We start from the raw sequence: 57,671 nt of genomic DNA on the forward strand, positions 1-57,671 counted from the left end.
TCAATGTTTTCTGATCAATAATTTTATTCCCATCAAGAAGTGATAGCTGGCAATCATTCTGACCTTCGGGTATTGATTTTTCCGGGGAAAAATTAAAATATATTTTTCTTGTGCTGAATGAGGGAATTTGAGGTAAAGTTGTTGTTATTTCCTTACCACCCAAATTACTCCGCATTTTAAGGTTTTTTAATATTGCCGATGACGTATTAACTACTACCACTGCAGCCTTAAGTTCGGTACTTTTATCGTTTCTGCCCCCCGGGATAACAGGAACTGTAGCGTCGCGGATGTCCATAAAAACAGGTGTTGCGGGAAAGGTAAGACTGACTTCTCTGCTAAATCCTCGTACTAAAAATTCATTCTTTCCTTTTTTAAGGTTTATCGGTACATTCATCCAACCCGAAGCATAAGGGTCGCCCATGTGCGGTTCTCCATTCACAAAAACGGTTGCATTACCTGTAATATTTAATACTGCAGACCGGGCTTCAGCCGCGTTATATTCGTAATAAACATAGTTGCCTGAGGCTCCTCGTCCTCTAAAACGACCCGGAGTATCGACCGTTATCTTTGTCCATTTGATCTCGTTTCCCTCTTTGTCTTTACCAAATGTAGCTCCTTCTACCGGAGTCGACAGCGTATTTGTATACAGGGAATAGGCTACTGGATCTACATACAATGCTTCTCTGGTGTAACTGGTACCGACCTTCAAAAGCAGCCCCGAGGTAAACGTATGTTTATTTTGCGCAAATCCCGACAGGGTTACTTGACTGATCAGGAATAGTATGATGCCGCAACAAGATGAGAATTTAGCCATAATCAAATTTAAAAAATAAAGCGACTGAAATATAGGCAAAAATCTAATGCTTCTGTGTTATCCAGTACGATCTCTTTCGCCGCAACATACAGGCTTACGTTAAGCAGAATGAATACACCGATGATGCGCCTTTGAAACATGTTCAACTATAAATAAGATAAAGACATTGAAAATGGGTAGTAATACCCATAAATATGATTGATGTCGCTTATTTACCTCCTGGGGCTCTCCCGGTAATTTTGACCTTAGATTATTTATTAAAGCATTATAAAAAAATATACGATGAGAAAGTTAAATGTATACCTGATGGGTGTGTTGTGTGCGATGAGCATACTCGCCTGTAAAAAGGATAAAGTAAAAACTGTTGATGAGGAAAGTACCTCAGTTGTGGGCCTGGTTAGGCCTAAGGGAGTATCAAATGGAGCGGTGGTGAGCAGAAGTATAGGGCCCGCTGGCGGAGTACTCGTCTCTTCGGAATGTGGCCTGAGCATCAATATTCCAGCGGGGGCTTTGAAAGCGGAAACGACTATCGGTATTGAGCCCATTACGAGAACGAATATTGCGGGCGCAGGAAAATCCTTTAGGCTTACCCCGCATGATGTACAGTTTGAAAAACCGGTTTCTCTGACTTACGCATTTTCTATGGAAGCCGATTCGGTGGCGATGATGGAGACCTTCGGATTTGCCTACCAGATGGAAAGTGGGGTCTGGAAGTTTGTAGGAGCCAGCAGTCATGATATTCAGGGAGGAACGGTTACATTTAAAACTACACATTTCAGTGATTGGTCGATGATGAACCGGGTGTCGCTTTCTCCAATTCAGGCCAGTCTGGAACCGGGAGATAAGCAGGTGGTTAAGGCGCTGATTTATACCCAGTCGAAATACGAGGATTTACTGGTACCGCTAACCGGCGATGGTGGAGTTGAACCTGGTTATCCGGTAGGAACACCTGTACCACTGCCTTCAAAATATATTAAATCCTGGAATTTAAACGGACCGGGGAATATCATCAGTTCAAACGGAAATGCAGTGACTTACCAGGCACCTTCATCGGTGAACGGCTTTACCAATGCGACGGTAAGTCTGACACTGAATGCGCCGGTTACTGGCACATTTATGTTATTGTCCAATATTGAGATTATGGGCGACGGCTGGGCGGAGTTAAATGTCAGCAATGGGAAATTTCCAGTTACACCTGCTGTAAAATCCGGTCAAAGGTATCTTTTGTCTAATCCTGAAGATGAAGGTGGCGGCCAGTTTCTGCTGACCTGGAATGGTGGCGTAGGCACCTATGCTTATGATCTGACTCCTACAGGAAACAAGTTCCACTTTCTGATCGGTAATGGAGGATATACCAGTGCCTATGTGGATCCTTTGCAAAAAGAGTTATTGCCTAGTGGTGGCAGTATCAACATTACTAAAATGGACAACAAATGGGTGGAGGGCAATTTTACGGTACCTAATGCCGGAATCGGACCTCTGCTAATAAATACCGCCAGTATTACCGGCCGGTTCAAAGCCAGGGTATATATCCCTTAATCATCAGAAACATATTTATTCAACTTTAACATTAAACAAATGAAAACGAACAAAACAAAAACCTATAGCGGACCAGTCCGCTTATTTTTACCAGTTCTTTTATTATCCATAGCGATTTTGACCGGCACGGCATACGGTTGTAAAGAAACCGAGACTGTGTCGGCAGATATTGAAGAAGGGTATGGGAATAATCCCAGATCTGCGGTGCCCGATGAACTTGTAGGCTACTGGATAGCAGGAGTGAGCTCGATCAGCAACTTTTGGGGATATAATGGCAGTTACCAGGGACCGGCCAATGAGATCGCTGTAGGGTATATGTTATATAAGGACGGCCGTGTAAAGGAGTATTTTTATTATACCAGTACTTCTACCTATTGCCGGACCCAGGTGTTGGGTTATAAGCAAGGGACGGTAAAGATCGATATTGAAGCCCGAAAGTTTGAAGTATACTATGCCAATGGTCACTACAGGTCTTTTAATACCTGCGGGTCCAGCAACCCTCCAGGATTTGGGGAAACAAAACAATATACGTCTGCTGAACTTTCTCCCGCGAAAAAAACGAACCTGAACAATTGGACTATTCAGGTGGTGAATGACAAACAGACGCTTGTAGTTCCAATAGGTGATGGAGAAGTACAATACTACGTAAAGTCAACAGAGCCTCAGAAATAAAGCACAAGGTAAATGAGAACTATTTTAACATCCAGGTATCTTTTTACTATTTTAAGGTACGGGCAGATACTTTTTTTATTAATAATGCTGCAAGGCTGTAGTAAGAACAGGGATGTTCCCCGACCGCATAGGGTGACTCAGATCCTGTTTAAGCAAGAAGTGATAACCCTAAACCTGGGAGATGCAGCGGAGCTGAAGGTATTTCATTTACCAGCTGATGTGAAAGCACCCGGGTATGAGTGGTCTGTGGCTGATGGCAGTGTGGCAAGGGTAGAAAATGGTATGGTGCATGGGCTAAAGCCCGGAGAAACAGAAGTAACTGCGACTGCTAAAGGATTGGGCTTAACTGCCAGGATAAAAATCAGGGTGCTTCCGGTTTTGCCACAATCGCTGCGCCTGCAGGCTGAAAAAACGTCGCTAACAGTTGGGGAGGAAACTCAGATTATTTATGAGATTGAACCTCAGGAGCTAAGTGGTCCGGATCAGGTTGAAATCGAATGGTCGAGTTCGGATGAAACTGTTTGCAGGGTGTCTGATGGTAAAGTTCTGGCTGTTGGTGCGGGGCTGGCGGAAGTTACAGCCACTATTAAGGGAACGGCTGTAAAAGGATCTTTGACATTTCAGGTAGATCCGTTAGCGGTTGAATCGGTTTCATTAGATTTTCAGCAAACGACGGTAACAATTGGGGCGGGAATACGGTTGCTCGCCCGGGTTTTACCGGAAAATGCAACTGATCGGCGGTTAGTATGGACTTCAGAAGATCCACAGGTTGCCCTTGTGGATCAGGGGATTGTACTGGGAGTAAAGGAGGGGACAACAACGATCCGGGTCAGTACTGTTGATGGACAGAAGAGTGCAAGTTGTCGGATGACGGTGAAACCTGTGCAAGTGCAAAGGATCTTATTATCGAAGACTGATTTGTCTTTAGTTGTAGGTCAGGAGCATTTGCTGGCGGCAACAGTGCTGCCTGATCAGGCGAAAGATAAATCATTGAAATGGAATTCTTCCAATACCAGTGTGGCTACCGTGGATCAGCGGGGCGGGATTATGGCCAGGGGAAAAGGAACGGCTATTATCTGGGCGGTTTCTGCTGCTAATCCAAGGGTACAGACCGCTTGCCAGGTGGTGGTGCTGAATCCGGAGGATCTGGTATTTATTCAGGTGACAGCAAGCGCTAAGGTTACGGTCAATGGGTATGTGTCGGCAGACCTTGCTGGTCTGATAGAGAATGGATATTCGGTTCCTGTTCGGTTGATTTCTTTTGAGGTGATGTCTCATGCCAGAGAAGTAGTTATTGGCGATTATCAGGCTACAATTATTTCACCCAGTATACAACATAGGCATACCAGTATGATCAGGAATGTATACCGGCCATATATCAGGTATGTATTTGAGATCGATGGAAAGCAGTATCAGCGGCGTGTAGAAATCTGACGGAATGGGGTTAATTACGACGGAGGATGCTGAGTTGTCTGGTCTTTTTTATTAAAAAATAAACAAGTAACGCCATAGAATGTTTTAATCATTATTGAGGGTGTTCAATAATGATTAAAACATTTGAAATCATGAAACAGGAACTCGAATTAATACGTGATCAGCAAAAGGAAGTATGGAACAGGTTTTCATCTGGATGGAAGAAATGGGATGAGCTGATGATGGATTTTTTAAAGCCTGTAGGCGATGAGATGATCAGACTCCTTAATCCAGGGGGAAATGATATGGTTTTGGATATCGCCTCGGGAACCGGTGAACCCGGGTTAACCATAGCTGCTCTTCTGGATGGCGGCAAAGTTATACTCACTGATCTCTCAGAAGATATGTTGAAAATAGCTGCTGAAAATGCGGCAGATAGAGGGATTAGCAACATTGAAACGCTTGTTTGTGATGTTTGCGATCTACCTTTTGAAGACAATACATTTAATGCTGTAAGTTGTCGGTTTGGCTTCATGTTCTTTCCTGATATGCTTTTGGCAGCTAAAGAAATGGCGCGTGTACTGAAGCCCGGAGGAAAGATTGTGACATCAGTATGGGATGTACCTGAAAAAAACTTTTGGGTTACAGCAATTATGGGAACTATAAGTAGAAATATTGATTTACCAGCTGTGCCACCCGGAGCACCTGGAATGTTTCGCTGTGCCAATAGTGATTTGATGTCCGATATATTTAGAACGGCAGGTTTGACAAATATTGTGAAAAAAGATGTTGCAGGAAAAATGAATTGCCATACAGCGGATGTTTATTGGAACCTTATGAATGAGGTTGCTGCTCCGGTTGTTGCAGCGCTTAGTAATGCCGATACTGCAATAAAGGATAAAATAAAAGTAGAGGTGTATGAGGCGATGAGCCGAAAATTTACAGATGGAAATGTTGTGATCGACTCAAGTGCTGTTGTATTTTGTGCGGAAAAATAAGAGACTTTAAATCTTAATATTTTATCGATGGATTTGTACCAGGGATCTGCCAGGTATTGTGTATTGTAACATCACATATAGTTTTTGATCTAAAAGAAACCTATATAATCACAAAATTATGTCAACAAACAGAAGATTTTGGCTAAAACAACTTGGTTTAGGGATTGCAGGCCTGGGTTTATCAAGCTTTAAAACCTTTGGCTCAGTTGCAATGCCGGAGGTTATGGAAGATGCCCTGGAGGATAATCCCCTCATTTTATTACGTTCAAACGAAAACCCTTACGGGCCTTCGCCATTATCGTTAAAAGCATTTTCGGACAACTTGAAAATCAGTAATAGATATAACTGGGAAGTTTCGCCTCAACTGATTTCTGCAATTTCAAAGAAGAACAATGTAAATGACGAAAATATTTTGTTGGGGGCAGGTTCAACTGAAATTTTGGATTTGGTGGCAAGATACGTAGGGTTAGAAAAAGGTGAGTATGTTATCGCAGATCCGAGCTTCGATTATTGGACAGTGGTATTGGATAACTTAGGTTTAACAAAAATCAAAGTTCCGTTAAGTGCCGATAAGAAAATTGATTTGAATGCAATGCAAAACAAAATAAGTCCGGCTACAAAGCTGGTTTATATCTGTAATCCCAATAATCCGACAGGTACTGTTTGTGAAAGAGATTTACTGCTGAAGTTTATCGCAGAGGTGCCTTCAGAAGCGCTTATTTTGGTTGATGAAGCTTATTTGGAATTTACGCAACAACAATCAGTAATACCATTGATTAATGAGCATCCGAACCTGGTTGTAGCCAAAACATTTTCGAAAATTTACGGACTGGCAGGAGCGAGGATAGGTTATGCGGTTGCTCACCAAACAATGATTAAGAAGCTTGGTAATTTACAATCTTCTGCCACCATTAGTGTCGGTATTTTATCAAAGTTAGCAGCAATGGCGGCATTAAAAGACGATAAATTTGTATCTGAGTGTTATGCGCTAAACGAAAATGCGAAAAAGTACACCGCTGATGAGCTTAAAAAACTAAACCTTGACTATATCCCTTCAAGTACAAACTTCATTTATTTTTCGTTAGCTAACTTTAAGCAGGATTATTTTCAAAAATTAACAGACAACAATATTCAAGGCACAAGAATATACGAAGAACAGGGAAAATGGACCCGGATTACAGTAGGTACTATGAAGGAGATGAAAAGGTTTATACAGGCAATTCAATAGGGGCAAATTTCCCCATCCATTCAATACCATATTTGTCTCTAAAAATACCAAAATACGAACCCTAGGGGGGAGTCTGGATTGATAGTTGCCATAATTTTTTATCTTTTGTTACTATTCAAATGTACTGCTTAACTGAGAAATGAATGGGGTGTAAAAACGATAAGAAAGAGGTTTTTTATGTCAGGAGGTTCGGTAAAGCCATGAAGTTCTGTTAACTAATTTTTGATAAATTTATATTATGTTTGTTAGAACACAGTATATATCAAATAAAGATCTAATAAACAGAATAAAGTTCGCTATGACGGAAATGTTGCCAGGTGATGATGAATTGTTAATGCCATTTGATGAGGTGTTTAAGCTTTATTATCCTCGGTTATGCGATTTTGCGGGCCGAATGCTAAATGATGATATAAATGAGGTAGAAGATGTTGTGCAGGATGCTTTCATCACCTTTCATCAGCAAAAGGCTGAAATCTCATCGCACCCTATAGCGATAAAAAATTACCTCTACACTTCCGTAAAATATGCCTGTCTGAAAAAACACCGACGTAACAAGGTGATACGCAAATATCAGGAAACGCTGAAGGTAGAAGAACCGGATGGAGCCTATACACTGGATGCCATTATTCACGCTGAAATCATCGGTGAAATCCACAGAACACTCAAAACCTTGCCGCAGGGCTGCGCGGAAGTATTCAAACTCGGATATTTCGATGAGCTATCAAATCAGGAAATTGCGGATCTCCTGAACATCAGCATTCATACTGTTAAAAGTCAGAAGAAAAGGGCACTGGATATCCTCCGTACTAAATTGAAGCCGGAAGCGCTTGGATTACTGCTGCCATTTTTACTTAATTGATTTTTCTCACTGAATATCAGCACTTTAATTATTTTTTTATTTTTCTTACATCCTTATAGATCAATTAAGGTTCTTTACACCCAAACCAATAGCTGATGAACGACCTGTACCCGTATGAAATCGCCAGATTAATAGAGGGCCATTTAAATAAGAAATTAACTGATCAGGAGGAATCCGGGTTTCAGGAGCTACTTGCATCAGATTCGCATGTACAGCATCTATTAGATGTTTATAAAGATACAGCTGATTTAAGTAAAAGGCTAAATTTTCTAGATAATCTTAATGTAGATGTTGCCTTGATAAAAGTAAAAAGTAAGACAATACCTGCGCCACACAAATTACATTCCTTAAAACCTTTATTAAAATATGCAGCAATTTTTCTTCTGCTAGGTATCGGTGTTGTGTGGTATTATAATTCTAATCCGGTTAATACACAGCCATTGCATAAAACGGCATTGGCACCTAATCATCAAACCAACAAAATGACCCTGACCTTGTCTGATGGGCAGAAAATTTACCTGGAAAAAGATGCTGAAACTATAAGGGAAAATGATGGTACATCAATTAAAGTAAAGCAAAACACCATTACTTATAATAGCAATGGCCCTGATAATTTAACCGCACGCAATATCTTAAATGTACCGGCAGGGAAAACTTATCGCGTCAATCTATCTGATGGCACTGTGGTGTGGTTAAATAACCTTTCGGAACTGACGTTTCCGGTATCCTTTGGTACACGTATGGATCGAGTGGTCTCCTTAAAGGGCGAAGCTTATTTTGAAGTTTCACGTAACACATCAAGGCCTTTTAAGGTGAACGTAAACGGGACCGAAATAACAGTGCTTGGGACAAAGTTTAATGTAAACGCATTCCATAACGGTATAATATCGACAACATTACTCGAAGGCTCCGTAAAAGTGACTAATGAGCAGGCTGTAAGTATGCTTAAACCCGGACAACAAGCGGTTTCTGAAAATGGAAAGATTACCATAAGTAGTGCTGATCTTCAAAAGGCAATCGCCTGGAAAAACGGATATTTCCAGTTTAAAGAAGATGGAATCGAAACCATTTTGAAGGAGCTTTCCAGGTGGTATAATGTTGAAGTAAAATATACGGAGAATGCAGCCTCCGAATTACACTATAGTGGTAAGATATCCAGGTCCGAGAAATTAGAAGATGTGCTGAGTTCACTTACAGATATCACGGGACTGAGATTTAAATGGATTGGAAATACGCTCACAGTTGATAATGAATAATTGATTAACTAATTAAATCTGCCTATGATAAGATAAAATTTACATCAACACATGAATACCCAGCCTGGAAAAAATAAACCGGAGGTAATCCACTACTTCCGGTTTTGTCAGGCTTGATTTGTATTACGTATAGCACTTAACCAAATTTTAACCAAACATTACTAAAGTATGAAATATATATTTTATGTCAAAGAACATGAAAGAAAATCGCTTTGTCCATTATTTATTCAAAGTATCAGAATCATGAAGTTAACGGCAATGATGATTGTTATGTTTACCATCGGAGTACAAGCCCATATCAAAGCACAACAAATCACCTTATCGCTAAAAAATACATCTCTAAAAGGAATTATTACTGAAGTCGAAAGACAAACAAATTATGAGTTTCTGTATAACGACGAGCTTTTAAAAAAGTTTAGTGGGATCACTGTGCAGGTAAAGAATGCATCAGTTGAGCAGGTCTTAAATCTCGCCTTTGAAGGCAAGCCCTTATCTTACAAGCTACGCAATAATACCATCACCATATTGGAGAAGAAATCGGAAAAGCTTAGTGAAATTGCCGATTTTACGTTAACAGGCCAAATCATAGACCAAAATGGCAATCCCATTGCAGGTGTAAATGTGAAGCTGGAAAATTCCAATAACGGCGCAGCGACCGACCATAACGGCAAGTTCTCTATTAAGAATGTTAAGCTCAACGATGTACTTGTTATATCTGTTGTCGGCTATATTACGCAAAGGGTAACAGTAAGCAAGGATGCAGATTTAAAAGTTACGTTAATAGAAGATAGTAAAGGTTTAGACGAGGTTGTAATGGTTGGACAAGGTGTTCAGAAAAAGGCGAGTGTGATTGGTTCAATTGCTTCGGTATCAACCAAGGAACTAAGGCAAAGCCCGGTAGCCAATCTGAGCAACGCTTTGGCCGGGAGGCTACCCGGACTAATTGCTATTCAAAGAAACGGAAGACAAGGAAGTGATGGCGCAACCTTATTGATAAGGGGAGTAGCCACTTTGAACGGCACCAGTCCGATGGTAGTTGTAGACGGTGTAGAAGGCCGTACTTTATCAGACATAGAACCAAGTGATGTGGAAAGTGTAAGCATACTGAAAGATGCAACTGCAACAGCGATTTATGGGATCAGGGGTGCAAATGGCGTAGTACTGATCACCAGTAGAAGAGGTTCAGCAGCAAGGGCTCCTTCAATCAGTTTTACTTCCCAGTACGGCATACAAGCCCCTACAAGGATTCCAGAAGTGGTAAATTCTTATGAATATGCGACATTGTTCAATCAGGCAAACAAGAATAATGGAACTCCACTGACATACAGCGATGCCCAACTAGAAGGATACAGGACACATTCAGATCCATATTTATATCCTGATAATGATTTTGCCAAAATTCTATTGAAAAAATCATCAGTGATGACCCGGCAAAATCTTACTGTGACCGGTGGATCTAATTTTGCAAGGTTTTTTGTTTCTGCAGGTTATTTATCTCAGGCAGGGATTTACAATCATTTTGAAACCCCTTATCCTTCCGATCAGGTTTTTAAAAGATATAATTTCCGTGGCAACGTTGATGTTGATGTTACAAAAACCACACTTTTAAGATTAGATTTATCTGGTAGCTTCGGATCAGTGAACAGACCCCGGTATGAGAACGAGCCATTTTTTGCTGTAGTCCGTTTTGCACCAAATATATATCCTATTAAGAATCCAGACGGGACATGGGGCTCTGCAGTTTCACTTACGAACAACCCGGTTGCGGAACTTTCGGACAATGGGTATGTTGTATCATACACCGGTCGTTCGCAGGGTACATTTGCCATCACACAGAAACTGGATGTGCTGACCAAGGGCCTGACTGCAACAGCTTCGTTGTCATATGACGCCAACTACTTCCAGGATCAGACAAGGTCGAAAGGCTATGATGCTTTCCAATACAACGCCAATAAGACTTATACCAGGACCAGAACAGGATCTAAACTTGGTGCTGTAAGTGGTGCTTATGGACTAAGCCGGTTTGCAACCTATAGAGCGACCATCGCATATGACAGAGCCTTTGGCGATCATTCTATAACAAGTTCTGCAATCTATACTCAGCAAAAATCTTACAACAATATAGACATTCCCGCTGCTTTACAGGGACTATCAGGAAGAACAACCTATAACTTTAAAAACAAATATTTTGCTGAGGCAACTTATGCATATAACGGTTCCGAAAACTTTGCTCCAGGCAAACGCTTTGGGTTTTTTCCGGCAGGAGCGATTGGATGGATAGCAACTGAGGAAACGTTTTTCAAAGAGAATGCTGAATTTCTTTCGTTCCTGAAATTAAGGGCCTCTTTCGGGGTTGTTGGAAATGACCAGATCGGTGGCAGCCGTTTCCTGTTCAATAGCTTTTATGCGGATGCAGGGGGCGGTTCGTTTGGAAATCCTCCCGCTGGAACTCCAGGTCTGGCAGAATCTTTTTTGGGCAATGAAAACATTACCTGGGAACGTGGGTATAAGAAAAATATCGCCTTTGAAAGTAAATTTTTCAACAACCTTATTACCTTCAATGTAGATCTGTATCGCGAGGACAGAAAGCAAATTCTTGTAAATTCTTTAGTTCCTCAATTGGCGGGCTTGCCGAATTTTCCACCAATCAATAAAGGACAGGTAAAAAATCAGGGCTTTGAAGCCGAACTGGGAGTCCGCAAAAACTTCAATAGTTTATTTGTAAACATAAAAGGAAATATTGGTTTTAACCGAAGTGAAGTAATCGACAATAACGAGGCAACACCCTTGTTCGCTTATCAATCAGGTAAAGGGAAACGAGTGGGACAACCGTTGGGATTGATATCTCAGGGCTTTTTTGGAAATGTACAGGAAATCACGGGTAACCCGACACAAGCTTATTCCAGTAAAGTCATTCCCGGAGATTTAAGATACCAGGATTACAATGGCGACGGGATAGTCAACGATTTTGACCGTGTAGCAATAGGATATTCTACTATTCCTGAAATGCAATATGGAATGACCTTTGACTTTGGCTTTAAGAATTTCGATCTAAGTGTGCTTTTTCAGGGGTCGGCCAACTCAAGCGTTTATTTTGATCAGTTTGGCTATGTCCCTTTTGACAGGCAGGGTACGGCACTCAAAGACCACCTAAACAGCTGGACTCCTGAAAATGCAGCAACTGCTACTTATCCGAGGATCGACATCGGGGTAAACGCCAACAATACCAGACTGTCTACCTTCACGCAGCAGAATGGAAATTATGTACGTCTAAAGAATGCTGAAATTGGTTATTCATTTTCTCAAAGCCTGCTGAGCAGAGTTGGTCTTAAAAAAGTGAGAATATTCGCGAATGGCCAAAACCTGGTTACCTGGTCGAAAATTAAGCTAGTGGATCCTGAATATGGTAATGGAAGTATTGGTACGACCTATCCTCAGCAAAAAGTATACAATTTTGGCTTAAACCTCGATTTCTAGAACTTAATAAATAGAATCATGAAGAAAAATTTAATCATATCGCTTATATTACTTACTTGCACAGGCTTCTATTCATGTAATAAGGATTTTTTAAACCTGGCACCAAACGAAAATATTACTGAAGCTCAGGCATTCAGTACGATGATCCAAACAGAGAATTTCACAAATAACATTTATACAGGACTTCCAAGTACATTTACCAGAACCGGCGACGGAAATACTCCTTTAGATTGCCTGAGTGATGAAGGTGCGCCAACTTTCTGGCAAAATGGCAGAACTTTTAATGGAGGCGGGTATGGTCCTACAAACATCACATCTTTTATCGGTAATATATGGGCTAATTCCTATCGGAATATCAGAAAGGTGAACATACTTCTGGAAAAGCTTCCCGGTGTACCTGCAGTTAATCCTGATGATGAGGATACCCGGAAAAGGCTAAAGGGCGAAGCATTGTTTTTACGTGCCTTTTATTATTTCGATATTTTGAAAGTGTTCGGCCGGTTTCCAATCGTCTCCAAACGGCTGGCGGTAGACCAGGAATTCAAAATGTCAAGAAACAGTTATGATGAATGCGTCGCATTTATTCAGAAAGATCTTGATGATGCGATCCCTTTGCTATTGTCGACCTATCCCGTAAATCAATTGGGAAGGGCGAACAAGGCGATGTGTATGGCCTTAAAATCAAGACTTTTGCTATATGCGGCAAGCCCCCTTAACAGTGCAGACAATACCGGTAAATGGCAGGCCGCAGCCAAAGCAGCGAAAGACCTTATTGACCTAAAACAGTTTTCTCTATATGATGTAAATCCTGACAAAGCTGAAAACTATAAGGCAATATTTAATCTTTTTGCCAATCAGGAGGTCATCTGGTTTATTAACCTTGGAAACGGCAAAAGCTATGAGCAGCTTTACTATCCTATAGGCAGTAATGGCTGGGGAAATGTAACGCCAACTCAGAACATAGTAGATGAATATCAAATGGCCAATGGAAAGAGTATTTCTGATCCTACGTCCGGTTATGATCCGGCAAAACCGTATCTGAATAGGGAGCCGCGTTTTTATGCTACTGTATGGTACAACGGGAGCGTAGTGAGAAGTCTTGCCGTCCAAACCTATGCAGGTGGCAGGGATGCAATAAACGGTGGCAATAACAATACAAAAACAGGTTATTATCTGCGGAAATATTGTGACGAAACTGTTAGTCTTGCCTCGGGACCGGGCAGACAAATGATGAGCATATGGTTTAGGTTGGGCGAGTTTTACCTTAACTATGCCGAGGCAAGCAATGAAGCCAATACAACTCCAACAGCTGATCCCCTCATCTACACTTATATTAACCTGATCAGGAACAGAGCCGGACTACCTGATCTTACTGCCGGGCTATCCAAAGAGCAAATGCGATTGGCCATCAGACACGAAAGAAAAGTGGAACTTGCCTTTGAAGAACATCGCTTTTTTGACGACAGAAGATGGAAATCAACCTTTGGAGGTGACATTAAAGGAATTGTGTGGGCTGACGCAGCAGGATCAAGTTACAATTTGGTTACTGCAGAAAACAGGCCTTTTCATCAGAAAATGTGGTATATGCCAATTCCACAACTGGAAATAGACATTACCAAGATGGAACAAAATCCAGACTGGAAATAATAATGATATAATGATGTGAAGCGGAAGGGGGGAAACCTCCTTCCGCTTTTTTATTTTATTTATATACCTTTACTTAGGGATGAATGCAAAGGTTGTATATAATTCATATTCTGATCAGGAGCTTATTGTCTTGTTAAAAAGAGGCGAACGATCGGCACTAACAGAGATCTATAAAAGATATCAGGGAGTGTTGTATAGCCATGCTTACCGACGTCTGCCCGACAGAGAAGAGGTAAGGGATATTATCCAGGAATTGTTTGTTTACCTTTGGACCAACCATCAAAAACTTAATTTTACTACAAGTCTATCTTCTTATTTATATGCATCCGTACGTAACCGGATCCTAAATCAGTATCGGAATCAAAAAGTAAGAGATAATTTTGCAGCATCCTTACAGGAGTTTATAAAGGAGGGAGAAAATATCATTGACGATCAGGTTAGGGAAAAAGAATTGAGTTTATTGATTGAACAGGAAGTAGCGGCGTTACCTGATCAAATGCGACTCGTGTTTGAAATGAGCCGTAACTCGGAAATGAGTCACAATGAAATTGCAGCTGCATTAAATTTATCGCCAAATACAGTTCGTAATCAGGTGCATAATGCTTTAAAAATCTTGCGCATAAAGCTAGGTGCTAACCTGATATTCTTATTATTTTAAATTTATTTCAACCTCATCTGGTATATCATGGGTTCTGCCGTGTCTTATGTTTATAGCGGAAGATTCTGCTTAAATTAAACATGAGATTCAAAAGCGCCAATATATTAATAGATAAATACAATCAGGGGAAAGCAGGGCCTGAAGAAAAGGTATTGCTGGAAAGCTGGTACTTAAAATATAAAACCGGGGAAACATTAAGTCCTGAAGATTTACAACAAGAGCACGATTTAGGGTTAGATGCCTTAAACCGTCATTTACAAGGTACTCGAAATACTAAAATATGGTTACGTATAGCGAGCGTAGCGGCCTTATTATTTGTTTTTGGCACCGGGTTATATTTTTACCATACCAGGCACATTGGTATAAAAGACAAAATTTCTTTGACACAGGATATTCCACCTGGTAAAAATACAGCTATCATAACCCTGGCAAATGGTAAAACGATCAACCTTAATGATGCAAAAAATGGTGTAATTATAAAAGGAGGAGATCTGTTATATACAGATGGTACTGGTGTGGAAAGTACGAAGAAAGATCATGTTGAACTGGCATCGGTAATGACTGCAAGCACACCAAGAGGTGGTATGTATAATGTTACTTTACCTGATGGTACACTGGTGATGTTGAATGCAGAAAGTAGTTTGACATTTCCGGCTGCTTTTGTTGCAAAAACGAGAACCGTAACATTGCAGGGGGAAGCATATTTCGAGGTAACGAAGGATAAGTTACGTCCATTTATTGTAAAGTCGGACGGACAAACAGTTGAAGTTTTAGGAACACATTTCAATGTGAATAGTTACAAGACTAACCGCTCCGTTAAAACAACCTTATTGGAAGGAAGTGTGAAAGTTGTGGGAAGTGGCCAGGAGGTCCTGTTAAGTCCCGGACAACAGGCAAACCTGACTAACAATCAGCTTCATGTAAAAACGGTTGATCCTGAAGAAGCCATTTCCTGGAAAAATGGCTATTTCCGTTTCAATGATGAAAAAATACAGCATGTAATGGAACAAATTGCACGTTGGTATAATATAGAAGTAGTTTATAAAGGAACACCTACGGAAGAAGGTTTTACCGGCACCATTTCAAGAACCTCCAACATTAGTGATGTATTGAGCATGTTGGAAAGAACTAAAGCCGTTAATTTTGATATTGAGGGAAGGAGGGTAATGGTAATGAACTAAACTTTACTATTAAAACCCTTAAAGAAGGTTACCCTGGTGTCGGAACCAGGATAACCAAATGAGCGGTTTACATCAATAATCTAAACTATCAACTAAGCGACAGACCTCAGCATCTTCGAAAATGAAGGCTTGTCGTTTTTAAACCATTCTAAACAAATGTACAATTTTTACACAAAAAGATTGATGCAGCCTTCATGCTGTATTTCTAGAATTTACTTGGCTAAGCGCCTGGCAATCAGTCGGGCACTTACAACCAGTAAAAGAAAATGGATTATGCGAGTTAATTTGACCACTTTACTCTTAATCACAGTTATCCTGCAGGTAAGTGCAGGGAGCTATGCACAGAAAGTAACTTTATCTGAAAAAAATACACCTATTAAACAGGTGCTGGATAAGATAAGAACTCAGACCGGGTACGATTTTTTGTTTACCACAACCAATTTAAAAAATGCGAAACCAGTTACCATAACGGTAAAAGATGCAAACCTAAAGGTTGTTCTTGAAGAGGTGTTCAAAAACCAGCCCTTTGATTATTCTGTAGACAAAAACTCTGTTGTGATTTCAAAAAAGGAGCCTTCTTTTCTTGATAAAATCAACCGTATTTTTTCTGCTGTTGATGTTCGTGGCCGTGTGCTTGATGAAAATGGAAGAGCAATGCCAGGAGTAAGTATTAAGATAAAGGATGGTTCCGGAAGGCCTGTTATTTCAGGTGAACAAGGTGAGTTTAATATCACTGCACCTGATCATGCAATATTGATTTTTTCATATGTAGGTTATGAAAGCAGAGAACTTCCGGCCCGACAATCAATGACGGTAACCATGCAGCAGAGCCAGAATAAGCTGGAAGAAACGGTGGTTGTGGGATATGGTACTATGAAAAGAAAAGACCTGACAGGTTCGGTTTCCTCCGTAAAAATTGCGGAGATTAAAGATGTACCTTTTATGAGTGTGGATGATGCGCTTTCAGGTAAATCTTCCGGAGTTCAGGTGATTAAAGCTGATGGCTCTCCTGGTGGGGCGGTGAGGATACGTATCAGGGGTGGATCATCTTTATTAGGCACCAATGATCCTTTGTATGTGATTGACGGTATACCAGTGATTGTGAGCAATAGTTTTATAAATGCCCAGTCGGACATTGTTAACCCCATTGAATCTGCCAATTATGGTGAAGATCCTAACAATAGTGTTTCTGGTGCATTTTCCCGTGGATTGAACAACCTGGCGGGATTAAATATTTCAGATATTGAATCTATAGACATCCTTAAAGATGCCTCGGCAACTGCAATTTATGGTTCAAAGGCAGCAAATGGTGTGGTTATCATTACAACGAAAAAAGGCAAACAAAACTCCAGCCCACAATTGAGCGTTAACTATTACACAGGGATAAATACCCCTAATAAAGAAAAAGTACTTAATGCAGATCAGTACAAATCAGCTTTAAAAGAAGCAGCAACAACATTTATTGCTGAACGACGGAGATTGAATTTACCACTTACCACCAGTGCTGCAAAACAAGCTTTGAGCATCATAAACGATCCTTCTTTTTTTGGTAATGCAAATACAGATTGGCTGGATCTGGTTTTGAGAAATGCCTATACCCATAATGCCGATGTTTCCATAAGTGGTGGAGGGAAAGGGTCGCGCTATTATACTTCGTTAAATTATACGGATCAGACTGGTACAGTTGTGGGTTCCGATTTTAACAGGCTATCAGGAAAGATGAATTTGGATAATGAGGTGACCAGTCGTTTAAAACTGATCGCCAATTTAAATTATGGATTTACTAAAACCAATATTACCAGCGGAGCTTATGGCCAGGCCTTAACTGCAGCACCGACATTTCATGTTTATAATGAAGATGGTTCTTTTGCTAACCTGGGGCTATTAAGTACTGATTATAATGGCTATCAGAATCCTATGGCGGTAGCATCAACTACCAACCTTGCAAAAAATTATACCTTGATGGGCTCCTTGTCGGCCGAGTACGATATCCTGAAAGATCTGAAATTTAAAAGTACTTTTTCTGCCAATTACAGTAATTATAACCAGTTAAATTATACGCCAAGTTATGTAGATATTGGTGGTTTTTACGGTAGGGAAGGTTCCGGAGGCGGATTGGGTTCACAATCTACTTCCAATAGTTTGAGTACTTTTATTGAAAATACCCTTACCTGGAATAAAACATTTAATGAAAATCACAGGTTAAATGTGCTGGGAGGAACTTCATGGGAAAAGAACCGTACAGATTTCTTTTCAGCAACAGGCAGGGGTTTTCCGGATGATGATTTCCTGAATAACCTGAGCTCTGCTGCAATTCCTTTAAGCGTAAGAGGGGCTAACCCGTCGGGGCAAAGTTCATTGTTGTCATTTTATGTCCGGGCAAACTATGTATTCAGAGATAAGTACCTACTGACTTTTACCGGAAGAGCTGATGCTTCTTCAAAATTTAGTCCGGGTAATCAGGTCGGTTATTTCCCTTCCGGAGCTGTTGCATGGCGTATTTCTGAGGAGAATTTTCTTAAGGATGTGAAATGGATTAACGAAATCAAACTCCGTGTAAGTGCTGGTAGTACCGGAACGCAGAGTATTGGTGATAATTTGTGGCGTACGTTTTATACACCTGATTCTTATGCGGGATTGAATGCTTTGCTGCCTACTCAGCTTGGCAATGCAAACATGAAATGGGAGTCTACCACGCAGCAGGATCTTGGACTGGACTTTAGCTTCTTTAATGGCAGGTTGGGCGGTACTTTCGGGTATTACAATAAAATAACAGACGGGGCATTGCTAAACATTACCCCGGCGCCAAGTTCTTCCTATTCCAGTGTAATTTACAACATTGCGAAAATACGGAACCGCGGATTGGAGATGGAGTTAAATGGAGATTATGTTCGTACCAAACGTTTCAGCTGGAACGGGGCACTTAATGTTTCCCGTAACCTGTCAAAGGTGTTAAATATTGATGGAGGGCCATTTTCTGTTGTCAATAACCGCAATGCCTTAAATTTGGGTACAAGTATTGTTCAGGAAGGCGAGCCGCTGGGTTTATTATACGGTATGGTTTCTGCCGGTGTTATTCGTACACAAGAACAGTTAGACGCTTATAAAGCGGCGTTTAAAGGTTACAAATTATTCCAGCCGCTCGTTAATATCGGCGATTTGTCTTATGTGATAGGAAGTGATGGTACCCGGAAAAAGGATATCATTGGAAAAGCGGCTCCTAAATTTTTCGGTGGTTACACCAATATTTTTGGATATGGACGTTTTAGCCTGACTTCCTTATTTACCTTCTCTTATGGTGGAAAGCTGATGTATCAGAAAGACGTGGGTGATTTAAATATGAGCAGTCTTGCCAATAGAGGAGTTCGCTTATTGGATCATTATAGTGCTGCTAATCCGGATGCTACCCGTCCAAGGTTATTGTTTAGTCAGACAATGATGTTAACAGATGCCAATGTGTACGACGCGTCTTATCTGAAATTAAAGTCGCTCACATTAGGATATAGTTTGCCACCAGCATTACTAAAACAGTTAAATATCAGTAATATGAGCGTATTTGCTACGGGAACCAATTTGTTTACTATAACCTCTTATCCGGGGCCTGACCCGGAAGTTAGTGATGACCCTGGAAGTGTAATCGGAGGAGGTCGGGACGTCAGTACTTTCCCAACGGTAAAGGCCTACACTTTTGGAGTTCGTTTAAGTTTTTAATAATTAAGAATTAACTGATGAAAAGATTAATTATAGTCCTCGCTTTTATAGCCGCGATAGCTGTGCTGGGGTCATGTAAAAAAGAATTAAACGCTTTGCCAGGTCAGGCAAAAGTGGAAGGAAATGCTATTGTAGATCAAAAGAGTGCGCAAATTGCATTAAATGGAGTTTATCTGCGCCTGGCAGAAGGTGGGGATGATTTTGGTACGCCCAGTATTTTGTGGTCGAATAATCATGAGGTGCATCCAAGTATACTGGCAGGGGTTAGTATGCCCTCTTTTGGGAGTAATGAATTTGAAGAAAATAGCACAATAGCGGCCGACAATTATAATGTTGTGACGATGTGGACCAATGCTTACAGCCTTATAAATGCTGCAAATGGTGTTATTGATCAGGTGAAAGTAGTTCCTGATCAGAAGTTTTCGGGAAACAAAAAAGCAGAAGTTATTGCCGAAGCCCGTCTTTTGAGGGCCTACGGACATTATAACCTGTTACGGTATTTTGCTCAGTTTTATGACCTTAACAGTGCTTATGGTGTAATGCTCAGGCTTGAGTTTGTGAATGTAAATAATATAGCGAAAAAGAGAAATACAGTAAAAGAGAGTTTTGATGCGATTTTAAGTGATCTGAATGATGCTATAGCGAATGCTCCTTTAAACAGTGTTAATTATTATGGAAATCAGTGGGTGGCCAAGGCATTCAAGGCAAGGGTATTGATGCTTCGTGGTAGTGAAGGGGATTACGCAGAGGTAATTAGCCTTACGCAGGATATTATTCTGCATTCGCCTTATGTACTAGAGAACAATTTGAAGGATATTTTTAGTACAAAAGGTTTGGCCAGTCAGGAGGTGATGCTAGGCTTAGTACCTAAGCCCAATCAGATTAATAAAGCGAGCACTTATTTTTCCGGAAACTCTGCGGATTATGTGGCTACTGATTATTTTAAGGAACTTATGATTGGAGATCCAAGAGCAAATTGGGTAATTGGTACCGTAGGTACAACTCCTGATGGTATCACGAAATATATGGGGCCTAAAGTAGAAGAGTCTTATGCATTAAGACTAACAGAAGTTTATTTGCTGCAAGCGGAGGCCATTGTGAGATCTGGTGGTAGCCTGAATGATGCAAGAGCTTTGTTGAAGACGATTATGGGACATGCGGGTGTAACTAATTTTACTGCAATTGATAATGCAGTAACTCCGGATCAGTTGCTGCTTGAAGTACATAATGAAACGGTTAGGAACCTTTCTTTTGAAGATGGTCAGGATTGGACTTCGTTAATTAGATTGCCATTAACGAGGGCTTTGCAGATCAAGCCTGCTATTGTAGATAAAAATCATATGATCCTGCCAATACCAAACACAGAATTTGAAAAGAACCCCACTATCGGGGAGCAGAATCCGGGATATAGCAAAAATTAAATAATCATTTAATGAAAAGACTTATTTTTTTTACCCTGGCGGCCTTTATAGGCTTGCCAGGTTTTGGTCAGACTAATGAAGTTTTAGACTTTAGCATTAAGGGAAAGATAGATGGGAAAAAGGATGGCTATGTTTACCTCTCATATCCTGTTGGCAAAAAGTATAAGACCGATAGCGCGGCCATAACAAATGGAACATTTGCTTTCAAAGGGAAATTAAACGAACCTGTTATGGCTAGTTTGTCGGGCAAAAGTAACATCAAAAATATGGATGATCCAAATACGACCAGTTTCTTTATCGATCCCGTAAAAATGGAGCTTACCGTTAATTACGGCGCATTTAAGGATGCAGTTCTGAAAGGTTCCCGCAGTAACGACGAATATGAAGGGCTGAATAGGCTAAAAGCTCCTATTCGCAAAGAAATGGAACCTGTATCGGTGGCTTATAAAAATGAGAAGGACCCTGAAAAGGCAGCAGTCATACGTGAACGATTCGAACCTTTTAATGAGCAAATGGATAAAGTTGATGAAGCATTTATCGACTCACATCCGGATTCTTTTGTCTCAGTTTATCTGATGAGTTTTAAGGTGGGCTCGTTTTCACATAACCGAGCGAAAGGGATTTACAATTCCTGGACAGAAAGATTGAAACAAAGCGCGACAGGTAAGGGGGTGTATAAGGAAATTCTTGAACTGGAAAGTGGTTCTCCGGGTGCAATTGCCAGGGTTTTTACTAAAAGTGACATCAACGGAGAAAGACTTAACCTTGCTGATTTTAAAGGTAAAAAGTATGTGTTGATTGATTTTTGGGCCAGTTGGTGTGTACCGTGTAGAAAAGGTAACCCACATTTGTTATCGTTATACCATAAATACAAGGATAAGGGGTTGGAAATTATAGGTGTATCTGATGATGACAGCAATCATGCAGCATGGAAAAAGGCGGTAGATCAGGATAAGATTGGGATATGGAAACATGTTTTAAGAGGGTTGAAAAGGACAGCTAAAGGTTATGACAGATCGGAAGATATCACTGAAGCTTATGGTATTAGTAGCTTGCCTACTAAAATTCTAATTGATAAGAATGGAATCATCATTGGTCGTTATGGCGCTGGCGGAGAAGATGATGTCGCGATGGATAAAAAAATGGAAGAAATTTTTAACAAGAAAAACCCATAATTTTTTCTAAGTGTAATTCCCTGCATGCTACAAACAAGGATAATTCGGTATAAAAGCAGTTGCTTATTCGACGAGTCGTATCAACACTATTTAACATTAACTTAATAAGTCCTTTACGATTAATAACAATAAAACTTCTTAAATTCCTCTATGATTAGCTCATCCCTCTAATCTATTGAATTGTTGATAATAGTATTAAGTTTCATCGAAACCATTGACTAATTATGAAGTCGAATAAAGGGGATGTGATCGAACGTATTGTTCGTTCAAAAATTGGAATCAGCGAATTGTCACGAATTTTACAAGTTAGCAGAACAACTATTTACAATTGGTTTGAATGCGGGTGTTTGGATCTTGAAACCATTTGCAGGATTGGGCAGGCAATAAACCATGATTTTGCAAATGAATTTCCGGAAGAATTTGCGGATATGCATCTTCATCATATTACAGCTACGGCACCAGTGAAAACATATGATAATTGCACTGCCCAATACTGGATGAGTAAATACATTTCTCTTTTAGAGAAATATAATGAGTCGCTTTGTAACCTTACAAAATCTAATGTATAACATCAACCACAAATTCCACCATCCATTCAATGCCATATTTGTCTCTAAACATACCAAAATACGAACCCCAGGGGCTATCGGCAATAGGCATTTCTATTGTTCCACCTACCGAAAGGCCATTGAATAATTTATCAGCTTCGTCTTTACTATCTGCACTTATTGAAATTTTACTTCTGTGCTCATTCTCATTTACTGTCCCCAAAATTTCGGGCACATCATTGCCCATTAACGTATTGTTTTTACCGATTGGTAAAGCGATGTGCATGATTTTATTTTCCTCTTTTTCTGCTACCGGAAATTCAGGGCCGGATATATCTTTAAAGCGTATAATCTTTGTGAATTCTCCTCCAAATACTGATTTATAAAATATAAATGCTTCTTCTGCATTTCCGTTGAAGTTAATGTGTGGATTGATAGTTGCCATAATTTTTTATCTTTTGATACTATTCAAATGTAGTGCTTAACTGTAAAAAGAATAGGGTGTAAAAACGACAAGAAAGAGGTTTTTTACGTCAAGAAGTTCTTTTACATTGATAACCGCAAAGATGTTGCTATCTTGTTAAGGTAATTTTAATCAAGTGGAAGAACCAGCGGTAAAAGACAAGATCTTAGAACAATTCAGCAAAAGCAGAAAAGATCCTAATGCATATTTCGAGGAATCACACTTCCTTGATTATCTTACGTCTCCGGAGCACCGGAAGGATTCTGTGAAGAACAGCTTCAAAGGAGTTAGGGCATATTATAGGTTTATGAATGCGTTGGAACTTGAGTTTGGAATTTGTTTTACGCTGCCCGACCTGGACAAGTATTACAGTGTTGATACGTTAACTAAAAAAGTAATCGAACGAATAAGTAAGAGGCCTGGCAACTTAATGATACTAAAACAGAGAAATACTGAAAACGAGCGTTATTTTTTCGAGATTGGATTGATATTGATACTGATAGGGGTATATGCCTGGTTGGGAATTCATTTGGTAACTATAGTTACAGCTATTGTTATCGGAATTATTATTTATTGGATTGTTAGTTCAAAAATTCACAATCGAAATCATAATAAGAGGTTGACTATAAGGATGCATAGTATTAAAGATGTAGCTTAATCCTTATTCATTCTGACGATCCGCGGAAAAAACTTGCCCTGAACATCAACCAACTCACGCTGAGCAGCAATTACGGCTTCAATATCCTTGTATGCTAAAGGATTCTCTTCAACTGTACCTCCAATTAAGCTGACACTTGCATTGGTAAGCAACTTTTTCATGGCAGAAACCGTCATGCTGTCCTTTGCTTTTTGCCGGCTCATGGAACGACCTGCACCGTGCGAAGCGGAGAATAAAGCATCTTCTGAACCTCTCCCTGACACTAGATATGCAGGGCTAGTCATATTGCCCGGAATAATACCTAATTCATCACGATGTGCTGGTGTTGCGCCCTTACGGTGAAGGATTACTTTTCTGCCATCAGCTAGTATGTCCCTCCATGCAAAATTATGGTGGTTTTCTACAACTTGTATAGCACTTAATCCTAAAGCTTTTAACAAATTGGCATGTATGCGCTCATGGCAGGCTTTTGCGTAATCGCCTGCCAGGGTCATGGTAAGCCAATATTCCTGTCCGGCTTCACTGTTCATATCCAGCCAGGCCAATTGTTGTGCGTGGCGAGGAAGCTTGCAAGTGTTCATTGCGATTTGGGTATAATATTTAGCAATAGCCGAGCCCAAACCCCTGCTTCCTGAGTGTGACAATAAGGCCACATACTTTTTAGCAGGTAAGCCTAAGGTATTATCGGGTAGCATTTCAATCTCACCAAACTCAACAAAGTGATTTCCATTACCAGAGGTTCCTAACTGTCTTATGGCCTTTCCCCGTAAAGGTTTTAAAAAAGGAATCTCGTTAAATAAAGGATTATCTAAAACCTCGTGCTCCTGTCTTACATCCAGTCCGCCTTCCATGCCAAAATGGGTATGGTTTTTTAAGGCCTGTTTAATCTGGTATTCAAAGCGTTTTATAAAACCATCACGCTCATCAATAATAGATAAAGCCATTCGACAACCAATATCCATTCCTACTGCATAAGGGATTACTGCATTATCGGTGGCCAACACGCCACCAATAGGTAACCCAAAGCCCATATGAGCGTCGGGCATTAATGCGCCCTGCACACTGATCGGTAAAAGGTTAGCTAACTGCATTTGCTGCTTAGCAGATGATTCGATATGTTTTGCACCATAGATTTTACAAAATACGGGTTCATCCCTCAACTCATAAGCTTTGAAAGATGGTGTATTGATCTTACCTATAATTTTTTCGGCTATTTTAGCCGTTAATTCATTATCCAGAAATGCTTCTGGATCGTTTTTTATATTCACCAACAATTCCAACAACTGCTCTTTACTGTGGTGTTTGAAATTTTTGGAGGCTATACCAATAACCAGACTTCGCAGCTGATCATTATGATAACCTATTTTACTTAAATCTTTTGTTCTTAAATTGCCCATACGGCTTTATATGTCTGATTCCAGGTAAGATTTTTATACTCATACCCCGGATAATGTTATCAATTTGTTTTGTCCGGTAGGACTCCCAATTAATTGATTTTAATGTTGACTTTTGATTTCGATTCGTCCTTGAAAAAGGATATACCCATTTTAAACAGGCTCATTGAAATCCAATGAATTTGAGCAGGCAAAATAAGTCATAAGATTACAACAGTAACCGACAACATATACAATAAAATATAATGTTTACCTGCCTGATTGGGCAATGAGCGAAAGGGGCGATATGTAGATTTGCTCTGTCATGATTCCTTGATATTTATGGTTAACAGATCAGGAATTAGCTGCAAATGTAGAAAATTAATTTGACTTTCATCACCTTTCATATTTAAAAACAGGACTTTATGTTAAATGGGGCTCTATTGTGATTCGGATTGACTTAGTGTCTAATCAATTTTCTAATCGCGGCAAGGTAAGCAAATAGCACTAGTGGAACAATAAAAGTAGGTAACCAGCTGAACGGGAAATTTAGTATGGCGATGTTTGGCTGGTCAAAACCAAATTGCTGAAATGGAGATGGCGCAGAAAGAACCGCGTTAATTACAATGTTTAACAGCAATCCCAGAGCGGTGAAATTCCATGCTAAAAGCGAAAACTTTCCCATTCTGCTTTGGCCGATCCCGAAGAATCCAACAAGCGGAGCGGTAATACCCGCCAGTATATCAAAATTGCGCCCTTCAAAAGTCATCAATTCAGGAACTGTTCCGTTTAGAAATAGTCCGTAGAGCAGCAGTTCTACCGGAATTCTAATGATGTGGACGTATGTCAGCATTTGCATTGATAAGCTATCAATGAATAACCTACCTTTTCGTGTAATGAAGAGGATAACAAAGAGGATCAATGTTGGAATGACACCGAACAGAATGATTTTCGGAGGTATGGATTCTGGATAATCTGTATAAATCCCCAATAAGCTTAGTATCGCCTGCAGGGTAAGCCAGAGGATAATAGCAACCATAACCGAACGGGCAGAACTTTTACCAATTGGTTTTGCCGCAGTATTGAACAGGAAGAAAACCATTCCAACTCCCATGATGGTAGTCAACAGGAAACCGATTGTCAGATATAAGGGGAGGGTTGCAAGCATAGCTGTTGCAAATGTAGTAAAGCAAAGCTATAAGATAATCCAAATGAAATATTATTTCTAATGTTCCATTACACCGTAAATTTGAAATTATTATAGAATGCAAAGAGTCCTGTTTATATTGGAGCAAAATTTATATAAATAAAAACGGTAGTATACACGTATTAAGACATTATCAAATAAAAAAAATGTTATGAAATTCTCTTCAAAAGTAGAAAACGTTTTGGGTCAGATCAACGCAAAAACTAAACTGGGAGATTTACGGAAAATTGCTAAAGATATCAAAAAAGATCACGAACTGGCGATAGAGTTATGGTCGGCTAAGGATCTTTTCCCAAGACTATTAGCCATCTTGATTATGGACAATAAGCGCATTTCACAAGATTTCATTAATGAGCTTGATAGGGATATGCAAACTCATCCATTGGACGAGCGAAATCAGTTAATGGATTGGTTCATGGCCAATCAACTTACCAAAGACAAAAAAACAATTTCGCTGATAGATTCATGGGAAAATAGTCCTTCTACTCTTCAGAGACGGATATTCTGGTATTACCAGGCGCGTTTAAGGTGGACAGGACAAATACCACCTGCCAATACACCTGAATTACTAACTAAAATAGAAGCTAACATTGACAAAGAATGTCCAGAAGTTCAATGGGCAATGAATTTTGTAGCGGGCTGGATTGGAGTTTATGAAAAACAATACCGAAATCGGTGTATCACCATTGGAGAGAAAACAGGACTTTATAAAGGTGAGATGGTATCAAAAGGGTGTACCCCGAATTATTTACCAGAGTTCATAGCCATCGAAAGCAACAAGCGAAATTTATAATCCGGCTAACTACTTCCAATTGGTTTATTATAGTTTTGCTAATGTTACCAGTTAGTTAGATAAAGCTAACGACGCTTCCTGCTATTGCCATAACCAGGGCGATGATCAGTGCAGGGATGAAACCTTTGATGTAAAAATCGGAGAATAGCTTATCTGCTATTTTTATCATGACTGCGGTAACCACCAGATGAACCAGGAAGGAGAGTAGTCCAAAAGTAACGATATTGAGCGGGAACCTTAGCAGCCAGCCAATTGTAGCATTCAGCAGACCAATAACAAGGGCTACCAATAGAGCTGTCGTAAAGTTTTTAATGGTTACTGTTGGCAATATATAGGTCATTCCCAATAATATCGCTGCATTAAGTAGTATTAACAATATGAAATTCATACTGGCAATTTAGATATTTTTATATTCTAATTGTCTTAAAATTAAATAATGCTCAGCATTACTTCTTATCGGCCTTTAATCTTTCTGCCTGGCGGGCGGAATCAATCTTATAAAGATGGCGGGCTTCCTTTCGATGTAATTGGTCAGTAATCGTTGCTTCTGTTGCTTGGTAATATCTCACCAGAAACAAAATGGCAATCAGTATTAGAACACCTGCCAGAACATGTGCTGTTTTAAGCGTTTTCCTTTGATGTTTAAAGGGTGTTTTTTCAATACCTCCACGGAAACAATACCCGGTCTTCGGAAGTGTTTCAATGATCTTTTTCTGATCGTCTTCCAATAATTTTCTTAGGCCTGATATGGCTTGATTCAGGCCCTCATCTGCTCCCGGATAATCGTTCCAGATTTGTTCGATAATAAGACTGCGATTGACAATCTGTCCATGATTTTCAATAAGAAGACACAAGAGTTTCATTAACCTGGGTTCCAACCGAACGATCTTTCCAGTTCTATGATCCAATACTTCATTTCGCGAAGCATTTACTCTAAATCGTCTGTTTATCAGCATTATTGATATTTATAAATTAAAAATAAGGTTTTCTAAAGGTTTTAAAAAGTTTTTCTAAACACCACTGTTGTCCATATCACCTTAGTTTTGGATAAAAACTTTGATATGGAAAATGTTTTAAAAAATCTTTTACTAGCTTACCTGCTAATCCCATCTACGGCTTTCTCACAATATCAGGATATTTCAAAGCGTATAGATAGTTTATTCCAGGTTATATCTAAGTATAAACTATTAAATGGCGCTACTCAAATAATGATAAACGGCCATACTATTTATAAATCATCTTCAGGATATTCTGACTTCGCTGGTGGTAGATCAAATACTGAGATGACAAATTTTGCACTAGGGTCTGTATCAAAAATATTTACCTCAACAGCCATACTGCAATTGAGAGATAAAGGCAAGCTGAAGTTGGATGATTACTTTATTAAATATTTTCCGGAATTCCCTTATTCTAATATAACCATTCGTCAACTGCTATCACATACTTCAGGATTACCTGACTATGGTATTTTCGAATCTGCTGTCGCTAAGCACCCGGAAAAAGTTTTCAATAATGCCGATATTATTCGGCTCCTGAGAAGCTTAAATCAACCTTTAATATTTAATCCGGGCGAAAAGTGGCAGTATTCTAATTTAAACTTTTGCTTACTGGCATTGCTGGTTGAAAAGATATCCGGTGTATACTTTAAAGTATATGTAAGGGAAAAAATCTTCAAACCTGCTGGTATGTCGGATACTTATTTTTACACAGGTAAAGAAAACAAACCAATAAATCAGGCTATAAATCATGATTATCCACTGTTTATTAATACCAAACCCATCGATGCGGACAGTATTAAAAAAACGAGATGGCGGACTTATAATCTAAACGGATTATTGGGGCAGGGGAATATATACAGCACAATAGCTGATATGATCAGGTTCGACCAGGCACTATATGGAACCAAATTGTTAAAACTGGAAAGTATTAAAGAAGCCTTTACTGTTACTCAATTAAACAAAGGTATTCCCAATAGCACAGAAAGTGCCGTTGGTACCGCAGGTTACGGTCTTGGGTGGTATGTACTGCGAGATACCACTTTTGGTAAAGTCGTTTTTCATACTGGTGGCGTACCAGGAGCAAAATGTATGTTTGTCCGGAATGTTACCCGCAAGCAGAGCTTTATTCTATTTGACAATGCTTTCAGCCCAAACGTCTTCGATATCGGAAAGAATATTCTCAGGATACTAAATACTCAACCAGCAGAAATATTGAGAAAAACGCTTACACGTGACTATGTCATTGCTTTAACTGAGCAGGGTGTAGATGCAGCGTTCATTAAATTATATACGCTCAAATCAGACAGCCTTCATTATTCTTTAAGCGAAGATGAAATGAATGAACTTGGGCTACAACTGCTTTACGCAGGAAAAACATCCAGCCACATCCCGGATGCATTAGAGATATTAAAACTTAATGTGCTCCTGTTCCCGCAAAGTTTCAATACGTATGATAGTTACGGCGAAGCGCTGGCCTTTGCAGGAAAGAAACAGGAAGCTATTGAGATGTATAGGAAATCACTGGAATTAAACCATCAGAACAAAGGGGGCCAGGCAGCGCTTGAACAGTTACTTAAATAGAGAGGTGGCCGCAACTTGAAGAAGTACCCTTGGGGCAGTCCGTCCGTTTCATCGGTGTAGTAGAATTTAGTGGTGAAGGCTATAATTAGTTTTTTCTTTTTAAAGATTTAGTGCCAAAAAATATGTCCCATAATGGTGAGCTGACTCCGTAGAAGTGGTCCGGATATTTATAGTGATGCAGGTGATGGTTTCTCCACAGCACCTTCAGGTATTTAGGTGGTGGATAGGCATGTATAGCGAAATGAAGCGATACATAGATCAGGTAGCCGAGAATAAAACCCGCGAAAAACAGTAATCCGTAGCCTGAACTGCCTGAAATGAGTAAAGAAATTCCGCAAAAACAAAGGAGCACCGTTCCAGACATTATGATGCTTGGAAGGGGCGGCATAAATAACCTGTTTTTATCTCTGGGAAATTCATGGTGGTTTTCATGAAAAATATAGACCAGACGTTTTGTTATAGACCTGCTGGCCTTGAAATGAAACAGAAAACGATGGGTTAGGTATTCAAATAGCGTCCATATAAACATCGCGACCAGAAAAAGGAAGGCCATAAGCCATATGGTGTAATGATAGGTATAATGCACATAGTAGACTAAAAATATAACAACCGGAATGTATAAGGCATAAATTACCCAGGGGTGCGTTTTGCTGAGTCTTTCTAAAAAAGGGTGATTAAAAATTCGTGCCTGTCCTTTGTTTTTAATGCTGAGCTCTTCCATTTGATTTAGATTAATAACAAGATAAAAGAAGGTATTGTATGAGATCTTTTTTAATAGAGATCATAAGAACAATTCTGTGTTGATTTTTGTTTATTTTTTTTGAACTAATTTGAGCTCCGGATTGTTCTTAATGATATTTGGTTAGCCTCCTTAGAAAGGAACATAATATATGAAAGTGCTGCTGTTATATGACTATCCTCCATCGCCTGGAGGGCTTTCTACCCAAGGTGATTTGCTTTACAGGGGGCTGCTGGAATACGATGTTGATGTTTGCGCGGTGCATTTTCAATCCAATCTTGAAAAGGAATGGTATTATCGCTGGTTTAAACCAGACATTGTGGTCGGCATAGGTTATTGGGGCGATCTACCTGATCTTGTTCTTCATCCACAGAGATTTAACATTGAGGCAATACCATGGCTGGTAGCAGACGGATATATTGCTGCACACCAGCAATTGCTGAATACACTTCCGCTGATCCTTGTTACTTCCGAATGGGTAAAAGAAATGTATGTCCGCGACGGTATCAACAGCAGTTTAATTGAAGTACTTCCGGTAGGCTGTGATACAGATAACTTTATTCCGGTATTGCCACGGGATCCCAGGATCAGGGCTATCCGGGAATCATTGGGGGTATTATCAGACCAGCTCATGCTGCTGACCGTAGGAGGGGATACGGCTTCAACAGGTGCGCACGAAGTGATGCATGCCCTTGCTTATATTGACTATGAGGTACCGGATTGGAAATATGTGTGTAAGGTATGGCCACAACCTGGGTCGGACGTACAGAATAAGGCTGACCTTAAACTGGCATCTCACCTTGGTATTGGAAAAAAGGTTTATTTCTCTACAGATATTATTTCCAGGAACCTGATGCCTCACCTGATTGCTGCATGCGATATTTATGCAGCTCCTTCCCGGATTGAAGGTTTTGGAATGGGGCAAATTGAAGCTGGCGCGTGCGGGAAACCAGTTATTGGGCTTAGGGCGATGGGAATGTCCGATACACTAATACATAACAAGACCGCATTGCTGGCCGAAGTTGGCCTGCAAATTATGGCCGATAAAGTTAATATACCAGATTCGGCTGATCCGTCAAAAGAACGAACTGTTATTTTGGAACCGCCCAGAACAGTAGATTACCGGGCGGATGTATTGGATATTGCCACGCACATGAAAAGACTAATGACAGATCAGGACTTAAGATCAACACTTGGTAGCGCAGCCAGAAGCCATGTAAAAGAATATTTTGATTATCGGGTGGTGGCCCGGAGTTTTTTGGAGATTATTAAAAAAAGGTTGTCGATGATTTAATTGGCTTTGATCCTAAAATCCGGTGAGGTATAGGCTATGGAGTAGCTACTACTCCCCATTTCTTATTGGGTGTATCGCCCAGTTTTATATTCATTATACCGCCATTAGCCAGCATACTAAATGGAAACTCAAAACTATTCCAGGTTTTGCCATTTATCTGAACAGATTGGATATAGGTATTATCCTTTCCTGCGGGCGATTTGGTTTGAATTACAAATTTCTTTTTATTCGGCAGGTGAAATGTGATTTTATCAAATATGGGAGAAGTGATTTCAAGAGTAGGGTTTACATCTGCCAGGCCTTGTACATCGAATAAACCTACTGCCATTAATACACTTAAAGATCCCATTTGTCCCTGGTCCTCATCACCTCGATACCCAACAAATGCTGTCGTATCACCGAACGTAGCTTCTTTTACCTTACGCACCCAATACTGGGTTTTCCAGGGCTGCCCCGCATAACTGAATAAATGTGCAAGGTGGCAACCAGGTTGATTGTCGTAATCCACAACTGCAGCCCAATGCTCTCCATGCTCAGCCGCAAATCCTGAACTAATTGCACTTGTAAAGCTTTCGTCCAGTCTTTTCACGAACGTTGACCGACCTCCCATAGCTTGTACTAAGGCCTTTACATCCTGGGGTACGTAATAAGTATAAATAGCAGCATTAGATTCAATGAAGCCAGGCGTTGCATGTCCACCCGAGGTAGAGGTTCCTACTGGTTCAAATGGCGAAAACCATTTGCCTAAGGAGTCTTTTGGTCTGGAAAAACCTGTAGCGGAATCAAAAATATTTTTCCAGTTCGCTGATCGCCCCGTGAACAATTGTTCATGATTTTTATCTTTTTTGAGGTACTTTGCCATATTAGCCAGGCACCAATCCTGGTAAGCATATTCAAGTGTCATAGCGGCACCTCCACGGTGAAATCCATTGCCCCGGTCTTTGATTTCAATGGGAACATATCCATATTTGATATACAGGTCAATACCACCGCCCTGGGGGTTGGGACCTGCTTCATAACCCGCTCTGTCTCTGATGCCCCCCGGGAAGGCATTTTTATAAGCACCTTTATAAGCATCTTCCTTGTTAAAAGTAGCCTGGTTTGTTTGCATCAAAGCAGCCAATAATGGAACGGTCTGATCGCCCACCATTACCCAGCACATATCGCCGCCCCATGATTCCCTGGCCAGGACACCTGTATTCTTGTAATAAGAAAGGAACGTGGAAGCCAGGTCATTACCATATTCTGGATAAACCATTGGCCATAAAATATTGAGGTTCCAGTGTGCCCCCCATAATCCGTCGGCGTCCAGAAAGTGAAAGGAAGGAGTGCCATTCGCTTTAAGTGGCACCTTTCTTACCAATGGCATGGTTCCGGTGTTATCGGTATATTCGCCATTTACATCTTCTGTTATTCTTCTGCCAATGGCCGTATGCATCAGATCAGTATAGAACTTTACCTGTTGTTTTTTTGTTCCACCACTCACTTCAATTCTTCCAAGGTACTCGTTCCAGGCCGTTTTAGCTTTTGCAACCGTTTCCTCAAAATTCCAGCTGGGTATTTCTTTCTCAAGGTTCATCCTTGCATTTTCCATGCTTACAAAGGATATGCCCACCTGTAACATCACCTGTTCGCCTGCTTTCAGGTTACTGTAACTGGCATATACACCTGCATCTTTGCCTTTGGTTTCTGTTCCGTTCAATAGCTTTTTTGCGGGCTCGCCTGCAACCGATCCCCAGCAATTCAATTGATTAAACGGCTTACTGAACCGGGCATAAAAATAGACCGTGCAATTTTTCTTTCTTCTAAAAGTAGGAGCCATTACCGAGTAGCCTGTTATTTCTGTAGTGCTTATTTGTTTTGCATAGCCTTCTACCATCTTTACAGGCCCCAAAGCAGCTGTTAAATCCATTATAATGTGTGCTTCTTTGGCAGCAGGAAATGTGTAACGATGAAAACCTGCTCTTAATGAAGAGCTGAGTTCGGCCGTGATGCCATAATCTTTCAAATATATTTTATGATAACCCGGCTTTGCAATTTCACCTTCATGTGTAAACCTGCTTTTTGATGCATTCAGTCCTTGCAAAGCTTTACATGTGCCTACAACAGGCATTACGGGAATCCCGGCAGTTTGCGTATTGTGTATATGACTAAAATTGAGGATAGTAGTATCGTTGTATCTATAACCCGCATTCCATAAATCACCATGATGTGTATCGGGATGCAGCGACACCATACCATAGGGTAAAGAAGCAGCTGCAAAAAAATCAAAACGAGGCTTAATGGTACCGATAAGCGGATTGGCCAGATCGGCGGGTAGCTGACAAAATGAAGTTGCTGACAAAAAAATGAATTGCAATAATAATAGACCTTTTTTATGCATTGTTTAATATTTAATTTCCTGTTTTTATTTACAATTACTCATATCGATGAACTGATTACTTATAAGTGTGCTATGTTCGTTCACTTTTCTTCTTTAGTGCACTGAACCACAAATCAGCAAAAGCTTTCAGTCCAAAGTCAGAAAAATGTACACTATCATACCGGTAAATTGCATGTATGAGCACATCTGTATCAGGGCCCAGCAACACTCTTTTTCGCTCATTAATAAATTCCTTCTGTGCCTTTCTAATCACCTTATCTACACCTAAAGGTTTAGTAAATGAACTGGGATGATAAGAAGCAAGTGAAACATATAGATCTGCATCCTGATGATAACTTCGAATGGTATTTAAAATAGTATTTAATCTTTCTTTATAGGTTTCAGCAGGAGTATTTAAAAGATTATCTGTTTCACCCTGGTGCCATAAAATATGAGTAAGATGTATATGCTGACTAGTTAAAGACTGGAGCGTTTGCAACAGTATTTTAGAACAATCTCCGCTTGACCAGCGCTCTATTGCAGCACCTCCAACCGCAATTGGTATAAGTATCACTTTATCATAAAGTCCGCTGTTAATCAACGTGTCCGCCAGGTGTGTCCATACACTTCCGCCATTACCCGTTGTTCCAATCAAAGGGTCTTTGGCGGTATAGAGCTTTCCGTTATAGTAATTAAATACCGAGGAGGTATTTGTAGGTGTATAAGGAGTTTGCCCCCTGTTTGACGCGTTGGATTGACCAAACGTTAGCGCTATCATGGTACGGTCGTCCTGTTTAAGATTAGATAGACTAACCAACCTTGAAGAATCTGATTCTTTAGGAAGAATATTCCCCTGGCCGTTCACACTATTTCCAAAAAAAACCAACAAGAGCAACCAATAAAATCTATACATATAAACTCAAGTTAAAAAAATACGTTGATGATCGTTTGTATTTAGGTTCAAATAAACACTTTTTATTTTGGAGAATCCCAATTCGGATTTTGCACGAGTTTTTTATTGAGTAAAAGATCATTCATAGGTATAGGGGAGAGGTAATCCCTTTCAGCATTGAAATTGTAATATCCACCCGCCATGAATACCTGGTATGGATCAACAAAGCCGTTTTCATCCAGCTTTACAACAGGCTTAGGTGTTATTTTAGCAAAGTCATTCATATCAAACTTAAAACCTTTCGGGCGTTTACCGTTAAATAAGTTATGTGCGCGCCATCTTTTCCAGTCAGCAGTCCTATAACCTTCTCCAGCCAATTCAACTCTTCTTTCCTGTCTTACTATCGCCAGGTTATTTGATATCGCATAACCATAGTTTGGCCACCATGTCTCTACTGTAGGTTTCACGCTTGTAAGGGTAGGCATACCCACGCGTTGGCGCAGTAAATCTATATTATCCGAAAGGTCTGGGAATGATCCGTTCAATTCAACATAGGCTTCAACATAATTGAGCATCAGCTCCGGTATTCTAAAAGCAATACCAGCTATCAGCGGATCTGTTTGATTAATCATTTTCGACTCTGGATTATGTCCTTTCTTTGGTGAAAAACCGGTTGCCGCATTTCTGCTAACATCCGATAAATGCATCTGGGGGACTGTAAATAACGAGTCCTTGTAAGGCGGAGTATTGTTATTCAACAAGTCACCCGGGATAAATATGCTTTGTTTGAACCGGGGATCAAGCAGGCTTGCCATTTGAGTTAAAGAAGCCTTTCCTTTTGTAGATACCACATTTTGCTCTGTAATATCCGTCGATGTTCCATCATTTTTCAGGTAGGCCTGTACCAGGTCTAAACTGTACGAGCATGAATTGTAACCATATAGCCATACTATAAACCCTACATTATTGAGTACACCCAGTGATTGTGAATATTTCTTACTTAAGGTAACTTCTGGTATACTGGCATAGTCGAATTGGTTGAAAAGGTTATAATAACTCTTTTCTGTACCACCTGCGGTATATAGCTTACCCTGGAAACCACCACATTCTGTTTTAAACTGATTATACGCATCTATGGCTTTTTGAAAGTACTTGTTCGCATCTACACCCGAAGCCGAAGGTTTTCCAGCGTGATATTTGGCCCAGGTTGCTTCGAACAGTGCTACACGTGATTTATAGATAAGTGCGGTTTCTTTGTTCAACCTGTTTACACCAGACTCAGCACGTGGTTTGAGATTGCTCACCGCTTTGTCAATGAGTACCATAATAGAGTCTACTACCAACGCTCTCGGATCCCGGGGTTTAAACAATTCCGTTTGATCCTTATCGGAAATAACATGAGTGTACCAGGGTACATCCCCAAACCTCATCACGAGTTCATGATATTTAAGTGCTTTCAGGAAGCAAGCTTCCCCATAGGTGTGTTTATAGGTCTGAAAAGGTGATGTACAACGGTGGTAGTTATCGAAAAACATATTTATTTGTCGAATAGCCGACCAATCCCATCCGCCACCGGTGTTAGGAGTGGTGTTGTTTTCGCCATTCATAAAGCGGTTATAACCAGTACTGTTGACCATATTGTCGGATGTCTGGTCATCTACATAGTATCCCATTCCCCCAGAAGTTAGCTGTCCGGGCAGCCAGTCATATTTCCCTACAATATAGGAATCCAGTTCCTTTGGTGTTTGCCAGAATTCAGGTTCCGATACCTGGTCCAGCGGTGTTCTTTCTAAAAATTTCTTGCAAGAAGAAAAGGAAACGATTATACTAAAAGAAGCACCCCAAATGATGGATCTTCTTATTATTTTTTCAATCGACATATTTATCATGATCGTTCGTTTTTATATTATCAATTAAAACCCAATATTTACTCCCATTGAATACACTGCCTGTTGTGGATACATTCTACCACCATTCACGAATTCAGGATCAATGTAAGCAGGCAGCTCCGACACTACGAAGAGGTTCTCTGCCGAAAAATAGATGCTGCAATTTTTGACTTTCACAGTATTTAACCAATTATTGGGTAAAGTATAGTTTACCTGCAGGTTTTTACAGCGCAGATAGGCTCCGCTCATCAGGTATCTGGTACTGGTCTGGAAGTTTTTGGCCCCCTCGCCACTGTTGCCATAAGGTCTCGGGAAATAGGCATTTGTATTTTGCCCCAGTTCTGTAAGCACCCTTGGATTGCTGTTTTCGTCCCTGTAGAAATCCAGGTGTTTTCCCTGGAATACAGCTGTCTCAATCGCACTGCCACCTGAAGCTGCTCCCCAATAAAAGAAACTGCTTCCCATAAACAAGTCGCGCTTGCCTATCCCTTCAAAAAATGCAGAAACATCTACACGACCCGCATTTTGAAAGCTATAGCCCAAAGCCAGGTTGAAACCAAAGCGGTAGCGAGGTGTACTGTTTCCTATTTTGCGTAGGTCGCCCGAACTTTCAATGGTTTGTGACCCTCTGGTTATTTTTCCATCACCATCAAGATCCTCATACTTCATATCACCAGGATACCATTTTGCATTGATAACACTCTGATCGATTTTCGTTTTCCCATTTGCCTCAAAATCTCCTTTATTTAAAAAGCGTTCAGCAGTGAATCCCCATACCTCACCAAATTCTTTCCCTACGTACCATCCACTGAAGGCATTGACGGTCGTATTGTATTTGGTTACTTTCGACATATTATCGCCCAGGTTTAACCCTACACTGTAATTCCATCTTTTATTAATGTCGTCGTTCCACCTCATTTGAAACTCCCAGCCCTTGGTTACGAATTCGGCATTGTTTACTTCAGGGGCCGTTGTACCTAATACCGATGGCAGGGGAGTAGCAGGTCCTATTATATCCCATGATTTTCTATTAAAATAGTCGAACTCTGTGGACAGACGATTGTTGAATAAGCCCAATTCAAGAGCAATGTTAAACGTGGTTAGTTTTTCCCAGGTGCGCTCCATATTCAATATGCCCGGGGTGTTTACAAAAGGCAAACGCTCGTTGTTGATGATCCATCCTGCCTGGTTGCCTACAGTCATGGTAGGAATATGCAAATAGCCTGCTGAGTTTCCCTGGTTCCCCACAGTACCATAGGACGCCCGTAATTTTGAACGATTGACAACCGGTTCTATACTTTTCCAGAAGTTTTCATTACTCATATTCCAGCCAACCGATGCAGAAGGAAAGAATCCCCAGCGTGAATCCTTAGAGTACCTTCCCGAACCATCGTATCTTCCGTTTAACTCGAAAAGGTATTTTTCGTCAAAATTGTAATTTATCCTTCCAAAAAATCCGGAAGTCGCCCAGGTGGATATTGCGTCGTTAAATGTGCGTGTTCCTGTTGCTGTAGCTACTGCAGCTAAATCGGGAACAATAAGGTCTCTTGCCGTTCCTGAAAGTTGGCGTACGTTGTCCTCTTCAACTTGCGCCCCGACCTGGATCCTGAATGTATGTTTGTTAATGTTATGTTCGTATGTAGTATATCCCTGAAGTGTTCCATAATTATCCATCAGGGTATATTTAGACATCGAGGACTCAGTTCCGGCTATCAACGCTACTACTCCGGTAGGCCCGGTTTCATAAACTGGTTTGCGGAGTTTTTGATAGTCATCTAACGACACACGCCAGGTGCCGTCAACATGTGCTGTCCAGCCCTTCATAATATCAAGATCGAGGCCTAGAATATTATCAAAACGATGCGATTTAGCTCTTATTTCTCCACCGTCCATTGATGTGCTTATGCGCGAAATGCCACTATATTCTCCAGTCGGATATTTGATGGGAATAGTTGGCCAGGCACCATAAGCGAAAGAATAGATGCGGTCTCTACCCAAATCAAACTCTCCTGAAGGTGCTATTGATGAGGAAAGGGCATAGCGGGTACGATAGCTGAACTTAAGCCGATCGTTTATTTGCGCTACCAATCCACCATTTATATTGTACCTTTTAAAGTTGTCTATATCTTCTATGAAGTTTAAAATGCCTGGTTGCTTCACAAAAGCTGCCGAAACAAAATAACTGGTATTTTCACCTCCTCCTTTTACCGACAGATCATGCTGGTGACGAAACGCAGGCCGGATCCATTCGTCCAGAATATCGTTGTTGTTATATGCGCCTGCTGCACCACCCCAGCCACCTGCTATTGTTGGATTCAGTTCTGTCAAGGAATATTTTCCTGGATTTTTTATATTATCCTGGATAATATCCAAAGCTGCATCAGTGAAATATGGAGTCAGGTTACCATTCAACTGCGCCTGGTTTCTGGCCAGGGCAAAAGTGTACGAGTCGGCCGTATGTGGCATTCTCACAGGGTTGTCAATCCCGTAATTACCATTATAGGCAAAAACGGGTTTTTCATTTTTCTTACCCATTTTTGTTGTTACAACGAGGACGCCATAGGGAGCGCGGGCACCATATATAGCAGACGCTGCGGCATCTTTTAATATCGATATGCTTTCAATTACGTTAGGATTTAGTGCGTTGAAGTCCGTCATGCTCGAAGGAATACCATCAATCACAACCAGTGGCTCTGTAATACCACTTAAAGCACCTTGCCCCCTGATCTGGATGGTAGGTCTTGAGCCCGGTGTGTTTCCACCTCCGGGAGTGCTAACTACCAGGCTGGGAGCCAGACCCTGTAACAGGGCACTGGCGCTGGTTACAGGACGGTTTTGCAATGCCTTATGGCTAATCGTTTCGATTGCACCTGTTGTATTTATTTTCTTTTGAGTACCATAGCCCACTACCACCACATCATTTAAATCGACATCCAGGGCGTCTAATTGCGCATTTACACTGGATTGAGATTCGCCAACCGGAATCTCTTTACCGCTGTAACCAACAAATGAAAATACGAGTACTGTATTTTTATCAACTGTAATTGCGTATTTACCTGTTTCGTCGGTAATACTATTTTTTTTTGCCCCTTTTATCTTCACAGTTACTCCTTTTAAAGGCATTCCAGTTTGGTCTTTAACGACACCCGTAACTGTTCTGGTTTGTGCATTGAGCGAGAGGCTAAAAAACAAGATTAAGACTGATGCAGCAATGCATCTCATAGTAAAGATATCCATAGTCAATTTGGTAAGGTTTGGTTTATTATTATTTGGGGGAATTCTAATACGAAATTTTGATAGGTAACGCGAATGCTGAATCTCTCATAAATTTTAGTTGTGTTTTTTTAATATAATCTAGCTCTTTAATTGCCTTTTTATAGGTTGTTGCAAGGGCAATTTAGCTGTATATCACAACAGAATCACGAGCTTTTACGAAAAAAAACTGTCAATTTGCGAAGGTTATAAGCAAGTACAAAAGATCAAAAATGTTGAGGGAGGATATCGTTTAACGTTTTAACGTTCTTTGTGCTTTGCACGGTATTCAAGCGGTCGTAAGCCCGTGTATTGTTTAAAGTACCGTGTAACGTTATCTAAACTCTTGAAGTTTAATTCACCGGCAATTTGTTGAAGGGTCAAGTTGGAATTTGTCAGTAAAAATTTTATTCTCTCAATACGAACTTTCTTTATCTCTTCCATGATGGTGCTATTAATAGACTTCTGGAATCTTTTTTCCAGAATCCGACGAGATAGCGTAGTTACATTTACCACATCATCTACCGAAATATCTTCAGAAGATGCGGTATTAACAATATAATGCAAAGCTGTACGCATTTGTTCATCTTCTACTGCCAGGGCATTAGTTGATCTCCTTTTTACAACCGCATCAGGATATATTACGATATCACTGTCCGGTCTTTCTCCTGATTCTATCCACTTACATAAAGTTTGGGCTGCCAGGAATCCAGCTTGCCGGGCGCTATGTGCAATACTTGAAAGGGGAGGAGAAGCCATTTCGCACAACATCACGTCATTGTCCACCCCCAGAATGGAAAAATCATCAGGCACTTTGGCTTCCAGATTTTTTGCAGCTTCGAGCAAATGAACATTCAGCTCATCAGTAGCGGAAAAAATAGCACAGGGTTTTTCCAGCGTATCCAGCCATTGCAGTAGATTTTCGGACAGGCGTTCCCATAATACGGCGTCATTATAAACATAACTATTCACCGCAAACCCCGCATTAGCAAGCACTGCTTCGTAGCCTTCTTGTCTTTCGAGTGACCATTGGAAATCTTTAAATCCAAGGAAAGCAAAATGTTTAAACCCTTTTGAAAGCAAGTATCTGGCAGCCATTTCGCCAATGCCCTTATTATCTCCCCATACATTAATTTGGTTTTTGTATAACCGGGTATGAGGAAATATGATAAGAGGAACTTTCAATCGTATGAAACTTTTAAATCCATCTAATTCTCCTGATAAAATGCCGTCTGGATTCCATGCCGTTACCCGCCTTACCAGTTGCTGTTGATTTTCACTACCAATGTACTTTGGTGAAGAGAAAAAAAAAGTGAACTTATTGTGTATTTTGTTGAAGTCAGCTATGCCCATCAACAAGTCTCTGTCATAGGCTCTTGAAGCGTCCATTAAGACTACTATCTTTAATTTACTTTTCACAGCAGGTAAAACTAATCATATTAATCCACCAGATATATAATTTTTATTAATGAGCCGATTATTTCAGGTAAGTGGCTCATTAATCTTGTTATATTTGAGTTGATTAAAGTTATGCTAAAATTAGATTTTTCCGCAGTTCCACATTTAACTACCGAAAGGTTGCTACTTAGAAGTATTGATGCTCAGGATTTGAAAGCTATTCATCAATTACGCTCCGATGAGGCGGTAAATATCATGGTAGGACGGGAAACCCCTACAGCGTTATCACAATCCAGAGAATTTATTACGAAAATCGGGGACTTAGTTGAAAATAGGGAGTGTTTGTATTGGGTGCTTGCTTTTAAGGAGGAAAATAGTTTAATAGGCACTATTTCTTGCTGGAATTTTGATATTGAAAATGAAATTGTGGAGATCGGTTATGAGATGCTTCCTGAATTTCGTGGAAAGGGACTGATGAAAGAAGCTTTAAAGAAAGTTATTGAATACACATTTCAAAGGTTAAATGCGAAATTGATTACCGCATTTCCTTCCGGAGTCAATGCGAATTCCGTTGGATTGTTGAAAGCACTTAATTTTCAATTTTCGAACAACCCTTACAATAATAAGCATACCAATGTGGCTGATATAGTCAGTTATATTTTAAAAAAGTGAGGTAATGGTTGTTGATTTAAATAACCATTTGCGTATTAGTTTTAGTATTCGCTCTGGAAAGATAGCCAATTGTGCACACAGTGTATGCACAATTGTGAAAAGTCGGTTGGTGAAAAAAGGGGAGAGGCATCGATGTTTTTATACTATATTAGTTTTGTCAAACTTCATCATATGAAAACAAAATTAACGCGATCAGAGCAAACACCCACACCAAAATCTCAAGATACTGATTTTATAGTAGTACCCATACGTTATATCCTGACTTCTTTTCTGCTGTTTTTTTCAATCACAACATCATTTTCGCAGGAAAAACGGGAACGTACACTCTATATTATAGACAGCGTTGCTGTAGTTAATACGCCGGACGATGATGATGAACTATCCAAAGACGATATTGATAGGCTTGAAGTGATTATTAATCCAGAGCGCATTAAGGCTTTGGGTTACGAAGGAAAAATTGATACCATATTTTTCATCCTCACAAAAGCCTATGTGACAAGGGCCGATGATGTCAAAAGGATCCCTACTACAAAAAATATGACCAGAACTAACGGACAGTGGTACTTTAAAGATCACCCCTACAATGGCCCATTCAAAGATTATTTTATGAACGGAAAATTGAAAGGTGAAGGGACTTTAAAGGATGGACGTGTTGAGGGGCTAAGGACTGTTTATTATCCCAATGGTAACAAACGCTATTTTTATACCTATGTTAATGGGATTGAAAATGGTCTGTCTGAAGCATATTTTATAAATGGAAAATTGAAACAACGAGGAAGTCTTGTAGATAAAAAAGAGGATGGTTTGTGGCAACTGTTTTATTCGACCGGCAAAATAAAAATGGAGTCTAATATTGTCAATGGCAAACAAACACTTAGCAAAGAAAACAAGAAGTTTTTTGAATTACTTTCCAGAGCATCCAGTGATATGAAAGAGGGAAATCATACCGGGGCTATCAAAAAGCTGAATGAAGCCATAAAATTAAACGCTGATTATGCTGATGCCTATTTTTACAGAGGAACGGCCAAACTTAATATTTTTGATTTCGATGAATCTGTTAAAGATTTTGACATGGCGCTATCGTTAGAACCGTTCTATATGGAAGCAGTTAGTAACAGGGCCTTTGCGAGATTAAGAAAGTTTGAATTCAAAGACGCAAAAACCTTAAGCAAATCAAGTCAAATAACCGTATTGGCAGCAAAAGATAGGGTTCCGATACCTAAAGAAGAACTTGAAAAAATTTGTTCAGATTTGAAAAGAGGATTTGAACTTGGAGACCGCAAACCTATGATTATTGATGCGATAAAAAGCTATTGCAATGACTAATCCTCATTTTAACCCATTCAGCAATACCGCCTGTATCCGGGAATCCCGTGTAAAAATGCCTGGACTCGGAGAATGTTTGGAGTAGCTAGTCCGATACTATTTGCTTATTTTCGGGCCAGATATTTGGAAACTGGTATTTGAAAAACCGAATGTAGCAGATGAATTCAGAACAAAATTATATAGAGATAAACCGACAATCCTGGAACAATAGAACCGATACACATTTAAAATCAGAATTTTATGATCTTGAAGGATTTATGAATGGGAAGACTTCCTTAAATGATATCGAACTAAACTTACTTGGCGATTTACAAGGCAAAACTATTTTGCATTTGCAATGTCATTTCGGACAGGATTCGATTTCACTAAGCAGGCTTGGTGCAGAAGTTACGGGTGTTGATTTAGCTGATAAGGCTATCGAAAGTGCAAAACAAATAGCAAAGGAGACAAATTCAACTGCTAATTTTATCTGTTGTGATATTTATGATTTACCTAACCATTTAGATAAACAGTTTGATATCGTTTTTACCAGCTACGGAACAATTGGCTGGTTACCTGATTTAGATAAATGGGCAAATGTGGTTTCAAAATTTTTAAAGCCAAACGGACAATTTGTGTTTGTAGAATTTCATCCTGTTGTTTGGATGTTTGACGACAGTTTTGAAAAAGTTGGTTACAGGTATTTTAATTCAGGGGCAATTGTTGAAACAGAAAGCGGGACTTATGCAGACCGGACAGCAGAAATCAATCAACAGTATGTAATGTGGAATCACGGTTTGAGTGAAGTGATGAATAGTCTAATAAAAAGCGGATTGGAAATACAAGCACTTGATGAATTTGATTATTCCCCATACAATTGCTTCCAGAATACCATTGAATTTACACCTGGAAAATTTAGAATAGCACATTTAGACGATAAAATTCCAATGGTGTATTCTATACTGGCTACAAAGAAAAACAACAGCTAACTACTGCAATTATTGGCGCTGGATTCTATTTTTTCAAGGATTTAGTGCCAACTCATAGTTTGCCGTATTTTTTTCGCAGGAAATCAATTGTTCCGTCAATCATTTCTTTAAGTACATCGGTATTGATGTCGGTTAGTTTCTTCACATAGATACAGCCTTTTCCCATGGTAAACTTTCCCAACTGTTTGAGCAATTCATCCTGACCGGGAGCACCACTATAAACATATAAAGAAATGGCTGCCTTCCTTGGCGAAAAGCCAACCAAAGGCCAGTCGCCTTCCTGCCTGCTCTTTTCCGATTTATAATGATAAAGACCGAAACCTATAATTGACGGTCCCCACATTTTAGGCTCATAGCCAGTATGGTCTTTCATCAACTTCAACAGTTCAAATCCATCCTGCTTTTTCTGAGGTGTAGGAGCAAATTCATTGATAAAATCTTCAACGCTTGCCTGTGTTTGGGTGGTTTTAATGCTCATAGATAAACGATTTTAAACTGATAGCAATATAGTAATTATTAACCCGCTATCTGCTATAAACAGAGGCCGGTGGAATTTTCTCTGCGTCTGAGAAAGCCTTAAGGTAAGCGGTTTTATATTCAGCCATCGCCTCAACTTTATGCTGGGCACTTAAACTTTGATACAGGCCCAGTAACGACCAGCCATTTCCGGGGTTTAGTTCCAGATCTATTTTGTAAACCTGCTCTGCATCTTTCAGCTGTCCCAGCTTTAAAAGGTAGGCCCCTAAAAATTGTCTTGCAGGGAGTGGCCAATCCATCGGCTCAGCATAAATCATTTCGTCTTCTATTTTTATGGCTTCATTGAGGCTATTAATGCCGGCAGCATTCTTTTTCTGATCAAATAAAATGACAGCATTTAATATGTTCTCCGCAATCTTTGCGCTTTGCAATGTCGTATTAAAAGGAATACGTTTCCTTTTTAAAATAGGATCTGTTATTTTACTACGCAACTGAACAAGCTGCCCGTTTGCCAATTCTGGTTTGTCCGTATACACATAGGCAAGCCCTTTGGCAAAATTATCCAATATCCCCGCATAGGTCCAGCGGCTATCGGGCCGAACGGTATCCTTTAATAGTTCATCCCATTTACCAAGCCTTACCTGGGTAAAGATCGGCATCATGTACAAATATTGGCCATAAGTATCCTCATAAAATGGCTCAACACTTTTTCTGCACTTTATGGCATCCTGCATTCCTTTAGTATACATACCACCCGTAAGACCGCAAAAAGCCTGCACTGCAAAATAATGCGATGAATGTTTGTTAAGCCAAAGGTTTCTGGCCAGTGAATCATAACGTACCAGGTTCGCGTCAGCCTTGTCGTTGGCCTCAACACCCAACGCGTACAGCCCGTTTCTTTGGTAGACATGGCTGGACATGTGAACCATGTGGGCCACGCCTGGAAAAAGATCTTTCAATAATTGTGCATTGGCCAGGGCAAGCTCTGGCGTACGTGAAGCTTCTGTTAAATGTATAAGATAGTGTAAAGCACCAGGGTGTTTTGGGTTTTCCTGCAATACACTTTTACACAGATTTACCACTTCCGGTGTCCACTCTTTCGCCGATCCGTCGTTGTTCCAGAAATCCCAGGGGTGGATCAGCATCACCGCGTCTATAAATAATGCCTTAATGTCTGCATCCTGTGGGTATACAGAAATGAGTGCTTTCATCCCTTGTGCATAGGCCGCATTCAGGTTCGATATTACCGTATCAGCCTGCGATGATGGATACCGGAGTCTCATCACCTTAAAGAGGTCGCGCTCTTTTGCAGATGCCTTATCAGCAGATTGGTTCATCAGCTCTAAAACTTCTGTTATGTTTTTAGGGATGACGTAAAAGTGGGCCGAATTATAGTAGGGTCCCATAGCCAATGCCTGTCCCCAATAAATCATAGCACAATTGGGATCAAACCTGGCGGCCTCTTTAAAAGAAGCCAGCGCTTCCTTCATATGGTAACTGTAATACATAGTTAGCCCCTGGTCAAAATAAACCTGTGCACTGTCGCTGGCAGTCGATATTTGGTAAGAATAGCGGCCCCAGCCCGGCAGGTGGGGGATAAATTTACCGTTATCCGCTGTACCAATATTTTTGTCGGGAGACAAAGAACCACATGTAGCTACAGTTCTATTGCTGTAGTCCGCTATAAATGAAGTTTTTTTTAAATGTTTGTCACCACCGGAAAAAAAGAGTAGGCATATAAGAAGCAGTTGTATAGTTTTCATAGAATAGGCTTAAGACTAGTTATCTGCAACACACTAAATTTCAATTAAATATACAAAATCACATGGTTTCTTCATACAGACCATCGTTGTTATTTTTTATGTGTTTGACATAATACTGTTTGTAGTGCCTCACTATTTGTGGTGCTTTGGTAAGGAATAATAGAATACTGAAAAATCAAGAGATTTTCTGGCTGACATAGGGTTGTCAGTAACAGCCTTTAGTTTAGCTGAAAAATAAACAAAAATGGAAAAATTTGATTTAACGAAACACTATAAAAGCTATTATACGGCCAAGGCGAAACCAGAGATTCTTGATATTGAAGCTACGGGTTATCTTTCCATCTCCGGATCCGGAGATCCCTCGGGGCCACTATACGCAGAACATCTTCAGGCCCTGTATTCCGTAGCTTATGGACTAAAGTTTCAGTACAAGGCAAAAGGTAAGGATTTTACCGTCGCAAAACTGGAGGGGCTATGGGATTTTGATGAAGCAAAATATGGCCTGATTGTTATGGAGGAAGCTCCCTTGAAAATTCCCCGCAGTGAGTGGCACTACAGACTGTTGATCAGGCTTCCAGATTTTGTAACAGCGGAAGCTGTTGAGCAAGCCAAACTAAAGTTGAAATTAAAAAAGAACATTCCCCATTTACAGGATGTTGTAACATTTGACTTACCAGCCAGAAAAGTTGTGCAGATGTTGCATGTAGGTCCCTTTGACAGGGAGCCTGAAACCTTGGCCGTTATGAAAACTTTCATTAATGAACATAAATTTGGCAAGGCTGGTCTGCATCATGAAATTTACCTCAGTGATTATCGTAAAACGGCACCGGAAAAGCTTAAAACTATTTTAAGAGAGCCTGTTCGCTGAAGATACAGCGTTTACAAACTTATTTATTACCGAGTTGTTCTGCCAGACCGATCAGAATTCCTTCTGCTCCACGAATGTAGCACAACCGGTACGAATCCTGGTACTGAACCATTTCACCGACAAGTTGAGCACCATGTTTGCTGAGCCGGGATACCATCTCGTCAATGTCTTCAACAGCGAACATAACGCGTAAGTAACCTAGTGTGTTCACGGGAGCTGTACGGTGATCTGAAACAGTAGCCGGGCTAAGAAATTGCGAAAGCTCCAGGCGGCTGTGACCATCCGGGGTAACCATCATGGCAATTTCTACGCACTGATCGCCCAGGCCGGTAACGCGACCGGCCCATTCTCCTTCAATGGTTGCGCGACCTTCAAGTTTCAGTCCTAACTCCATAAAAAACGGGATGACATTATCGAGCGATTCTACAACGATGCCAACGTTATCCATTCTTATTAGTTTGTTTTCTGCCATAGCTTTTCTGATTAGTCTATTCAAATATACAGCAATGCCGGGTTCATATGGATGTGCAAATATGACAAGTAAAGGGGGGAGATGCGACTTTATTTATGAATGTCATAAAGAAATCTCTTTTAACAATGGAACGATATTCTCCAATGACTTTTGAAGCGTCGATTCCAGTTTTTTTTGAACTGACTGACCTAAAATAAAATCTATAAACCAATTTCTGGTTTTATAAACATCTATTGTAAGTTTTGTTCTATTGTCGGCCACTTTTACCAGTGTGAAGTAAGTCACCTGATCTCCTTTTTCATCCATTTCACTAAATTCAATCTTATCATCAGAATAGGAGTAGCTGCTGGAATAGTAAAGCATTTTTCCGTTATTTAATGTCCACAAACTCTGCATGCCTACCCGTGGTAAAGCGTGGTTAATTTCCTCTACTTTTTCTACGCCTTCCAACCAGAGGTGACGGTACTCAAATGCACCTGCAGCGTGAAACAAGGTAATGATGTCAGTCTCATATATTTTCGAAGCACTGTGTATCTTTCTTTTACTGGCGAGGTTTAACCGGGGTAAAGGCTCATCCTGTATTTCATTTTTTAACTGGCTTAGTTGTGTGTAATGAAAGTATATTTCTCCTGATTCAGTTTGTTTTACACTATCATTCCAGTTCATCCATGTTGTAAAATCAGCCAGGGGATGATCGTGTAAAAGATCTTTAGTAACCAGCCAATATTCATGTTGCGCTATATCATTCTTTAAGAGCTGGTGTGCAACGATAACATCTTTACCGATCAGTTTACTGAAATTCTTCACATGGTACTCCGTAAACTCACCATAATGTGTGATTACTTTTAAGGAAAGACTGGCAGTTGAGGTACATGCCTTGCATTGGCAATATTTCCTTCGGTCGTAAGCCATGATATTTTTGTGGAACAGGCAAAACATCTTCTCTACCTGCTTATACAATTCATTAAGTGCTGGTGGTTCACCAAATTTGTAAAAAAGAATAGCATCGCCTTCTATTTCGGAAACTTCAAGCCCTATTTGATTTGCGTTAATGAGCAATTCAAGTAGTTCCTGTATGATTATCCGGCTGTGATTAATTTCCGATTCTGTTACAAACCGGGTAAAACCACTGATATCAGGGATAAAAAGCAGACCTTTTGTTTCCATTTTATATTAAAGTTACAAACAATAAACCAGCAGCCAAACATCAGGATAGATGATCTGCTACCTTGTTATTTTTTGACGGTTCGTAGTAAAGTATTATCGCACCAGAACTAAAAGTTTTTGTTTTTATGAGTTTAAGATCAGTCCTGTCATTTATGTTTTCAAATAAAGGCAAGCCGTTTCCTGCAATTACGGGGTGAATACAAAGCTGTAACTCATCAACTAAATTAAGTTTCAATAACTGTCTTATTAAACTCCGGCTGCCGACTAAAATATCTTTTCCTGATTGTTGCCTGAGTGCTAAAGCCTCTTCCTCAATTGACCGGTTTGCCAGTTTTGCACTTTCCCATCCTGCATCTTTAAGTGTACGAGAAAACACAATTTTTGAGATACCATCCATTACCAGGGCAAAGTTGTCCATTGATTTTTCGCCTGAAGGATTTTTTACCAGCGCTTGCCAGTACTGCATAAGCTGATAGGTTATCCTGCCATATAGTATAACGTCGCCGTTGCTTAACAGATCCGCGTAATGTTGATGTATTTCTTCATCTGGATCTATTGCTGTATGGTCGCAAAATCCATCAAGTGTCATATTGATACCTGCAATTATTTTTCTCATACTATTTCTTATTAATAGGTGATTACTTGATAACTATTAAATTTACCAATAATATTTTTTACTTTAGGGATGCTTTTAAAGCTTCTAACCAAAAAAAATATATTCCAATGAAACCATCCATAAGCACACCGCTTACAAATAGTATTATTACAGCTTTATTGATTTCTATTTCGACCTTATGCCACGCTCAGAATCTCTGGAATAAATCTGGCGACATGAGGAAGCTGATTGACGATCGGTTTACATTGGCAGTTGACCAGTACAAGTATTTGAGTAAGCAGATCCCTGAAGGCGAAACGCCGCAGAGTTTCGAAAATAATAAATCAGTAAATAGAGACATTCAATGGTGGTGCAGTGGTTTCTACACCGGAAATTTATGGTATATCTATGAAGAAACTAAAGATCAGCAGATTAAAGAAGAGGCAGAAAAAGGCCTTAAGGTGATCATGCCAAATCAGACTTATACTGGTAATCATGATCTGGGTTTTATGATGTATTGCAGTTTCGGTAATGCCTACCGCATAACAGGAAAACCTGAGTACAAATCTATTATTGAAAGATCTGCCGCATCGCTGGCTACTCGCTATCGCCCGGAGATCAAGGCTATTCAATCCTGGAATAAAAGTAAATACTGGCAATGCCCTGTAATCATCGATAATATGATGAACCTGGAAATGCTGAACTGGGTAAGTGATAACGGAGGTGACGCCAGTTATAAGGAAATAGCAATAGCGCATGCCAATACCACATTGAAAAATCATTTCAGACCAGACTTTAGCTCATTCCATGTAATTGATTACGACCTGAAATCTAAAAGTGTATTAAGGAAAGCAACCTGGCAGGGTGCTGCCGACTGCTCATCATGGTCCAGAGGTCAGGGCTGGGCTTTATATGGTTATACCCTCATGTACCGTTCTACCAAAAACAAAGCATATCTAAAGCAGGCAAAAGGAATTGCCAATTTTATTTTAAACCATCCAAATTTACCGGCTGACAAGGTGCCATTCTGGGATTTTGATGCGCAGGGTATACCTTTTGCCAAAAGAGATGCTTCAGCAGCGGCAATCATTTCGTCGGCCCTGTTAGAACTCGGACAATATAGCAGTATACAGGATAAAAATAGATTTGTATCAGCCGCCGAGGCTATGATCCGTTCACTTTCAAGCGATGCTTATCTGGCAAAAAAGGGTGAAAACGGGGGCTTTTTGTTGAAACATAGTACTGGTGCTTATCCATTAAACACAGAGATTGATGTGCCTTTGATCTATGCCGATTACTACTTCCTGGAAGCCATGTCGAGATATAAAAAATGGTATTTATAGGGAGCGCAAAACATAGGGCATGGCCATTAAAAAAGACATATCACGGTTAAAACAGGTACTATTGCTACTTAAAGTTTGATGTCTGTTAATTTGTATTACAAAGTTTCCATATCTTCGCGCTCATGACAGCAGAAGATTGGGAAGCGGCATTTCATGGTATCGAATTACCAGAAACAGCACAACTTGATAGTGGAGTAATCATTTCGAATGTAGCGGGTTTTCTTGAGAAATCTTTAGCCATTCTTAGGGGAGGTAATCAGCGTGTAACAGAGCCTGTGGAGTGGAGACTGCAAAAGCTGTTGGATATTGTTAACAATACCAATGGTGTTAAGGAATAAGATTGAGTTTCAACTGGTAAATATCTGCCTGTAACTTATCGCTGTCGTTATCTTCACATAACAAGAAGGACAATTCATTTTCGCGGTTGTATTGTAAGGTCAGGCCCTCAAATTTATGCCGGTTAGAGATTTCTTGTGTGAAGATCAATTTCATCGTTTTTATATCGATGCAACCTATTATACTGCCTAAAACCTCACCATCATTGTAGGTAGAATTTGTGTTTTCAGCTGCCGCCAGGAAATAGAATTTATCTCCGACTTTAATAGCATCAGTAAAGCTGGTGCAGACACCTTTAATTTCAGGAAGTTTTAGTTCAGTAAAAGTAATTTTGGAATTACTGGTTAAGTGCTTTCCATGAAAGGTAATGACAATGTTTTTTCCGGAGTTTCCATTTCCGCGGTTAAAGAAATACCAGGTATCTCCAGTATAAACAACCCCTTCAATATTAAAGCTTTCAGGATTTAAGCCAGTTAAATCCTGCATCCTTTTGTATAATGCCGATAAATCAGAAATGGAAAGTCTTTCTTTGGTTTCTGCATTTACCCGAACCATTTTAGTACGATTTGCCGTCGAACCAGATCCAAAAAGATAAAATGAGTTCCCATAAAAGGCAAGGGCTTCAAAGTCAGGTTTGAGCTTTTTATCGATGTTCTCAGCTGGGTTTTCACTTAAGGGATAACGTTTCAAATCCGAGGATTTGAGTTCATATTCATACAGATAAGAACTGTTGTCTCCGGTTACATACAGTACATTATCTTTTAAGAATAGACCAGAGGCAGAACCTATTCCTATAATATGGAGTAACAATTCCAGTGTAAAATTATTCATTTGTCGGCCGATTTAGATAGTCAGGATTTATATCGGAAAGATAGCTATAGTTCTTCAATTGTTTGAAATAGAAACCTGATCGTTGAAGAAGTTATAACTATGATCTTTTCCAAGGAAGAAAATAATAGAGTACATGTTTATATTATTTTTTGCATTTTTTTGGAAAACAACACAGTATTTTGTTTTAATTAGTTAATTTCATTAATTTTTGGTTCATTTAAAACATCTTGAGTAAATTTACTAATGAATAATGAGCAATATCCGTATTTGACAAATGCAAATAAAGTTAGCTTTGAGTTTGTTAGCCAAGGTCCCAATGGAAAAATCAAAAAGGAAGTTCGCTACATAGCTGAAAATGAAGAGAGTTTCATTTTTAACCTCGCGTTTGGTGATTTGAATGATGAGACTAATGAATTAGATGATTTTACAGTGTCAAACAATGGTGATAGAGATAAAATATTAGCTACGGTAGCAGCTACTGTGTTAGAATTTACACAGTATTTTCCTCAGGCTTTTATTTATGCAAAGGGGAGTACAGTTGCAAGAACTCGACTTTACCAAATGGCAATTACGCAAAATTTGAAGCAGATACTCGATGTCCTATATGTATATGGATTAAGAAAAAACACCTGGAGCAAATTTGAAATAGAAGTAACTTATGAGGCCTTTATGGTTCTGAGAAAATAATCAATTATAAGTATATTTGTATGAATAGTATAACAATGAAAAATAAAACCGATAAAATTTACCTCGGGAGTTATGAAGGCAAAGTTAGTTTGAAGATCAAAGAGCGAACTGATGATCCTTACCTCAATAAAAAAACTGAAGAGGCTTGGGAAACGCTTAGAAGGGTAGGCCTTCCGCATGAATTAGTGAAAATTCGTGAAGAGCGTATGAAAATATAAAAGCTGTGGTAACTATCACAGCATGTTCGACATCTACAGTGTTTAGGTGCTGTTAGTGTGTTATCTATGAGTCCAGCTTCCATCTTTTACAATATATTTGGCGTCTTTATTTTATTCATTACGCTACCAGTCAACTTTATAAGTCTCGCGGTTGGATATACTGGTGGTGATGTAAGTACAATTTTAATTATCCAAACCATCGTATTTTTGATATTCTGGTTTGTTCTGTTTAACGTATTAAAGACAAATGCTTTAAAGAAATTGAAGAGGCACAGTAAAAGCCTCAATTGTGTCCATGTCAATTGCGAATGCAGTGCGTTGGCAGTTGGAAACACCCGATAGAATTGCCTGAATAGCTCAACTTGTCTTTTTGAATAGCCCGTTCCAAACTCGGGTTCAAGTGAATCACGTTCGGTATCTACTGCGCGTATGGCTTTGTCGCGGGCGGTATGGATAATTGTTTTAATGTCCGATAGGACGTTAGGATTTAGCATCATAAATTGATCCGTTTTTTAGGAATTAAAAAATAATGCCAATCAATAGAGAAAATGATATTCGTTGGTAATAAATCCGGATATTTATTTTTTTAATAGTATTGAATATGACACCAAGTTTTGACCTAGCGAATAAAGTAATTTTAGATATTAAGAATGGTAGTTTTAATGGGGAGATGCTGCCTTTTCTTCGTTATGAAAGAGAACTTTTAGATGAAGCCAGCAAAATTGCACGCGAAAACCCTAATGATGCCATCGATTACCTTGCTGACGGAATAACTGCTTTAAACAGTATGATTTTTAGTATAAGGGAAGATAGGTACGGAGTTGAAAAAAATATGAGCTTCCAGTTGGAACTTATTGAAGCGGCACTGCTCAAGATCTACGAACATTTTTTGAATCTATTAAAGGAAATTGAAAGTTAGTAAGAGAACCCATTACCAAGCTCTAGAAGAAACTCCTGCAGGTGTGTAATGATAGCGGCTTCGAGATCTTTTTCATAGTAGGATGATTCTCTTTTAAGCCCAAGAAATTCCAGGTACATAGGATCTTTGATAATTTGTTTGGCATTGATGGGTTGTTGTTCCTGATTAGCAACAGCTAATACAGAACCCTGATCATTACTCATCAATAGTCGTTCAAATAGATTGCTATTGATTTGTCTTTCGAGTTGGCGAGACGACCAATTATTTTTGACTGTTTCTACAATATAGAACTCAATTTTGCTCCGAGTGTCAAGCCGAATAAGAAACCTATAATGTGTCCAGCTTAATTGTGAACGCAGTGCGTTCACAATTGGAAATGTACGATAAAATATTAATCCTTTTATGCCATTTTTAGTCTAACAAATAAATGACTGCTGGTTTTATGGAGAATTTTTCTACTTCACACAAATAGAGAAAGACGATGAAAAAGCAAATTTTAATCCTATTGGGACTGGTGGCTGTTCTGTCATCCTGTTCCAGTTATAATTATTACGCGGTTAGTAATAAAAAGCTGACTGAATACCGTAGCTACGCCTGGTTGCCTGAAAGTAAATCTAAAGCTTCGAATATTTATGATAATGATGTAGCAGCGGATAAAATCGTGGGGGCGGCAAGTGCAGAGTTAGAAAAAAGAGGCTTTAAACTGAACAATAGGCGGCCAGATCTACTGGTAAGGTATACGGCTGTAGTAAATAAGGAAACCAAGGTCTATAATGAACCAGTATATTATGATGCGCCCGGAAGATATTTGCCACATGTAGGTGTACATCGTGGTCGTGCGTTTTATTATTATGCGTATCGTGATCCTTTTCCCGTGTATGTGGGTAGTGAGCAGCGCATGGTGAACGTAAAACAAGGTAGCATCATGATTGACTTGATTGACCGCAAAACTAAGAAAGTGATCTGGAGAGGGTGGGCCGAAGGTGAACTGAACAATCCTGAAAAGGCGATTGCTCAATTGCCGAAAGTGATTGAAAATATCTTTAAGAAACTTCCTGTATAAGGAAGGTTATGTTTGTTTGAATCTTTACTGAAGCCCGGTGTTTTTTTCCCGGGCTTTGGTGTATTGTCTGTTTTTCTTCTTCTATAAGTATTTTTAATTGTTTATGTTATATTAGTTTTCTAAAACTATGTTTAAACGCTTCAATATCTATCTGTATTTGCTGACTGTAATAAGTCTTGTGATTCTAACAACTGTATCATTGATAGCCACCGCTGGACTTGAAGAAGGAACTGCACGTGGTAAACTTATCGAATTCTTTGCTTCGGTTTTTCCCTTTTTTAGATTTCCAACTCATACTTTGTTCAATAATATACTTTCAGGTTTTCCCTCATTTATGGGTGGGTTGATTGTTAACTGTTTATTGTATGCTCTTGTTATTGAACGTCTAATTTTCTTCTTTAAATCTCTAAGATGATAACGATGTTCTTTTTATAACTGTTGAAGTAACTTTAGAAAATCCTTTGAATTTAAACTACTTTTTTGATTTTCAATACTTAAAAGATGCATGTAATGACTCCAACTCAATTGCGCACACAGTGTGTACGCAATTGAAAACGATCGATAAAATTGGCGACATGTCTCAAGATGTCTTCTCGAAAATCCACTCCCAAACTCTGGTTGTAACTTCTCCGAAAGCGTTTTAATCAGGAATTCCCCATAGTCAGCTCTGTCTTTTCCTTCCTGTTCTTCCAGGAAAATTCGCTGACCTATGATATTCGTTGGTAATGAATCTGAATATTTATTTTTAATTACATTGCGGATGAATATGCAACGACATGACTAAGTTTTAAAATGCCCGTTATCCACTTAGAGACTTTTATAAAGGCAGATCAGAAAATCGTCTTTGATCTTGCCAGAAGCATAGACCTTCATCAGGTCTCTACAGCTCATACCAATGAGCGGGCAATTGCAGGCAAGACTTCAGGCCTCATCGAATTAAATGAATCGGTAACATGGGAAGCAAAACATTTTGGGATTGTACAAAGGCTCAGCTCTAAGATCATCGCAATGAAATGTCCTGATTATTTTGTTGATGAAATGGTTTTCGGTGCCTTTAAATCATTTAAGCACCAGCATATTTTTGAATCAAAAGGAGGGGAGACAATAATGACTGATATTTTTGACTATGTCTCGCCCTATGGAATTCTGGGCAAACTAGCCGATTGGCTTTTTCTAAAACGATATATGACAGATTTACTTGTTCAGAGAAATAATGTAATTAAAGAATACGCGGAGAATCATCCAGATGGTTCGAGAGGTAGCGATGCATAGTTCTAGAGTTAATCCTGGATTTTAATTGATGGTCAACATGAAGAATGTCGTTTTTTTTCTAGCTTTCCTGTTGTTGATTTCTCTATTTGGTTGTAATAGATCAAAAAGGTCACATAATTTTACTTTTAAAATTAAGAAAGGTCTATATGTCGAAGTTTATAATGTTGGTCTATTGGGGGACTTAAAGTCAAAATATTTAACTGATTCTACAACCTTCAGAAAATATATTGGGACATTTGATGATCAGAGAATTGGCTATAGTTTTGACTTTACGGGTGACTCCATCTATGTGAGAAAACTTAATACTGAATTTGGGAATGAGAAGAAGGTTGTTGAAGTTCGTGTTTTTAATATAAACGAGCTTCGTAAAAAAAGACATTTTGAATAGATAATTTATTTACGTGTTGTTTTTAGTTTTATATTAAAGATAGCTTGTGCAAATAAGCTAATAGGCAGTAATGGTACGATGATAACTATAATTGGTGGTATACATTTGTAATCCTTTTCATCTCCAAACCAAAAAAAAGTCGGCAACAGTTGGAGAAATATAGTGTAAGCGATAATAAGAATTGTGGTAAATACATAGGTGAGGAAAGCCGGTTGAATTTTCCTTTTTTTGAAGAGGAAGGATATGATCCAGGGGATGATGATATATGGACTCAGAAAAAGTATTATTGAAATTCCTGTCATATACCTTAATACCAGTTTCTGGAAAAAGTAACCATCCCTAAAAAATGGAGTGGGAAACGAGCAATTTATGGCTTACATCTGCTACAAGCAGTATAACCATTACTCACCGCTTCCTTTTTTGTAGTTTTTATCTTGCTTTGTCTGAGGTAGCTGCAGCTTTCAATATGATATTTTTCGCCTGTCTTAGTAATGTATACAATTGTTTCAACCGTTTCAGTGAAGCTAGCTTTTTGTTGAGTAGGTACCGAGTAGGATGGACTAAGTAAAAGACATAGAGATGTCAGTAGGAGCAGCATTAATTTTTTCATTATCGAATTTGGATGGTTAAAATAGTAAATATATGTAATTCAGAACAATATATTGGAATTGTTTGAGATATATTTGTGTCTCCGACAAGATTACTTACCTCAAATTCTTCTTTAATACCGGCTTAGCAAAAGAAGTATCCCCATTAGATGCTTCACCAGTACAATGACAATACTTTTCTTTATAATCTGGATTACCATAC

52 protein-coding genes and 1 pseudogene (2 of these 53 cut by a window edge) are annotated in these 57,671 nt (G+C 39.6%); 30 read left to right on the top strand and 23 right to left on the bottom strand.

The window, feature by feature from the left end; translation table 11 throughout:
- Nucleotides 1-814: the 5' portion of an alpha/beta hydrolase-fold protein gene (locus R2Q84_RS24660; RefSeq protein WP_316819278.1), read on the bottom strand. It extends 506 nt beyond the left edge of the window; only the first 814 of its 1,320 coding nucleotides appear in the window; it begins with the start codon at nucleotides 812-814; the stop codon falls past the left edge of the window.
- Between the two features lie 282 nt (nucleotides 815-1,096).
- Between R2Q84_RS24660 and R2Q84_RS24665 the strand changes: the two genes are divergently transcribed.
- The 15 genes from R2Q84_RS24665 (at nucleotide 1,097) to R2Q84_RS24735 (ending at nucleotide 22,618) form a co-directional block, all read left to right on the top strand.
- A complete protein-coding gene (locus R2Q84_RS24665; protein WP_316819279.1) occupies nucleotides 1,097-2,353 on the top strand; it encodes a hypothetical protein in 1,257 nt (418 codons plus the stop codon).
- A gap of 39 nt (nucleotides 2,354-2,392) precedes the next feature.
- Nucleotides 2,393-3,025, top strand: a complete 633-nt coding sequence (locus R2Q84_RS24670) for a hypothetical protein (protein ID WP_316819280.1) — start codon at nucleotides 2,393-2,395, stop codon at nucleotides 3,023-3,025.
- A gap of 12 nt (nucleotides 3,026-3,037) precedes the next feature.
- On the top strand, nucleotides 3,038-4,459 hold the full coding sequence (locus R2Q84_RS24675) for an Ig domain-containing protein (protein ID WP_316819281.1): 1,422 nt from the start codon (nucleotides 3,038-3,040) through the stop codon (nucleotides 4,457-4,459).
- A gap of 131 nt (nucleotides 4,460-4,590) precedes the next feature.
- Complete coding sequence (locus R2Q84_RS24680) at nucleotides 4,591-5,436, top strand: class I SAM-dependent methyltransferase (protein WP_316819282.1); 846 nt, start codon at nucleotides 4,591-4,593, stop codon at nucleotides 5,434-5,436.
- A 118-nt stretch (nucleotides 5,437-5,554) separates the two neighbouring features.
- Nucleotides 5,555-6,664 (top strand): histidinol-phosphate transaminase, encoded by a 1,110-nt coding sequence (gene hisC / locus R2Q84_RS24685; protein WP_316819283.1) that lies wholly within the window; start codon nucleotides 5,555-5,557, stop codon nucleotides 6,662-6,664.
- Nucleotides 6,665-6,962: 298 nt separating this feature from the next.
- Nucleotides 6,963-7,523 carry an RNA polymerase sigma-70 factor gene (locus R2Q84_RS24690; RefSeq protein WP_316819284.1) on the top strand — a complete coding sequence of 187 codons (561 nt, stop codon included), beginning with the start codon at nucleotides 6,963-6,965 and terminating at the stop codon, nucleotides 7,521-7,523.
- 95 nt (nucleotides 7,524-7,618) lie between these two features.
- On the top strand, nucleotides 7,619-8,779 hold the full coding sequence (locus R2Q84_RS24695) for a FecR family protein (RefSeq protein ID WP_316819285.1): 1,161 nt from the start codon (nucleotides 7,619-7,621) through the stop codon (nucleotides 8,777-8,779).
- A 168-nt stretch (nucleotides 8,780-8,947) separates the two neighbouring features.
- Complete coding sequence (locus R2Q84_RS24700) at nucleotides 8,948-12,256, top strand: TonB-dependent receptor (protein ID WP_316819286.1); 3,309 nt, start codon at nucleotides 8,948-8,950, stop codon at nucleotides 12,254-12,256.
- A gap of 18 nt (nucleotides 12,257-12,274) precedes the next feature.
- Nucleotides 12,275-13,903 carry a RagB/SusD family nutrient uptake outer membrane protein gene (locus tag R2Q84_RS24705; protein WP_316819287.1) on the top strand — a complete coding sequence of 543 codons (1,629 nt, stop codon included), beginning with the start codon at nucleotides 12,275-12,277 and terminating at the stop codon, nucleotides 13,901-13,903.
- 79 nt (nucleotides 13,904-13,982) lie between these two features.
- Nucleotides 13,983-14,561 carry an RNA polymerase sigma-70 factor gene (locus tag R2Q84_RS24710; protein WP_316819288.1) on the top strand — a complete coding sequence of 193 codons (579 nt, stop codon included), beginning with the start codon at nucleotides 13,983-13,985 and terminating at the stop codon, nucleotides 14,559-14,561.
- A gap of 80 nt (nucleotides 14,562-14,641) precedes the next feature.
- Complete coding sequence (locus R2Q84_RS24715; RefSeq protein WP_316819289.1) at nucleotides 14,642-15,742, top strand: FecR family protein; 1,101 nt, start codon at nucleotides 14,642-14,644, stop codon at nucleotides 15,740-15,742.
- Between the two features lie 273 nt (nucleotides 15,743-16,015).
- On the top strand, nucleotides 16,016-19,453 hold the full coding sequence (locus R2Q84_RS24720; protein WP_316819290.1) for a TonB-dependent receptor: 3,438 nt from the start codon (nucleotides 16,016-16,018) through the stop codon (nucleotides 19,451-19,453).
- A gap of 17 nt (nucleotides 19,454-19,470) precedes the next feature.
- Nucleotides 19,471-20,874 (top strand): RagB/SusD family nutrient uptake outer membrane protein, encoded by a 1,404-nt coding sequence (locus R2Q84_RS24725; protein ID WP_316819291.1) that lies wholly within the window; start codon nucleotides 19,471-19,473, stop codon nucleotides 20,872-20,874.
- 11 nt (nucleotides 20,875-20,885) lie between these two features.
- Entirely contained in the window at nucleotides 20,886-22,049 is a 1,164-nt protein-coding gene (locus tag R2Q84_RS24730) for a TlpA disulfide reductase family protein (protein WP_316819292.1), read from the top strand.
- A gap of 224 nt (nucleotides 22,050-22,273) precedes the next feature.
- Entirely contained in the window at nucleotides 22,274-22,618 is a 345-nt protein-coding gene (locus tag R2Q84_RS24735) for a hypothetical protein (RefSeq protein ID WP_316819293.1), read from the top strand.
- Here R2Q84_RS24735 and R2Q84_RS24740 read toward each other — a convergent pair.
- Nucleotides 22,608-23,042, bottom strand: a complete 435-nt coding sequence (locus R2Q84_RS24740) for a VOC family protein (protein WP_316819294.1) — start codon at nucleotides 23,040-23,042, stop codon at nucleotides 22,608-22,610. The genes R2Q84_RS24735 and R2Q84_RS24740 overlap by 11 nt on opposite strands.
- Nucleotides 23,043-23,196: 154 nt before the next feature.
- Here R2Q84_RS24740 and R2Q84_RS24745 point away from each other — a divergent pair, with 154 nt between their 5' ends.
- Entirely contained in the window at nucleotides 23,197-23,718 is a 522-nt protein-coding gene (locus R2Q84_RS24745) for a hypothetical protein (RefSeq protein WP_316819295.1), read from the top strand.
- Here R2Q84_RS24745 and R2Q84_RS24750 read toward each other — a convergent pair.
- Nucleotides 23,715-25,115, bottom strand: coding sequence for an RtcB family protein (locus R2Q84_RS24750; protein ID WP_316819296.1), 1,401 nt, complete (start codon nucleotides 25,113-25,115; stop codon nucleotides 23,715-23,717). The two genes, R2Q84_RS24745 and R2Q84_RS24750, sit on opposite strands and share 4 nt — an antisense overlap.
- A gap of 436 nt (nucleotides 25,116-25,551) precedes the next feature.
- Nucleotides 25,552-26,259, bottom strand: a complete 708-nt coding sequence (locus R2Q84_RS24755; protein ID WP_316819297.1) for a hypothetical protein — start codon at nucleotides 26,257-26,259, stop codon at nucleotides 25,552-25,554.
- A gap of 190 nt (nucleotides 26,260-26,449) precedes the next feature.
- On the opposite strand from R2Q84_RS24755, the gene R2Q84_RS24760 reads away from it, so the two are divergent.
- Nucleotides 26,450-27,091, top strand: a complete 642-nt coding sequence (locus R2Q84_RS24760; RefSeq protein WP_316819298.1) for a DNA alkylation repair protein — start codon at nucleotides 26,450-26,452, stop codon at nucleotides 27,089-27,091.
- Nucleotides 27,092-27,146: 55 nt separating this feature from the next.
- On the opposite strand, the gene R2Q84_RS24765 is transcribed toward R2Q84_RS24760, so the two are convergent.
- Together R2Q84_RS24765 and R2Q84_RS24770 are read right to left on the bottom strand one after the other, a co-directional pair.
- Entirely contained in the window at nucleotides 27,147-27,479 is a 333-nt protein-coding gene (locus R2Q84_RS24765; protein WP_316819299.1) for a phage holin family protein, read from the bottom strand.
- A 58-nt stretch (nucleotides 27,480-27,537) separates the two neighbouring features.
- Nucleotides 27,538-28,047 carry a helix-turn-helix domain-containing protein gene (locus tag R2Q84_RS24770; protein ID WP_316819300.1) on the bottom strand — a complete coding sequence of 170 codons (510 nt, stop codon included), beginning with the start codon at nucleotides 28,045-28,047 and terminating at the stop codon, nucleotides 27,538-27,540.
- A 105-nt stretch (nucleotides 28,048-28,152) separates the two neighbouring features.
- Here R2Q84_RS24770 and R2Q84_RS24775 point away from each other — a divergent pair, with 105 nt between their 5' ends.
- Nucleotides 28,153-29,670, top strand: a complete 1,518-nt coding sequence (locus R2Q84_RS24775; protein WP_316819301.1) for a serine hydrolase domain-containing protein — start codon at nucleotides 28,153-28,155, stop codon at nucleotides 29,668-29,670.
- A gap of 85 nt (nucleotides 29,671-29,755) precedes the next feature.
- Here the strand turns inward: R2Q84_RS24775 and R2Q84_RS24780 are convergent, their stop codons facing one another.
- On the bottom strand, nucleotides 29,756-30,391 hold the full coding sequence (locus tag R2Q84_RS24780) for a sterol desaturase family protein (RefSeq protein WP_316819302.1): 636 nt from the start codon (nucleotides 30,389-30,391) through the stop codon (nucleotides 29,756-29,758).
- A gap of 169 nt (nucleotides 30,392-30,560) precedes the next feature.
- Here R2Q84_RS24780 and R2Q84_RS24785 point away from each other — a divergent pair, with 169 nt between their 5' ends.
- A complete protein-coding gene (locus tag R2Q84_RS24785; RefSeq protein ID WP_316819303.1) occupies nucleotides 30,561-31,703 on the top strand; it encodes a glycosyltransferase family 4 protein in 1,143 nt (380 codons plus the stop codon).
- A 34-nt stretch (nucleotides 31,704-31,737) separates the two neighbouring features.
- On the opposite strand, the gene R2Q84_RS24790 is transcribed toward R2Q84_RS24785, so the two are convergent.
- The 5 genes from R2Q84_RS24790 to R2Q84_RS24810 form a co-directional block, all read right to left on the bottom strand.
- A complete protein-coding gene (locus R2Q84_RS24790; RefSeq protein ID WP_316819304.1) occupies nucleotides 31,738-34,086 on the bottom strand; it encodes a GH92 family glycosyl hydrolase in 2,349 nt (782 codons plus the stop codon).
- Between the two features lie 70 nt (nucleotides 34,087-34,156).
- Nucleotides 34,157-34,978, bottom strand: coding sequence for a sialate O-acetylesterase (locus R2Q84_RS24795; protein WP_316819305.1), 822 nt, complete (start codon nucleotides 34,976-34,978; stop codon nucleotides 34,157-34,159).
- A 62-nt stretch (nucleotides 34,979-35,040) separates the two neighbouring features.
- Nucleotides 35,041-36,837: a RagB/SusD family nutrient uptake outer membrane protein gene (locus R2Q84_RS24800; protein WP_316819306.1), complete on the bottom strand. Its 1,797-nt coding sequence runs from the start codon at nucleotides 36,835-36,837 to the stop codon at nucleotides 35,041-35,043.
- 33 nt (nucleotides 36,838-36,870) lie between these two features.
- Complete coding sequence (locus R2Q84_RS24805) at nucleotides 36,871-40,083, bottom strand: TonB-dependent receptor (RefSeq protein ID WP_316819307.1); 3,213 nt, start codon at nucleotides 40,081-40,083, stop codon at nucleotides 36,871-36,873.
- Between the two features lie 276 nt (nucleotides 40,084-40,359).
- Complete coding sequence (locus tag R2Q84_RS24810; RefSeq protein ID WP_316819308.1) at nucleotides 40,360-41,487, bottom strand: DNA-binding transcriptional regulator; 1,128 nt, start codon at nucleotides 41,485-41,487, stop codon at nucleotides 40,360-40,362.
- A gap of 141 nt (nucleotides 41,488-41,628) precedes the next feature.
- Here R2Q84_RS24810 and R2Q84_RS24815 point away from each other — a divergent pair, with 141 nt between their 5' ends.
- The 3 genes from R2Q84_RS24815 (at nucleotide 41,629) to R2Q84_RS24825 (ending at nucleotide 44,462) form a co-directional block, all read left to right on the top strand.
- A complete protein-coding gene (locus R2Q84_RS24815; RefSeq protein WP_316819309.1) occupies nucleotides 41,629-42,168 on the top strand; it encodes a GNAT family N-acetyltransferase in 540 nt (179 codons plus the stop codon).
- A gap of 171 nt (nucleotides 42,169-42,339) precedes the next feature.
- The gene (locus tag R2Q84_RS24820) at nucleotides 42,340-43,494 is read left to right on the top strand and encodes a tetratricopeptide repeat protein (protein ID WP_316819310.1); all 1,155 of its coding nucleotides are present in this window, start codon (nucleotides 42,340-42,342) and stop codon (nucleotides 43,492-43,494) included.
- Nucleotides 43,495-43,652: 158 nt separating this feature from the next.
- Nucleotides 43,653-44,462, top strand: a complete 810-nt coding sequence (locus R2Q84_RS24825; RefSeq protein WP_316819311.1) for a class I SAM-dependent methyltransferase — start codon at nucleotides 43,653-43,655, stop codon at nucleotides 44,460-44,462.
- 52 nt (nucleotides 44,463-44,514) lie between these two features.
- Here the strand turns inward: R2Q84_RS24825 and R2Q84_RS24830 are convergent, their stop codons facing one another.
- Entirely contained in the window at nucleotides 44,515-44,940 is a 426-nt protein-coding gene (locus R2Q84_RS24830; protein ID WP_316819312.1) for a DUF1801 domain-containing protein, read from the bottom strand.
- Nucleotides 44,941-44,986: 46 nt separating this feature from the next.
- A complete protein-coding gene (locus R2Q84_RS24835; RefSeq protein WP_316819313.1) occupies nucleotides 44,987-46,702 on the bottom strand; it encodes a hypothetical protein in 1,716 nt (571 codons plus the stop codon).
- A 244-nt stretch (nucleotides 46,703-46,946) separates the two neighbouring features.
- Between R2Q84_RS24835 and R2Q84_RS24840 the strand changes: the two genes are divergently transcribed.
- On the top strand, nucleotides 46,947-47,570 hold the full coding sequence (locus R2Q84_RS24840) for a GyrI-like domain-containing protein (RefSeq protein ID WP_316819314.1): 624 nt from the start codon (nucleotides 46,947-46,949) through the stop codon (nucleotides 47,568-47,570).
- A 19-nt stretch (nucleotides 47,571-47,589) separates the two neighbouring features.
- Here R2Q84_RS24840 and R2Q84_RS24845 read toward each other — a convergent pair whose 3' ends face one another.
- The 3 genes from R2Q84_RS24845 to R2Q84_RS24855 all read right to left on the bottom strand — a co-directional run bounded on the left by R2Q84_RS24845 (nucleotide 47,590) and on the right by R2Q84_RS24855 (nucleotide 49,825).
- Nucleotides 47,590-48,042, bottom strand: coding sequence for a VOC family protein (locus R2Q84_RS24845; RefSeq protein ID WP_316819315.1), 453 nt, complete (start codon nucleotides 48,040-48,042; stop codon nucleotides 47,590-47,592).
- A gap of 102 nt (nucleotides 48,043-48,144) precedes the next feature.
- On the bottom strand, nucleotides 48,145-49,209 hold the full coding sequence (locus tag R2Q84_RS24850) for a DUF2652 domain-containing protein (RefSeq protein ID WP_316819316.1): 1,065 nt from the start codon (nucleotides 49,207-49,209) through the stop codon (nucleotides 48,145-48,147).
- A gap of 40 nt (nucleotides 49,210-49,249) precedes the next feature.
- Nucleotides 49,250-49,825: a dihydrofolate reductase family protein gene (locus R2Q84_RS24855; RefSeq protein ID WP_316819317.1), complete on the bottom strand. Its 576-nt coding sequence runs from the start codon at nucleotides 49,823-49,825 to the stop codon at nucleotides 49,250-49,252.
- 107 nt (nucleotides 49,826-49,932) lie between these two features.
- Between R2Q84_RS24855 and R2Q84_RS24860 the strand changes: the two genes are divergently transcribed.
- Nucleotides 49,933-51,147, top strand: a complete 1,215-nt coding sequence (locus tag R2Q84_RS24860; RefSeq protein ID WP_316819318.1) for a glycoside hydrolase family 88 protein — start codon at nucleotides 49,933-49,935, stop codon at nucleotides 51,145-51,147.
- A gap of 122 nt (nucleotides 51,148-51,269) precedes the next feature.
- The gene (locus R2Q84_RS24865) at nucleotides 51,270-51,485 is read left to right on the top strand and encodes a DUF6965 family protein (RefSeq protein ID WP_316819319.1); all 216 of its coding nucleotides are present in this window, start codon (nucleotides 51,270-51,272) and stop codon (nucleotides 51,483-51,485) included.
- On the opposite strand, the gene R2Q84_RS24870 is transcribed toward R2Q84_RS24865, so the two are convergent.
- Nucleotides 51,475-52,314, bottom strand: coding sequence for a DUF6929 family protein (locus R2Q84_RS24870; RefSeq protein WP_316819320.1), 840 nt, complete (start codon nucleotides 52,312-52,314; stop codon nucleotides 51,475-51,477). The genes R2Q84_RS24865 and R2Q84_RS24870 overlap by 11 nt on opposite strands.
- Nucleotides 52,315-52,557: 243 nt before the next feature.
- Here R2Q84_RS24870 and R2Q84_RS24875 point away from each other — a divergent pair, with 243 nt between their 5' ends.
- Both R2Q84_RS24875 and R2Q84_RS24880 read left to right on the top strand, forming a co-directional pair.
- On the top strand, nucleotides 52,558-53,001 hold the full coding sequence (locus R2Q84_RS24875; protein WP_316819321.1) for a DUF6934 family protein: 444 nt from the start codon (nucleotides 52,558-52,560) through the stop codon (nucleotides 52,999-53,001).
- A gap of 20 nt (nucleotides 53,002-53,021) precedes the next feature.
- On the top strand, nucleotides 53,022-53,219 hold the full coding sequence (locus tag R2Q84_RS24880) for a hypothetical protein (protein WP_316819322.1): 198 nt from the start codon (nucleotides 53,022-53,024) through the stop codon (nucleotides 53,217-53,219).
- Nucleotides 53,220-53,305: 86 nt separating this feature from the next.
- On the opposite strand, the gene R2Q84_RS24885 is transcribed toward R2Q84_RS24880, so the two are convergent.
- A complete protein-coding gene (locus R2Q84_RS24885) occupies nucleotides 53,306-53,716 on the bottom strand; it encodes a hypothetical protein (protein ID WP_316819323.1) in 411 nt (136 codons plus the stop codon).
- Between the two features lie 104 nt (nucleotides 53,717-53,820).
- Here R2Q84_RS24885 and R2Q84_RS24890 point away from each other — a divergent pair, with 104 nt between their 5' ends.
- On the top strand, nucleotides 53,821-54,138 hold the full coding sequence (locus R2Q84_RS24890) for a hypothetical protein (RefSeq protein WP_316819324.1): 318 nt from the start codon (nucleotides 53,821-53,823) through the stop codon (nucleotides 54,136-54,138).
- On the opposite strand, the gene R2Q84_RS24895 is transcribed toward R2Q84_RS24890, so the two are convergent.
- Both R2Q84_RS24895 and R2Q84_RS24900 read right to left on the bottom strand, forming a co-directional pair.
- Nucleotides 54,135-54,341, bottom strand: coding sequence for a PDDEXK nuclease domain-containing protein (locus R2Q84_RS24895; protein WP_316819325.1), 207 nt, complete (start codon nucleotides 54,339-54,341; stop codon nucleotides 54,135-54,137). The two genes, R2Q84_RS24890 and R2Q84_RS24895, sit on opposite strands and share 4 nt — an antisense overlap.
- Nucleotides 54,342-54,359: 18 nt before the next feature.
- Nucleotides 54,360-54,542 (bottom strand): annotated as a pseudogene (locus R2Q84_RS24900) (DUF1016 N-terminal domain-containing protein); the annotation flags it as partial.
- A 77-nt stretch (nucleotides 54,543-54,619) separates the two neighbouring features.
- Between R2Q84_RS24900 and R2Q84_RS24905 the strand changes: the two are divergent.
- Nucleotides 54,620-55,201 (top strand): DUF4136 domain-containing protein, encoded by a 582-nt coding sequence (locus R2Q84_RS24905; protein WP_316819326.1) that lies wholly within the window; start codon nucleotides 54,620-54,622, stop codon nucleotides 55,199-55,201.
- 429 nt (nucleotides 55,202-55,630) lie between these two features.
- Here R2Q84_RS24905 and R2Q84_RS24910 read toward each other — a convergent pair whose 3' ends face one another.
- Entirely contained in the window at nucleotides 55,631-55,969 is a 339-nt protein-coding gene (locus tag R2Q84_RS24910) for a DUF1016 N-terminal domain-containing protein (protein WP_316819333.1), read from the bottom strand.
- Nucleotides 55,970-55,993: 24 nt separating this feature from the next.
- Here R2Q84_RS24910 and R2Q84_RS24915 point away from each other — a divergent pair, with 24 nt between their 5' ends.
- Entirely contained in the window at nucleotides 55,994-56,473 is a 480-nt protein-coding gene (locus R2Q84_RS24915; protein WP_316819327.1) for an SRPBCC family protein, read from the top strand.
- Between the two features lie 1,092 nt (nucleotides 56,474-57,565).
- On the opposite strand, the gene R2Q84_RS24920 is transcribed toward R2Q84_RS24915, so the two are convergent.
- Nucleotides 57,566-57,671: the end of a phospholipase D family protein gene (locus R2Q84_RS24920; RefSeq protein ID WP_316819328.1), read on the bottom strand. 689 nt of this gene lie beyond the right edge of the window; only the last 106 of its 795 coding nucleotides appear in the window; its start codon lies beyond the right edge, outside the window; it ends in the stop codon at nucleotides 57,566-57,568.

It is taken from the genome of Pedobacter nyackensis (assembly GCF_032678475.1).
GTDB classification, from domain to species: domain Bacteria; phylum Bacteroidota; class Bacteroidia; order Sphingobacteriales; family Sphingobacteriaceae; genus Pedobacter; species Pedobacter nyackensis_A.

Bases quoted from the DNA above. Each gene is read 5' to 3' on its own strand.
- R2Q84_RS24665 (WP_316819279.1), top strand. From the start codon at position 1,097: ATGAGAAAGTTAAATGTATACCTGATGGGTGTGTTGTGTGCGATGAGC.
- R2Q84_RS24670 (WP_316819280.1), top strand. From the start codon at position 2,393: ATGAAAACGAACAAAACAAAAACCTATAGCGGACCAGTCCGCTTATTT.
- R2Q84_RS24675 (WP_316819281.1), top strand. From the start codon at position 3,038: ATGAGAACTATTTTAACATCCAGGTATCTTTTTACTATTTTAAGGTAC.
- R2Q84_RS24680 (WP_316819282.1), top strand. From the start codon at position 4,591: ATGAAACAGGAACTCGAATTAATACGTGATCAGCAAAAGGAAGTATGG.
- hisC (WP_316819283.1), top strand. From the start codon at position 5,555: ATGTCAACAAACAGAAGATTTTGGCTAAAACAACTTGGTTTAGGGATT.
- R2Q84_RS24690 (WP_316819284.1), top strand. From the start codon at position 6,963: ATGACGGAAATGTTGCCAGGTGATGATGAATTGTTAATGCCATTTGAT.
- R2Q84_RS24695 (WP_316819285.1), top strand. From the start codon at position 7,619: ATGAACGACCTGTACCCGTATGAAATCGCCAGATTAATAGAGGGCCAT.
- R2Q84_RS24700 (WP_316819286.1), top strand. From the start codon at position 8,948: ATGAAATATATATTTTATGTCAAAGAACATGAAAGAAAATCGCTTTGT.
- R2Q84_RS24705 (WP_316819287.1), top strand. From the start codon at position 12,275: ATGAAGAAAAATTTAATCATATCGCTTATATTACTTACTTGCACAGGC.
- R2Q84_RS24710 (WP_316819288.1), top strand. From the start codon at position 13,983: ATGAATGCAAAGGTTGTATATAATTCATATTCTGATCAGGAGCTTATT.
- R2Q84_RS24715 (WP_316819289.1), top strand. From the start codon at position 14,642: ATGAGATTCAAAAGCGCCAATATATTAATAGATAAATACAATCAGGGG.
- R2Q84_RS24720 (WP_316819290.1), top strand. From the start codon at position 16,016: ATGCGAGTTAATTTGACCACTTTACTCTTAATCACAGTTATCCTGCAG.
- R2Q84_RS24725 (WP_316819291.1), top strand. From the start codon at position 19,471: ATGAAAAGATTAATTATAGTCCTCGCTTTTATAGCCGCGATAGCTGTG.
- R2Q84_RS24730 (WP_316819292.1), top strand. From the start codon at position 20,886: ATGAAAAGACTTATTTTTTTTACCCTGGCGGCCTTTATAGGCTTGCCA.
- R2Q84_RS24735 (WP_316819293.1), top strand. From the start codon at position 22,274: ATGAAGTCGAATAAAGGGGATGTGATCGAACGTATTGTTCGTTCAAAA.
- R2Q84_RS24740 (WP_316819294.1), bottom strand. From the start codon at position 23,042: ATGGCAACTATCAATCCACACATTAACTTCAACGGAAATGCAGAAGAA.
- R2Q84_RS24750 (WP_316819296.1), bottom strand. From the start codon at position 25,115: ATGGGCAATTTAAGAACAAAAGATTTAAGTAAAATAGGTTATCATAAT.
- R2Q84_RS24755 (WP_316819297.1), bottom strand. From the start codon at position 26,259: ATGCTTGCAACCCTCCCCTTATATCTGACAATCGGTTTCCTGTTGACT.
- R2Q84_RS24760 (WP_316819298.1), top strand. From the start codon at position 26,450: ATGAAATTCTCTTCAAAAGTAGAAAACGTTTTGGGTCAGATCAACGCA.
- R2Q84_RS24765 (WP_316819299.1), bottom strand. From the start codon at position 27,479: ATGAATTTCATATTGTTAATACTACTTAATGCAGCGATATTATTGGGA.
- R2Q84_RS24770 (WP_316819300.1), bottom strand. From the start codon at position 28,047: ATGCTGATAAACAGACGATTTAGAGTAAATGCTTCGCGAAATGAAGTA.
- R2Q84_RS24775 (WP_316819301.1), top strand. From the start codon at position 28,153: ATGGAAAATGTTTTAAAAAATCTTTTACTAGCTTACCTGCTAATCCCA.
- R2Q84_RS24780 (WP_316819302.1), bottom strand. From the start codon at position 30,391: ATGGAAGAGCTCAGCATTAAAAACAAAGGACAGGCACGAATTTTTAAT.
- R2Q84_RS24785 (WP_316819303.1), top strand. From the start codon at position 30,561: ATGAAAGTGCTGCTGTTATATGACTATCCTCCATCGCCTGGAGGGCTT.
- R2Q84_RS24790 (WP_316819304.1), bottom strand. From the start codon at position 34,086: ATGCATAAAAAAGGTCTATTATTATTGCAATTCATTTTTTTGTCAGCA.
- R2Q84_RS24795 (WP_316819305.1), bottom strand. From the start codon at position 34,978: ATGTATAGATTTTATTGGTTGCTCTTGTTGGTTTTTTTTGGAAATAGT.
- R2Q84_RS24800 (WP_316819306.1), bottom strand. From the start codon at position 36,837: ATGTCGATTGAAAAAATAATAAGAAGATCCATCATTTGGGGTGCTTCT.
- R2Q84_RS24805 (WP_316819307.1), bottom strand. From the start codon at position 40,083: ATGGATATCTTTACTATGAGATGCATTGCTGCATCAGTCTTAATCTTG.
- R2Q84_RS24810 (WP_316819308.1), bottom strand. From the start codon at position 41,487: ATGGACGCTTCAAGAGCCTATGACAGAGACTTGTTGATGGGCATAGCT.
- R2Q84_RS24815 (WP_316819309.1), top strand. From the start codon at position 41,629: ATGCTAAAATTAGATTTTTCCGCAGTTCCACATTTAACTACCGAAAGG.
- R2Q84_RS24820 (WP_316819310.1), top strand. From the start codon at position 42,340: ATGAAAACAAAATTAACGCGATCAGAGCAAACACCCACACCAAAATCT.
- R2Q84_RS24825 (WP_316819311.1), top strand. From the start codon at position 43,653: ATGAATTCAGAACAAAATTATATAGAGATAAACCGACAATCCTGGAAC.
- R2Q84_RS24830 (WP_316819312.1), bottom strand. From the start codon at position 44,940: ATGAGCATTAAAACCACCCAAACACAGGCAAGCGTTGAAGATTTTATC.
- R2Q84_RS24835 (WP_316819313.1), bottom strand. From the start codon at position 46,702: ATGAAAACTATACAACTGCTTCTTATATGCCTACTCTTTTTTTCCGGT.
- R2Q84_RS24840 (WP_316819314.1), top strand. From the start codon at position 46,947: ATGGAAAAATTTGATTTAACGAAACACTATAAAAGCTATTATACGGCC.
- R2Q84_RS24845 (WP_316819315.1), bottom strand. From the start codon at position 48,042: ATGGCAGAAAACAAACTAATAAGAATGGATAACGTTGGCATCGTTGTA.
- R2Q84_RS24850 (WP_316819316.1), bottom strand. From the start codon at position 49,209: ATGGAAACAAAAGGTCTGCTTTTTATCCCTGATATCAGTGGTTTTACC.
- R2Q84_RS24855 (WP_316819317.1), bottom strand. From the start codon at position 49,825: ATGAGAAAAATAATTGCAGGTATCAATATGACACTTGATGGATTTTGC.
- R2Q84_RS24860 (WP_316819318.1), top strand. From the start codon at position 49,933: ATGAAACCATCCATAAGCACACCGCTTACAAATAGTATTATTACAGCT.
- R2Q84_RS24865 (WP_316819319.1), top strand. From the start codon at position 51,270: ATGACAGCAGAAGATTGGGAAGCGGCATTTCATGGTATCGAATTACCA.
- R2Q84_RS24870 (WP_316819320.1), bottom strand. From the start codon at position 52,314: ATGAATAATTTTACACTGGAATTGTTACTCCATATTATAGGAATAGGT.
- R2Q84_RS24875 (WP_316819321.1), top strand. From the start codon at position 52,558: ATGAATAATGAGCAATATCCGTATTTGACAAATGCAAATAAAGTTAGC.
- R2Q84_RS24880 (WP_316819322.1), top strand. From the start codon at position 53,022: ATGAATAGTATAACAATGAAAAATAAAACCGATAAAATTTACCTCGGG.
- R2Q84_RS24885 (WP_316819323.1), bottom strand. From the start codon at position 53,716: ATGATGCTAAATCCTAACGTCCTATCGGACATTAAAACAATTATCCAT.
- R2Q84_RS24890 (WP_316819324.1), top strand. From the start codon at position 53,821: ATGACACCAAGTTTTGACCTAGCGAATAAAGTAATTTTAGATATTAAG.
- R2Q84_RS24895 (WP_316819325.1), bottom strand. From the start codon at position 54,341: ATGAGTAATGATCAGGGTTCTGTATTAGCTGTTGCTAATCAGGAACAA.
- R2Q84_RS24905 (WP_316819326.1), top strand. From the start codon at position 54,620: ATGAAAAAGCAAATTTTAATCCTATTGGGACTGGTGGCTGTTCTGTCA.
- R2Q84_RS24915 (WP_316819327.1), top strand. From the start codon at position 55,994: ATGCCCGTTATCCACTTAGAGACTTTTATAAAGGCAGATCAGAAAATC.